This is a genomic window from Desulfosarcina widdelii, from assembly GCF_009688965.1.
Lineage (GTDB): Bacteria > Desulfobacterota > Desulfobacteria > Desulfobacterales > Desulfosarcinaceae > Desulfosarcina > Desulfosarcina widdelii.
On sequence record NZ_AP021875.1, the window covers coordinates 3,686,462 to 3,744,132 of the forward strand.

A 57,671-nucleotide genomic window follows, 5' to 3' on the forward strand; every position below is an offset into this window, starting at 1 on the left:
ATTTTAAGAAGCAAAGTCAAGGTCTTCGTGGAACTTTTTCAGCAGCGAAAAAAACTGCAGCAGAGCAATGCCGAACTAAGCCGCGTGGTCGCGGAACTGGAAGAGGTCAACCGCAAAATCCAGGAGCAGCAGGAGTCCGTGATCGAAGAGGAGCGCCTCAAAGTTTTGCTGCAGATGGCCGGAGCCACGGCCCACGAACTGAATCAACCGCTCATGGTCCTCATGGGCAATATTCAGCTCATGGAGATGGAGGCCGAAATCCCGGACAACATCGCCGAACGGATAAAAAAAATCACCGGTGCAGCCAACCGTATTTCCGACATCGTCAAAAAGATCCAGACCCTGCGTCATGACGAATCCAAGTCCTATGCCGGCGGCAAAACCATTTTAAACCTGGACCAGCAGGTTTCCATTCTGTCCATTGAAGACCGGGACGAAGATTTCAGCACCATTCAACAGATCCTGCACAAGCACGACCAATTGCGGTTGAACCGGGTAAAATCCATTCAGGAGGCCTTCGAACTTTTGGAAAAAGATCACTTCGACCTGATCTTTTTGGATTATCTTCTCCCCGACGGCACCGGACTCGAATTCCTCGAAAAGGTCAACAGCAAAGGGCTGGAAACGCCGGTGGTGGTCATCACCGGGCAGGGGGACGAACTGATCGCCTCGCGGATCATTCAGGCCGGGGCGTACGACTATCTGCCCAAAGCCAAGGCCAGCGACAAGGCGCTTCTGCGCATTATCTCCAATGCACTGGAAAAGGCGAGCCTGAAGCGGGAAATGCGCAGGGCCCAGAAAAAGCTGGCGGAAATGTCCATGCGCGATGAACTGACCGGCCTGTTCAACCGGCGCTATTTCGCCGAAGCCCTGGACCGGGAGGTCTCCGGTGCCGAACGCTACGGCCACGGCCTCGCATTGTGCATCATCGATCTGGATCATTTCAAGCTCGTCAACGATACTCACGGCCATCTGTGCGGCGATCGGGTTCTCAAGGATTTCGGCCGACTGCTGGCGGACAGCATCCGCAAATACGACGTTGGCTGCCGCTACGGCGGAGAAGAGTTCGCCATCATCCTTCCCGACACCTCCCTCGAAAAGGCCGTTTCCCTTTGCGAACGCTTTCGGAAGCGGGTGAAGGAATTCGAATTCACCTTCGACGACCAGACCCTTCACATCACCGCCAGCGTCGGAGTCACGGCCCGATATCCCGATGGCGACACCAGCGGGGAAAAACTGTTGGAACTGGCCGACAAAGCCCTTTACCAGGCCAAACGCCAGGGCAGGGATCGTGTTGTGGCCGTTTGAAGCGTTAAATCGTGGCGGACTCGCAAAAATTCACCAGACATGTCATTCCCGCGTAGGCGGGGATCCATTATTTTCATATAGTTATAGATTCCCGCCGACGCGGGAATGACACCAATGGACCAAATTCCACTTTTTGCGATTTAATCAACTGTAAATAAGGCAAAAAAACGCCGGGGCTCCCTCATCTCGGGAAGCACCCGGCGTTGTTACCTGTTTTGACGATTCGGTCAGGCGATACCGCAGTCCATCACTTTCTGGCTTTGGCGTAACCGATGCCCTCCAGGGCCTCTTCCATCTCGCCCAGGATGGTCGGATCGTCGATGGTCGCCGGCACCTTGTACTCCTGGTTGTCGGCGATTTTCTGGATGGTCCCCCGAAGGATCTTGCCCGAACGGGTCTTGGGCAGGCGCTTGACCACCGTGGCCGTCTTGAAGGCCGCCACAGGTCCGATGCGTTCGCGCACCATCTGGATTACCTCCTTGACGATCTCGTCCTGGGCCTTGGACACACCGGCCTTGAGAACAATGAATCCTACCGGAACCTGTCCTTTGAGGCTGTCCTCGACGCCCAGCACGGCGCATTCGGCCACATCCGGATGGTCTGAAAGCACTTCCTCCATAGCCCCGGTGGACAGCCGGTGGCCGGCAACGTTGATGATGTCGTCCGTACGGCTCATAACGAAGGCGTACCCGTCGGCATCGATGAAACCGGCGTCTGCCGTTTTATAGTAGCCGGGGAACTCTTCCAGGTAGGATTCCACATAGCGGTCGTCGTTCTGCCACAAGGTCGGCAGGGCCCCCGGAGGCAGCGGCAGCTTGACCACCAGGGCGCCGATTTCACCGGCGGCCACCTGCTGGTTGTTGGTGTCGACCACCTGCAGGTTCCAGCCGGGCGCCGGCTTGGTGGGCGAGCCTTCCTTGACCGTAAATTCGTGCAGACCCAGGCAGTTGGCGCAGATGGCCCAGCCGGTTTCCGTCTGCCACCAGTGATCGACCACCGGCACCTTCAGGGCGTTTTCGGCCCAGTGCAGGGTGTTGGGATCCAGGCGCTCGCCGGCCAGGAACAGGGCCTTGAAATTGGACAGATCGTACTTTTTCATCAGTTCGGCATTGGGATCCTCGCGCTTGATGGCCCGGAACGCCGTGGGCGCGGTGAACATGGACTTGACCTTGTGATCGGCGATCACTCGCCAGAAGACCCCGGCGTCAGGGGTGCCCACCGGCTTGCCCTCGAAAAGAATAGTCGTGCAGCCCTTGAACAGCGGGCCATAGACGATATAGCTGTGGCCCACCACCCAGCCCACGTCCGAGGCGGCCCAGTAGACGTCTCCGGCATCCACGTTGTAAATGTTTTTCATGGTCCACTTCAGGGCCACCACATGGCCGCCATTGTCCCGCACCACGCCCTTGGGCTGGCCAGTGGTGCCCGACGTGTAGAGAATGTAGAGCGGGTCGGTGGCCGCCACCGGCACGCATTCGGCTGGGGATGCCGCCGCCATGGCCGCTTCCCAGTCCACATCCCGACCGTCGATCATGGAAGCCTTTTCCATGGGGCGCTGGAAGATCACACACTTATCGGGCTTGGAGGCGCTCATGTCGATGGCCGCATCCAGCAAGGGTTTGTAGGCGATCACTTTTTTGACTTCGATGCCGCAAGAGGCCGTGACGATCACTTTGGGTTTGGCATCGTTAATGCGCGTGGCCAGCTCTTTGGCGGCAAACCCGCCGAAAACCACGGAGTGCACCGCCCCGATGCGCGCACAGGCCAGCATGGCCATGGCCGCCTCGGCAATCATGGGCATGTAGATCAGCACCCGGTCGCCCTTTTCCACGCCCAGGCTTTTCAGCACGCCAGCGAATTTGGCTACCTCGTCCCTAAGCTGATTGTAGGTATACTTCGTGATCGTATCGGTGACCGGACTGTCGTAAATCAGGGCCAGTTGCTCACCCCGGCCCTGTTCGATGTGGTAGTCCAGGGCGTTGTAACAGGTGTTGATTTCACCGCCGGTAAACCAGCGGTAAAAGGGCTTGTTGGAATCGTCGAGCACCTTGTCCCAGCGTTTGTACCAGTGGCAGTCCTCCGCCGCCTTGCCCCAGAATCCATCCGGATCGTTGATCGACTGCTCAAATGCAGCTTCATAGGGATTGGTCATATGGCCTCCTTTTGCCGTTGGTTGAAGATAGAGAGAAAATACCCTTGTATGAAAATAGGTTATTCTGACACCGAGTTTTCGGGGTGGCTCCGGGATCTTGCGGCAGCGCGGGCTGACTGCAACCGTGGGTCCGCCGGATCGGTTAAAAACAGGGAGCTGAAAATAAACAATAGAGAAAAACAACAATTGATGTCAAGAGTAAAAAATGAATTTCATCTAGCATATGAAGGATCGCAATGGGTATACTTAACGCCTGGATGCGAAGGCCCGCTGCCTGGACGCGTAGAGGCTCGGCCGAAATGCAGGCGGGTAAAACTATTGTCGGTATTGGATAGGATTGGGAGAGAAGGAGATGGCGTGGAAATCTATCTTAATCAACCAGTTTAATCGACCGGTGTCGGCTGCAACAACAACGAATTTACATCAGCCTGGTTTTCCTCCTGATCGATCAGGGTCTGAATGGTGGTCTGATCGTATACGCTGTTCATGGCCTGCTCGGCCTGGTCCCACACCTGAAGGAAAACGCAACTTCCCCGGAAGGGGCAGCTTCCCCTGGACGAACAGGCGAGATTGGCCTGGGTGCCGTCTTGCCGGTCGAGCAACCGGAAAATATCCCCCACGCAAATCCGATCCGGCGGTTGAACCAGCCTGTACCCGCCGAAAAACCCCCGCTTGGAGTTGACGATTCCGGCGCGCTTCAACTGCCCCAGGATCACCTCCAGGAAACGCAGCGGGATAGACTGCGCTTCTGCAATGGCGGAGGATTTCACCGGTTGGTCACCCTTTTGTTTGGCCAGTTCGAAGATGGCGCGCAGGGCGTATTGTTTCTTTTGGGTGACCAGCATAATCGATTCCGTTCTCGTAAAGGCGCCGCCCATTGCGAAAGCTGATGGATACAGGGAAAAACGGCCTCGCAATGGGCGGCATCGTGTTGTTGTGCGGGGCAAGATACCTGCTTTAAAGGAAAAATGCAATCCTGCCACGCACTTTTTTTGGGCATTTACCCTATTTGTTTTCCAGCTTCTCCCATTCTATCGGGTCTTCGATGCGTTTTCATTTGGCGACAGCGATCCATGCAACGGAAGCGGGCGCCGCAGTCTGGCCGCCTTTCACACGAAAATCTGCGTGGGCGGCTTTTCGTTGAATTTCTCCGCCCTTTTGCGGATTTTGTCGTGCAGGACCTCAAAATTCATCGGGGAGACAATGGCCGACTCGGGACATTCACGAACGCAGTTGAAACAGTCAAAGCAGTTCACATCGAATACCGGCAGCGGATCCAGCGCCACCGCCCCCGCCGGACAGACCTGAACACAGGTTCCGCACTGGGTGCACTTCTCCTCGTCGATGGTTTTGGGTACGTTCTGCCACGGCTCGTCCAGCTTTTTCTTGACCTCGCCGCTGTCCTCCGCCGACAGGCAGTCAAGCGCGTCCAGGTACAAGGGGGACGCGTTACCTTGCGTCAGGCGATTCACCAACTCACGGATCTGACGGTCATCGTCGGCGTCCGGGTGCCCCTGCCCCACGGGGCTTTCGTCGGTCCACATCATGGAGTGTATTCCCAACACCTTGGCGGCTCCCGCCAACGAAAACCCTTGCCTTCCAGGGCCTGGCCCATCTGCCAGAGCGCAAGCCCGCTGGTGGCGCCTCCCCAGGTAACGAAAGGAACGAAAGTCGGGCCGGCGACCGACGGCAACTGGTTCAAAAACGCCATCACCGGGGGGACGGCCACGTCCCGATAGACCGGCGATCCCACGAAGAGGCAGTCCCCTTCCCCGGCCGTTTTCAGTCGATCGACAAAGGGAGCCGGATCATCCGCGGTTCCCAGGTCAAGGGTATGAACGGTGACGGAGTTCTCTTTCAGCGATGCGGCGATCACTTCGGCAACATGGCGGGTGGACCCCGCCGGAGAACAGTAGACAACAAAAGCGGTTTTCATTTCATTACTCCATCATTTTTGTCATTGCAGCACCATGGCTTTTTCCGGGCACATCTCCTGGCAGCAGAAGCAGGTCACGCAGCGCTCCATGTCCGCCACGGGCAGATCTTCGGGGATGGAGAGCGCTTCGGCCGGGCATTGCTCCACGCAGGCGCCGCAGGCCGTGCAGCGGTCCGGATCGGGCCGGGGAACGAGAACGACTTTGCTTTGGATCGTCTCCTGAACCGCGGCATTGTCATGGATCGCCTCACCGCCCAGGGGCGGGACCTTGAAATCCTTGATCACCACCAGGTTGCCGTCGATTTGGATGTCCGTCATCTGCCAACTCCCCAGCCCCGCCTCTGCGGCCTTCTGGAGAAAACGCAGCCGGCCGGGATCGAGGCCCATCATGGTAGCCACCACCGCGTCCATGGCCACGGCATTGTCCGCAGCCAGGATCATCCCGATGTCGCGAAGGTCCGGCGATGCCGGCCCGTTGCCCTCCATGCCCACCACCGCATCCATGATGAAAAGATCCGGCACCCGAAGTCCGAACACCTCCACCACCAGATCGTGGAACCGGGCCGGGTTGCCGGCGATCTTGTGCAGCCGGGCCTTCTGGGCGCCGGGCAGAATTCCGTAGCTGTTCTTGACGGCCCCGGTCATGACGGTCAGGCCGTGGGTCTTGAATTTGGGCAGACTGATGACCACATCGGCGTCGAGGATGTCCCGGGAAACGCCCACATGTTCCATGAAAGCCGGGTTGAAGGGCACGGAAACGGCATCCAGGCCGATATTGCGATAATGGCCTTTGGCCGCCGCCATGAGACCGGCTTGCTCGAAGGCCGCTTCATTGGCCCCGTAACTGAACAGGCCGGGGTTGTCGCCCACCACGATGGAAGCCGGGCTGAAGGTTTCCACCTTCTCCACCACGGCGGCCAATACGGCCGGATGGGTGACGATGCCCTCGGCGGCCTCGGACGCCCGCAGCACGTTAGGTTTGATCAGCACCTTTTTCCCCTGCAGGTCCATGGAAAAATGTGCAAACGTCTCGTCAACGGCGTCACGGGCGTTGTCGTAAGTTGCCGGACGAATCATTACGGAATGCATTTCGTTTCTCCTTTCGATCATCTTAGAATCGAGGGGGAATCATAGCGTGTTCAAAATGAATTTTCCATAAGAAAGCGGGTTGGTTCCGGGGCTAACACATTTAAAAATTCGATACCGATACCGATGAGGAATGCTTGCAACAAATGCCAACATTGCTACCTCCGAAAACAATGCACATGCCATGTTTCGATCATATGGGCCTTCTATTTGGCCCCGCCTGACATCATCGCTATCGGGATCGGGTTCGGTATCGGTATCGAGTTGTCACTCTTTGCAAATGGTAAAACAGGCCAGCGTTCCAAGTCTGAATAAAGACCCGTCTCAAGGCCAGAGGAAAAGGATGAAGGGAAAGGCGAATACCTGATGATGCCGGCCGATCCAAATGCGGCGACAACGAGGTCGGCACGGTTCAAACGTCGTCGATTTCGGGAATCCCTTTGCCGTAGAGAATGCGCCCCAGTTCCCGGTGGGTAAAGTAGGGGTCGTCGTTGCGCAGGTAGGGCAGCATGATCCGCTTCTTCCGGACCAGATCCCGGGAAAGGTCGGCAAAAATGACATCGGGATCATACAACGCAGCCGTAACGATGGGTTGGCCGAAGGGGTTGATGATTTCGCTGCCGCCCCAGAAACGATACGGATTGTCATCCACCATGGATGGTTCCGCCAGCAGGGCGCCCTCTTCGGACCGCATGTCTTCGAACGCTTCGCAGCCCACCCGGTTGGCACACAGGTTGTAGACGCCGAATACCCGCGAGTAAAACCGGTTGATGATGTTCCAGCTCTCGATGTTAGAGAATTCGTCGCCCATGGAGCCTTGGGAGGAGTTGAAGATGGTGATAAAAATATCGGCTTTCTGGGTAATGCCCAGATAGGGCAGAGATGGATGCCACAGGTCGTTGCAGACAAATGGCGCGATGGTCAGGCCTCTGTATTTGAACACCCGCACATGCTTGCCGCCCGAGAAAATCTTTCGCTCTTCGAAAACGCCGTAATTGGGCAGGTTGAGCTTGCGATAGGCAAAGAGGATTTCTCCGTCCACGGCCACCAGGGCGGAGTTGTAGAAATTCATGGCCTGGGACTCTTCGATGAACCCCACCACGGCGGCGGTTCCGCAGGTCGCTTTGGCCAGCCGCTGGATTTCAGGCGAACTCATACGCAGGGCGGCTTCATGGAAGCGTTCGCGCACGAAATAACCGGTCAGGGAAAGCTCGGGGAAAACCACCAGATTGGCCTTTTTGGCCTTGGCCGCCTGGATTTTCTCGATGGTATCTTCGAGATTTTCTTTCACGCCCAACAGCACCGGATTGGTCTGGTAGATGCAAACTTTCATGGTCACCCTCTCTCTTGATCCCCTGCAGGCCTTTCCGGCGGCGATTCGAGGCTACGTCTGTATTGTTTTACCATCAACAGGCATCCGCCGATCACCGGGCTACTGGAATGGATCGGCGGACCGGATGTGCTCCACGTATTTATTCTCCTGCATCTTACCAGGCAACGAAACGGGCGGCCAGTAAAATCCGTTTTCTCTTCAGGGCAACCGCATTTGGACCAGGTATCATAGTACGCCCCCTTACCCCGTTTCTATAGGGGCCAGGGTGACAAATTGGCTTTTCTTCAATTGCGGCTGCCCTGGTTTTCTTCTTTCCGGTGATCCGCAATTCGACTCCTGGCGGTTTACCGGCGTCAGGCGACAAGCGCCTTGACCAGCTTGACTGCCCCGGGGGCGTCGGCACTGTAACCGTCCGCGCCGATCTGGTCCGCGAAGGCCTGGGTCACCGGCGCGCCGCCGATGATCGTCTTTACGCTCATCCCCGCCTCCTTCACCGCCTTGACCGTCGTCTCCATGGCCGGCATGGTCGTGGTCAATAATGCCGACAGGGCGATGACATCGGCCTTTTTCTCCGCTGCGTTTTTCACGAATGCCTCGCTGTCCACGTCCACCCCCAGGTCGATCACGTCGAACCCGGCACCCTCCATCATCATGGACACCAGGTTCTTGCCGATGTCGTGCAAATCGCCCTTGACCGTACCGATCACTACCGTGCCCTTGCGCTGGGTATTGCCTTCGGCCAGCAGCGGCTTGAGGATGGCCAGCCCCGCCTTCATGGCCTGGGCCGCCATGAGCATTTCGGGCACGAAAAGTTCCCCGGTGCTGAACTTTTCTCCCACCTCGTCCATGGCGCCGATCAAACCGTCGTTGAGAATGGCGTTGATGTCGGTGCCTGCGTCCAGTTCCGCCTGGGTCTTGGCCGCTGCCGTGGCTTCATCGAAAGCGATTACGGCGTTGAAAATATCCTGGATGCTCATGCTCTTCTCCTCACACAGTTTATAGTAGAATGTTGAACTTTTCTCGTATGGCCTGATCGATTTCCTCGGAAATGTAAGGCGTCTCCGGCGACTCCAGGATCTTGCGGGCGATTCCCCTGGCCCGCTCGCGGGCATCCAGAGAGCCGCCCTGCTCCCATTGGTGGCGGCTTTTGCTGTCCGTTACGCCGTTACCCTGGAAGTACTCGCTGCGCATGTATTTCATGGTGTGGGGCGACATCATGAAATTGCCGGCCGGCCCGACGGTGTCGATGACATCCAGGGCCAGATGGTCGGCATCCACTTCGATGCCTTTGAGCACCTTGCAAGCCATGCCGATGATTTCGTCGTCCATCACGAATTGTTCGTGGGCCACGGTCAGCATGGATTCGAGCATGCCGGCACTGTGATGCATGTAGTTGGAGCCGCCCATGGCGCCCAGCAGGACAGTCATGGCCTTTTCCCAGCCGGCCTGGGCGTCGGGCAGCTTGGCGTCGGTCAAGCCGGCGGAATTGTAATTGGGCACCTGGATGTGGGCGGAAAGCTGATGAATGGCGGCGTTCATCATGCCGCACTCCACGCCTCCGCCCCGGTAGCCCATGGTGGCCATGTTGGCCATGCCCGGGATGCCGCCGTAGAGCAGAGGGGCGCCGGCCTGGGTCAACTGGCAGATGGTGATGCCGGCCAACTGCTCGGCATGCAGTTGGGCCAGGGTGCCGGCCATGGTCATGGGGCCGGTGGAACCGGACATGGGCGCCGCCGACAGGGCCACGGGAATGCCGCGCCGGTTGCAGGCCTGCATGATGCGGGTGGACTGGGTACACAGCTTGAGCGGTGAAATTGAAAACGAGGTGATCACCGAGATAAAGGGTTTGGCCGTAAGCTGTTCTTCTCCGCCGGCCAGCATGGCCGCCATGTCGATGATCCGGTCAAGACCCTCTTCGTCGTTGACCCCGCTCATCACATGTTTGCCTGTGGATTTGAGGCAGGCGTAAAACATGTTGACGTCGTAGTCGGCCTTGGGGATGTCCGTGGGAATGCAGGGGCGCAGAAAGAAGTGAATGTGATCCAAAGTGTCCACCAGACGGCCAAGCTGGTAAAGATCCTTGAGGGTGCTCGAGCGCGGCTGGCCGGTTTCCAGGTCCAGGATCTTAACGGCCGCCCCGCCGGTGCCCAGGTGCACCTTGTCCTCGGTCAGATCCAGGTCGTTTTTGCCGTCCCTTGCGTAAAGAACGACCCGGGACGGGGCCTTGGGTACCTGATCCTGGATCAGTTGGCGGGGAAAGCGGATGCGCCCGGCCTCGAGGTCGACGGCAGCGCCGGCGTCGGCCAGCATGCTCACCGTCTCTTCCAGACCGGTTTCGTAAGTGATCCCGGTTTTTTCCAAAATGGCCAGGGATGCGTCGTGGATGGTTTCAATGCCTTCTGGCGACAAGGGCTGGTAGATGCCGCCGTTAAGACCTTTGGAGTCCATTTTTTTCTCCTGTTAACGTCGCGTTATGGGAAACTTGCGTTTAAATGGTCCTGTCCATGAAGATAGAGGTGGATATAAATGGTACCTAATCGAACATCCCTGCCCGAAAGGCCTTGAGGTAGTTCATGCAGAAGCCGTCGCGGCCGGCCAGCGCCTCGGCGGCAATGATGGTGGCCATCATGCTGCTGTCCAACGGGTTGATGATGGCCCCGTCCAGGCCCTTGGCAATGGCCATGGTCACGAAAATCCGGTTCATGAATTTTCTGGCCGGCAGGCCGTAGCTGATGTTGGAAAGCCCGCAGGCCGTGTGGATTCCCGGAAAAGCGGCCACAATCTTCTCGATGGTGTTGATGAATTCCACCCCGAAGGTGGTGTTCACCGACACCGGCTGTACCAGCGGATCTACAAAAATGCTCTCCACAGCCACATTGTTCTTCAAAAGGCCGCCCACCAGCTCGTCGGCGATCGTCATGCGGTCGGCCACGGTTTGCGGCATGCCGGCATCGCTCATGCAAAGGGCGATCACCTTCAGGTCCGTGCCCGCGATGACGGGCAGCAGCTTTTCGTAGCGCTCCTTTTCCAGCGAAATGGAGTTGATCATGGGCGTGCCCTTGTGCACCGCCAACGCCGCCTCGATGGCTTTCGGGTCCGGGCTGTCAATGGCGCACGGTTTGTCGGTCGCCTGCTGGACGGTCTCGACCAGCCACTTGAGGTATTCGGGTTCCTTGCCCACGAAAATGCCGGCATTGACGTCGATGTAGTCCGCCCCGGCCTCGGCCTGGTCCTTGGCGACCTTGGCGATGGCCTCGGCATCCCCGGCCTCGATGGCCGCTTTGATGGCTTTCCTGCTGGCGTTGATCAGTTCTCCGATGACGATCATGTGGACATCCTCCCGGTAAACTTTAAGGGTGATGATTAATGTACAGATTATATGAAATATTTCCTTTCATATGATATTTTTTTAGTCAATAAAAAATTGCGTTTTCATTTCTATTTTAGTACAAGACAAAAGATATCGAACCATTCAACGTCGAGTCGAGCGAACATACTGAACATACAATATAAAATGCAAAATCGAAATGATGGGCGGCAACCGGGTGTCGCCTTGGAATATCCGCTGCGGTTGGTTCCTGTCGCCTTCGCGGGAAAGGGCAGGCATTGCACCCAAATTGAAAGAAAATTTTCTTTTGATTGCTTTTCAACTCTTATAGATTGATCCGGGAGGGTTCCGTGACGACGCCGCAACTGCATCCATTGATCGATAAAATCACTGCCAGCATGGATCGTCTGACGCCCAAAGGACGCATCCTGGGGGAATACATCGTTTCCGAACCGCGCAAGGCGGTGTTCATGACCACCAAAGAGCTGGCCGAAGCCTGTGAGGTCAGCGAGGCCACGGTCGTACGCTTCGTCTCCGGCATCGGGTATGACCGCTACAGCGATTTTCAACAGGACCTGCGGGATTTCGTGGATACGGAGCTGACACTGCTGGACCGCTTGGACATTGCCGATATCCAGGCACCGGGTGCCGCGCGCTTCAGAAGAACCGTCGCCGAAGAGATCGACAATCTGCAGCAACTGTACAACACCCTTGACGTGGAAACCATGCAAACGGTGGTGGATGTGTTGAATCGAAAGGCGCCGGTTCATGTCATCGGGTCGCGCCTGTCCTATACCATGGCCTATTACCTGGGCTGGACCATGACCAAGGTGCGCGACAATATCCGGATCCTGAGGGGCAGCGACCGTACGACCATCGACTGGCTGACCATCGCGCCGGCGGACAGCGTGACCGTGATCGTCGCCACGTCGCGCTACCCCAACGAATTGATCCGCCTGGGCAAACTGGTCAAGCGTCTGGGCCACACCCTGGTGGTGATCACCGACAGCACCGCCTGTCCGGTCCTTCAATTCGCCGATCATCGGTTGATCGCCCTGTCCAAGCACATTCCTTACCTGGGCAGCCCCACGCCCATGTCCTGCCTGATCAACTTTCTGGTTCACGAACTGGCCAGTCGCCAGGGAGAAATTCTCAAGGCGCATCAGGCCAAGCTGGAGCAGTCGTACTGGGAAAACGACGTCCTGTTCAACATGAAAAAGAGAACTCCCGCAACGCCGGAATAGGCATTCGCCGACCTATCCGGTTTCGACTTCCATGCTTTTCATCACTTCCGACTGCACGCTGTCCCAGATCGTCCGTTTGAGTTCCATGTACCGGCTGGAAAGCTGAACATCGGCATTGCGTGGATGAGGAAGATCGTTGACAATTTCCTGGGCGATCCGACCCGGCCTGGCGGTCATGACCACGATCCGGGAAGACAGCAGCAGGGCTTCGTCGATGGAATGGGTGATGAAAATAATCGTTTTGCGATGTTTTTCATAGATCCGGACCAGCTGCTCCTGAAGCACCTGGCGCGTCATGGCATCCAGGGCGGCGAACGGTTCGTCGAGAAGCATCACCTTGGGATTGTTTGCCAGGCTGCGGGCGATGGAGACCCGCTGCTTCATCCCTCCGGACAGGTGGTGGGGATAGCTCTTCTCGAATCCATTGAGCCCCACGATGTCGATAAATCTGGCCGCCCGTTCCAGGCGCTCGGTTTTCGGCATGCGCTTCATTTTCATGCCGAACTCGACATTCTCCTGGACCGTCTTCCACGGGAAAAGGGCATACTGCTGGAAGATCATGCCGCACTCCGGGGTGATGCCGGTCACCGCCTGGCCGTCCAGCAGGATCTTTCCACCGGTCGGTGCGTCGAAGCCGGCCACCAGGTTCAAGAGCGTGGTTTTGCCGCATCCCGATGCACCCACGATCACCAGAAACTCGCCGTCTTCGACATTCAGGGAAAGATCCTTGAGAGCGGTCACCGTTCCCCGTTTGCCGGAAAAGGTTTTGGTAACCCCCTGGATGGATATCTTATGCCCATTGGCTACCGCGTCCATGGAAGCAGCCTCCTCTCGAATTTTCTGAAAACCACGTCGATGACCATGACGGTGATGCTGATCATGACCATACCCAGCAGAACGGTGTCCGTCTGGAAGTACTCTTTGCCGTTCATGATCATGAAACCCAGGCCCTCCCTGGCGGCAACCAGTTCCGCCGAAATGATGCAGGTCCAGGCAATTCCAAGCATGACCTTCAAACCGGCAATGATCTGGGGCAGCGCCCCGGGAAGGATGACTTCGCGCATGACATCCAGTTTGGAGGCGCCGAGATTTCTCGCGGCCCGGATCAGCAGAGGATCGATCCCTTTGGTGGCCTCGATGATGTAAAGCAGCGACGGGGCAAAGGAACCCATGAAGACGATGGAGTATTTCTGGGTTTCCGTGATGCCCAGCCACAGCAGGGACAGGGGAATCCAGCTCATGGAAGGCAATGGCCGGAGCAGGGAAATCAGTGGATCGAACACCGCCATGAAGAAGCGGGACGATCCCAGAAAGATGCCGAAAGGAATCGCCACCATGCTGGAAACGATGAAGCCCACCATCACGCGCCGGGTGGAGGCCAGGGTGTGAACGACCAACTGGCCGTTGTCGATCAGCTTCATGGCCCGGGTCAGTATTTTAGACGGCGCCGGCATGAACAGCGGCTCGATGAACCCCATGCGGCAGACAAGCTCCCATGTGCCAATAAATATCAATAGGGAAACGATGCTGATGGTCAGCGATTTTGCGGTGCTGTCAACTTTCATGGGCTCCCCCCGGTGGAATGCGGGAGGGCCGGACATGGCCCTCCCCTGAGAATTATATGCTTACGGAACCATGCTCTCCGCAATCCACTGTTTGACTTTGGGCGCCTCGTCGATCTGCTGGTGTTTGACCAGAAAGTCCGCCAGTTGCTGCATACCGGTGACGAAACCGCCAGGCTGCACCATCAGGTCCTTCTGCTCGCTGCCCTTGATCCAGGTGATGTCCTTGAGCACCGTCATCTGGTCTTCCATGCTCAGGTTGGTCAGCTTGACCAGCACTTTGGCACACTCTTCGGGCTGATTGATCAGCATGTCCACCGCTTCGAAATAGCCTTTGACGAAGGCCTTGCAGGTGTTCGGGTATTTTTCGGCAAACTCCGTGCGAACCACCAGCAGGTCCGGTCCGGGTCCCAGCTTATACTTCTTGTACAGGCTGAACTCGGTGTCGTTCACCAGCATGTGGTTGCCCGGCATATTGAGCAGTTTGTTGAAATGCGGGGTCCAGGCGGAACAGGCGTCGATCTCCCCGGAACTCATGGCGGCCGGCATCTCGTTGACCTTGAGATTGAGCAGCGTGAGATCTTTTTCCGGATCCAGCCCGTTCTGTTCCAGGATGTCCAGCACGAGTACATGGGCACTGGAGGCAAAAGGAGCCGCGATGCGTTTGCCCTTGAGGTCCTTGATGGTCTTGATGTCTTTTTTGGCGATGATGCCTTCGACCGTAGCATAGGAATCCTGGGTACCGAAGGCCATGAACCCCTTGCTGCCGGAAGCCATCAGGGCGATCGCGGAAATGCTTCCCGTGGATGCCACATCCAGATCCCCCGCAACCAGCGACCCCATTCGTCCGGAGGAGGCATAAAAATTCTGGAACAGCACGCCCAGGCCGTGCTCTTTGAACAGCCCCTTTTCGATGCCGACCCAGGCCGGGTAGTGCCCCAGCCAGGAAGAGCCGCCATAGATGACGGTCACCTTTTCGGGTTTATCGGCGGCATGCACCGCGAGGACGCTTACGGCCAGAACCAGGACGGCGCCCAGAACCAACGTTTTTTTCAACATACCGGTCATTTTCATTTCCTCCTCCTTTAGCGATGGATGGGTTGGTGATTTCCGTATGAAGCGATGCGACCGGACGAAACGTCCGATGGCGGGGGACGCAGGCTTCTTCAAATCGGATTGGGAACGATAAAGATCAACATTTGTGCCAGAAAAATGATTCGCTGTATAAACGATTCGTTATGCATAATCCGGTGTCTTATGCGGAACAAGGGGGGCTTTCAGGTGTGCGGTGGACCGCACAAATTTGATTGGGGTGCGGGAAACGGCACAGGGTTGCCGTGTTTGGATGGTTTGACAATAATCGCAGCAGGACGGATATAATGCATTCCGATCGTCCTTCGCGGTCAACGGTACTAAGTGCCTATCCGGAAATAGGCAGCATTGATGAAATCTCAAAAAGTCGAACTTTGTCCATTGATGTCATTCCCGCGTAGTGCGGGCGCACGCAGTGAAGCCTTAGCGCTATCCATTGTTTTCAGAGGCTTATAGATTCCCGCCGCCGCGGGAATGACATGTCTGGTGACTTTTTGCACGACTGTCAGTATTTCTGGACAGCACTTTTTAACAGCCTAAAGTAGGCGATTGTCGAGCTTGCCGCAGATTCAAGGCAGCCGCCGTGGCGCTATAGTCGGCTATGCGCCGTGGCAGCTAACATTGAAGATGCGGTGAGATCGGCAATCCCGAAGGGTTTTGGCTTTTGAGTCGAAAAAATGCAAACAAACTCCTGAAATTATGACGTTCGTCTATTTTTCGAAAAAGGCGAAACGCCTACTTTAGGAACAGGTCTGCAGATTGCATAGAATACAAACAATGAACCCCATGAGCGCTCCCAACAATTTGAACGCCCGCCGGCCCCCTTGGCTCTGCAGCCTGCTGGTATGGCTGGTTCTGGCGCTGCCGGCGACGGCCGCGGCCCAGAAGCATCTGCGGATCGGCGTTCCCATGGGGTTCCCCCCGTTCTCCTATCAGGATGAGGGCGAGAGCGAGGTCCGCGGATACAGCGTGGACGTTCTGAATATCCTGAGCGCCGAACTTTCGACCGAACCGCGCTTCCTGGTGGGAAGGAACGAGGACCTTCTGCGGGCGTTGCAGGACGGCGAGCTGGACCTCGTCGTCGGAATTGCCCTGACCGAGAGCCAACGCCAGGATTTCAGCACCCTGGAAATTCTCATCTATGTCAAACGGTACCTGTTTGTCCACCACCCCGACAAAGCCGCGGACCGCACCTCTCAAAACGCCATCAAGAGCGTCATCGTCAGGGATCAACCCTACGTAACGTCAATCATCGGGGACAACGGAAACGATTTCATTCAGGCACGAACCGTCAAGGAGGCCCTGATGATCGTCAATTCCGGGCAGGCGCGGGAATTTGTCGATTATTCGGACCAGATGGCGACCTATCTGATCGGTAAATTCGGACTGCAAAACGTTCGCCAGGCCGGAGTTCGCATGGGACGCTTCCCGTTTACCATGATCATTGCCAAAAATAATGAGCCCTTGAATTCCGGATTGAGCAAGGCATTGGGCCAGGCGATCAAAAGCGGCCAGCTTGGCCAGGTCCGTGAAAAATGGTTGGGAAAAAGCTATGCATCCTATTTGTGGCAGCGCTTCGCGCCCCTGGTCGTCCTGATTGCCGGCACTGTCGCCGCCCTTGGCCTGCTCCTGGTTTTATGGCACATCGCCCTGACAAGAAAAGTCGCTCAAGTCACCAACCGGCTCAGGGTGTCCGAAGAGCGCCACCGCCAGTTGATCGAATCGTCGCCGGATATGGTCCTTTTGATCAACAAGACGGGGTTGATCCGGTTGGCCAACCAGAGCGCCGTCGACAAATTGCAGATCCCCCGGGATCAACTGCTGGCCAGCAACCTGAAAACGATGGTATTGCCCAAAGACAAAGAAAAGTTCGATGACTTTTTGGATACGCTGTTTTCCAAGCAAATCGCGTCGTTGGAAACCAAACTGACCAATTTCAACGGCCGCAGAATCCACGCCGAATTCGTGGCCGCCAGGCTTCGCCGCAGCATTGAAGAGGAGCGGCTGGCCTGCTGTTTTGCCCGGGACCTGACCAAACGCAAACTGATGGAACGGGAGCTGATCGCTTCCGAACGCCTGGCCACCATCGGAAAAATCGCCGCCGGCGTCGCCCACGAGGTCAACAATCCCATCGGCATCATCCTGGCCCATGCGGAAGATATGATCAGCGGCGAACTGGACGATGAAGAAAGCCGGGAAAGCCTGACAGCCATCCGGCGCAATGCGCTTCGGGCCGGAAACATCACGCGGGCTTTGCTGGACCAGGCCTCTTCGGGCGTGTCCAGCCGGACAGACTTGGACATTTCCGCCCTGCTGGAAGAGTGTCTGCATTTTTTAAAACCCCGGTTGAAGAAAATTTCCCTGATCCGCCATTTAAAAACGGAGCGATACTGGACGCAAGGCGACTGGAATCAACTGCAGCAGGTTTTTATCAACCTCTTTCTCAACGCGATCGAAAGCATGTCGGGCGCCGGTATCATCCGGGTAAGTTTGGATCGCGTCGACAGAAACGGTGCAGGGTGGCACCGCATTCGGATCGAGGACAGCGGTAAAGGAATTCCCGCCCACCAGCGCCGGCGAATCTTCGACCCTTTTTATACGGAAGGCAAATCCCAGGGCGTGGGTTTGGGTCTTTTCGTGGTCGCTAAAATCGTTGGAAGCCATGGCGGGCGCGTTTTTGCCGATGACAGCGAGCTGGGAGGAGGCACCATCAACGTCGAGCTTCCCGTCAACGTGGAGGAACAGAATGGAAACCCGTCTACTGATCGTTGAAGATGAACCGGAAATGCTGCTGTTTCTGAAACGGTTCTTTTTGCGCAAAGGGTATTCGGTCACCGCGGTGCCCAGCGCGGAAGAGGCTTGGAACGCGCTGACCGAAACCGAATACGACCTGGTGATTTCCGATTTGCTGCTGGAAGGCATGAGCGGGATGGACCTGTTGAAGAAAATTCGCGCCATAGACAAAGACCTTCCGTTCATCATCATCACCGGGGCGGGAACCATCGAGAGTGCGGTGGAGGCGATCAAGGTCGGGGCCTTTCACTATGTCACCAAGCCCTTCAAACGGGAAGATCTGGAATTCATGGCCCAGCGGGCCGTTGAGTTCGGGATGATGCATCGCCGGCTTTCCAAAATCGACCGGGAGGAAGAAAACGCCTGCGAGAATCTTCTCATCATCGGCGAAAGCCGGCAGATGAAGAAGATCATGACGATTGTCGAGAAGGTCTCCGCCTCGGACACCTCGGTGCTCATTCAGGGGGAGACCGGGACCGGGAAAAACGTGCTGGCCAGGCATATCCATTTTCTCAGCCATCGAAGCGACGGCCCGTTTGTTACCATCGACTGCGGTGCGATTCCGGAAAATCTTCTCGAAAGCGAATTGTTCGGCCACGTCAAAGGGGCCTTCACCGGTGCCATCCGGGCCAAACGGGGGCTGCTGGAAGAGGCTCACGGAGGAACGGTTTTCCTTGACGAGATCGGCGAGCTGCCACCCCAGACCCAGGTAAAGCTGCTGCGCGCCATCCAGGAACTGGAGATCCGTCCGGTGGGTGGGAACCAACCGATCAAAATCGAAGTCCGCTTTATCTCGGCAACGAACCGCGACCTGAAGAAGGAGGTCGATTCAGGCGGTTTCCGTGAGGATCTCTACTATCGGCTCTCTTTGATCCCACTGCATCTTCCGCCCCTGAGAGAGCGTCGGGAAGACCTGCTTCAATTCGTGGGGCAGTTCGTGCGCGAATTCAACCAGCGCCACAACAAAAACGTAACCCAGTTGAGCCCGACCGTTTTGCGGAAAATCATGGAGCTCCCCTGGAAGGGAAACATTCGGGAGTTGAAAAACGTTATCGAAAGAGCCGTTTTGCTGTCCGACGGATCGCTGATCGATTCCGAATGTTTCGGTGCCGGCGGCATGGACAGGGACATTGCCGGGGAGGACAGCTCCTGCGAGCCCGTGCTGTTGAAAAAGGCTGTTGAAGAAGCGGAGAAAAATGCCATTCGCAGGGCATTGCGACTGGCGGAGGGCAATCGTTCCAAAGCAGCCGTGGTTCTGGGGATCGGCCGCAGGACGCTTTACGATAAAATCGCATATTATCGTCTGGAAGCTTGATGAACTCGTAATAAGTCCCAAGCTCGTCATGCCGGACTTGATAAGCCTGCCCTGGACTTGATCCGGGGGCATCCGGAACATATTGAAATGGCTGGATAGCGCTAAAGTTTCACTGCGCCCGCCCACCTCTTTTTTTCATCCCAGCGTGAAAGCCAGGTAGCGGATGGCCGCCCCCCGCGACAGGGCGGCGCGCTCGTAAGCGGAAACAGCCCCGGCGGTATCCGGAGCATCCGGGCCGCCGTCGTAAACATTTTCCGATATGGCCGTCACCCGGCCGCCCCAACGTTTAACCGAATCGCAGGAAAAGCCAAAAAACCGCTGACAGTCCGTCTTCAAATGCACGCTGCCGCCGGGAACGAGCAGGTTGGCGTAATCGTCCAGAAACGGTGCGGCGGTCAGCCGCTGCATGGACTTGCGATTCTTCCAAAGCGGGTCCGGAAAGGTCAGCCAGATTTCATCGATGGAATGCGGCTGAAAAAACTCCCGGATGCGCTCCACGTGTGTTCGCAGAAAGAAAACATTGCTGAGCCCCTGGGCAAGGGCCTTTTCCGCGCCAACACACATGCGATGACTTTTGTAGTCCACACCCACGCACAGTTTTTGCGGACTGGCTGCGGCAAACGCCAGGCTGTGCTCTCCCTTGCCGCAGCCCAGTTCGAGGATGCGCTGCATGCCCGCATAGCGGGGATGGTGCCAGGGGAAAGCCTGCGGGGATGGCGTTGTTTCCTCCTCGGCCAGGGTCACGTTGGGCAGATGTCGGACGCGTTCGAATTTCTGGAGTTTGTTTTTCGGCATTTCAACGGCTTCTATGGAAATGATATCTGCTCGGGGACGGTTTTGCGTGGGAGCGGCTTCCAGCCGCGATTCGGTCGGCAATCATCGCGGCTGGAAGCCGCTCCCACGAATCCACTACTTCCTTTCGGGTGTGTGGCCATGGATAGACTGAAAAATACTTTTTAACGAAACCCGAATATTCTTATTCGCCACCCCCAAACCACCGTTGCCAAAACCCCTTCTTCTTGCCCTTCCCCTTTTCGGCAGCCTGTTGAACCCCTTTCGGGGGCTCCGACTTTTTCCCTCCGCTATTCTCTTTCACTCTTTCTCTATCCCGGTCTCTGTCCCTGTTCTTGTTTTTCCCGGCTTCGTCACCGTAATATTGCTGGTTATTATTTTTTTGCGGTTGTTCGTATCCGGTCTGGTCCCTGTTTTGACCTTTGCCCTGCCCCTTGTTTTTGGCCCATGCGGGACCGGCTAAACAAAAAATGAAAACAAAAAGAACGACCCAGAATTTTTTCATATCCCTCTCCTTTGAAACGGGTTCCATCTGTTGGATATTTGACGTCTGTGCCGAAATTGTCAACTCAAAATGGTTCACGCCCTTTGTTCTTGTTTCGCAAGAATCAAAATGGTACCCAAACATTGATATTTCTCAGCCACAATATGCCTTTTCCTGCTCTGAAAGATGATAGTTTCGTAAAAAGTCGAACCTGGCACATGGTTGTTATGGTATGGGCGAAAATTTTTTCGCCCTTACGAACCCTGCGGATTGCCTCCGCGGGAAATGACCTGCCTGATGACTTTTTGCGAGTCTGATTGTTATTGTGGAAGTCGCAACACGTTGATTCTCATTGATCTCGCTATCTGTTAGCGCTTGCGAAATGGAGACAATCAATGCCCCAACCCACCTATGATGCCATTGTTATCGGCACGGGCCCCGGCGGTGCGACCGTGGCCCGGGAGATGAGCCGCCGCAACAAGCGTGTCCTGATGCTGGAAAGGGGGCCGGGCGGCCCCATCCGCGGAAACCTCCGCCAGTACATCGTCGAACAGTGCGTGCCGGGCAAAAGCCTTTTGATCACCGAACAGGGCCTGGCCATGGTCCGGGCGATGACCGTGGGCGGCAGTTCTCTTTTCTATTATGCCACAGCCTTTCCGGTTCCGTTCGATATGCTGGAGCGCCAGGGCATCGACATCCGGGACGAGGTAGCCGAGGCCCGCCGGGAACTGCCCATTGCCCCGCTCAAGGAAGAGATGATCACCCCTGCGGCCGGCCGCATCATGGAAGCGGCCAGGGACCTGGGCTACCCGTGGAACCCGCTGGACAAAATCATGTACCAGGATCGCTGGAAGCCGGAATTTCCCTTCGGCTATTACGGGGACCCCCACGGCGTGAAGTGGAGCAGCCGCATGTTCGTCCGCGAAGCGCAGCGCAATGGCGCGGACTTGGCGGCACGGGCGCGGGTGACAAGGGTTATCGTCGAAAAGGGCGCCGCCGTCGGGGTGGAATACCTGCAAAAAGGCGCTCTAAAAAAAGCCTTCGCCGAACGGGTAATCGTTTCCGCGGGCGGCATCGGCTCGCCGGCGATTCTTCGGAAAAGCGGGATTCGCGGCGTGGGCCGGGATTTCTTCTTTGATCCCCTGGTCACCGTTTGCGGCGAATGCGCCGAAGGCCAAATCAAGCAGGGCAACGAGATCCCCATGTCCACGGGCTGCCACATGGAGGAGGAAGGCTACGTTATGACGGACATGGCCGTGCCCGATATTCTGGACAACCTGTTTGCCGCCGGGGTGCTGCGACCGAAAGGTTGCTTCCGATCCAGCCGGACCCTGCGCATCATGGTCAAGGCCCGGGACGACCTGGGCGGCCGGGTAACTGCAGGGGAAGGCATCCGCAAAAAACTGAGTGCTACGGACCGTCGAAAACTTCTCCGGGGGGCGGAACGGGCCAAAAGCATCCTGGAGCGGGCCGGTGCCAGGAACATTTACCGGACCGGGTATCTGGCCGCCCACCCCGGCGGAACGGTCAAGATCGGAGAACATCTGGATGCCCGGCTCTCCACGCGCATCGACCGGCTGCACGTTTGCGACTGCTCGGTGATCCCAGAGCCCTGGGGCCTGCCCCCGACCCTCACCCTGATCGGCTTAGGTAAGCATCTGGCCAGGGTACTTTGCGGAGAAAAAAAGTGAAGGAAAACGTCATCAAGACGATTATTGCAGCCGTCGAGGAAGGCAACCGGACGGCCGGTCAACAACCCATCTGGCAGAAGCCCATCTTGGGCTTTGCCGATGCCCGCGATCCGCTGTTCGGCGAACTGAAAAAAGCGGTGCGGTCAACCCATGCCCTGCCCGAGAATCTGCTGCCCGGAGCCCGCACGGTGATCGCCTATTTTCTGCCCTTCGACCGTGCCATTGGACGCTCCAATCATCGCGGCGAATTCGGCTCGGACGCCTGGGCGCAGGCTTATGTTGAGACCAACCGCCTGATCGCCACGATCAACGAAAAGATCAACGACCTGCTGGAAACGGAAGGCTTCAGCGGCACCCGCCTGCCGGCTACCCACAATTTTGACAAGGAACAGCTCATGAGCGACTGGTCCCACAAGCATGTGGCTTTCATTGCCGGGCTCGGCAGTTTCGGCCGCCACCACATGCTGATTACCGACAAAGGCTGCTGCGGCCGCATCGGCAGCGTAGTGACCGACTCGACGATTCCGGCCACCCCGCGCAGCGGACAGGAGCGCTGCCTGTTCAAAGCCGACGGCTCCTGCGGCAAATGTTTAGAGCGCTGCCCGATCCTGGCCCTGAAGGATGACGCCTATGACCGCCACGCCTGCTACGACCGCCTGATGGAAAACGCCAGCATGTACGAACGCTACGGCCTGGCCGACGTTTGCGGCAAATGCGCCGCCATTGTTCCCTGCGCTTTTTGCGACCCGGTGAAGCGGGCGGCGGGGTGAAAAACTACCGGGTAGCAAAAGCCACCGTAAAATGAAACGGCACTGGACGTCCACTTGGCTGCGGTAGTGCCTCGCCGGTTCGCCCCACCAGCAAAATTGATCGATCACCCAGGGGTTAAGATCAATCCATTGACATTAACCGCTGTTGTGATATTCTAAGATCAATGTGTTGATCTTAGGTGAGTTTAATGAAAAATATTACAACAAATCAGGTTGTTAGAAGGCTCGAAATAGAAAATCCATGGTGGCGGGATGGATGTATCCCACGAATATTCAAAACATTCAAACACAGAGCATATCTGGAGCTATTTTACCCTCTTGTTGAATCAAGAAAAATCCGCAGAGCCAATGTATTGATGGGACCCAGACGTGTTGGCAAAACCGTATTGATCCATCATGCCATTCAGAATTTAATTGAAGCGGATATTCCTCCAAAGCGAATTGCTTATTTTTCCGTTGACCACCCAATCTATAACGGGCTTTCCCTTGAATCTTTCCTGGACATTTTTTCGCAGGCAACCGGGATCGATTATTTAGAGGATGAATGCTTTATTTTTTTCGATGAGATCCAATATCTGAAAAATTGGGAAATCCACCTGAAAGCGATTGTTGACAGATTTCCGAATCTGAAATGCACCGTTTCCGGTTCCGCAGCGGCAGCGCTGAAATTAAAGAGCCACGAATCGGGTGCCGGAAGATTCACCGATTTTCTATTGCCGCCGCTAACATTTCATGAATACTTGGATTTGTTGGGCAAAAACGAACTGGTTGTTTCCTCTAACGCAAATCATGACCTCTCTTTGTTCACAACGAACAACATTGAAGAATTAAATATTAATTTTATCCACTATTTAAATTTTGGGGGGTATCCGGAGGTCATTTTCTCCGAAGAAATTCAGGCAGATCCGGGAAGATTCATAAAAAACGACATCATCGATAAAGTTTTATTGCGCGATCTTCCCGGTTTATACGGAGTGCAGGACATCCAGGAGTTGAACTATCTCTTTACCACCTTGGCGTTTAATACCTCCAATGAAGTATCTCTTGAAGAGCTGTCAAAAGGCTCCGGTGTCGCCAAAAACACCATTAAAAAATATATCGAATATTTGGAAGCCGCATTTCTTATCAGAACCGTGCACAGAGTGGATCGAACCGCGAAGCGGTTTAAAAGAGCCAATTTCTTTAAAGTTTATCTGACGAATCCATCGATTCGAAGCGCTTTGTTTTCTCCCATAACCAATGAAGACCCTGCCATGGGTGAAGTGTCTGAAACAGCGGTTTTCTCCCAGTGGTTTCATTCCGACATCCTTCTCCATTACGCAAGGTGGAAAAATGGTGAAGTCGATATGGTGAATATCGGCAAAGAGCAACGGGTTAAGTGGGCCATTGAAGTGAAGTGGACGGATCGATTCTATAGAAAGCCAGCGGAACTCAAAAGTCTGGTTCAATTTTGCCACGCAAATCACCTTGGCCATGCAACCGTGACCACGAGGTCGAAAAGAGGCACCACAATCATGGAAAATATACGGTTCGATTTTATTCCAACCAGCCTATATTGCTACACAGTGGGTCAAAATCTGATTAAAGGAAAGCAGCCTAAGAATGCCTTGAATTCGCAAACAAAATCCTTTAGGGTAATTTCTCAATAATATTCTATCCTTTGTTACCTCTTTTCGTATTGATCTATATTTATCGGTTTTCGTAATTTTGGGGCCAATTAACCGCCATCGTAAGCCTCGCAATTGATGAACGCGTATAAGGCCCCAGGCTCGTCATGCCGGACTTGATCCGGTATCCAGAACATATAGAAATTAGAATCAGTCCATTGACATTAACTGGATGCAAGCCCTGGGTATCTCGATAAATCTTCTGAAGGGTTTACTTGAACCCAAAGTAAGCGATTGTTGAGCTTGCCGCAGATTCAAGGCGGCCGTCGTGGCGCTATAGTTGGCTATGCGCCGCTGCGGCCAACGCCGAAGATGCGGTGAGATCGGCAATCCCGCAGGGTTTCGCCTTTTGAGAGGAAAAACACCGACAAGCTTCTGAAATCATAGCCTTCATAAATTTTTCGAAAAAGGAGAAACGCCTACTTTGGGTTAAATTCACAGCGTAGTGGATGGGTTTATCCCTGCCTCTGATAAACAAGCGCGGATGAACCGCACCCCTGATACATCGGAGCAGCAAGACCGATTCCAAATGCGTCTACCCTGCCCCAAGGCATTTATCCCCTTGAATTCGCAAACGAAATCGTTTAGGGTAATTTCTCGTAAAAGTCCTATCCTTTGTTTTTCTGTTCGTATCGATCCATATTTGTCGGTTTTCGTAATTTTGGGGCCACTTGACCGCTCTGGCTATCCAGTTTTTGGGTGCAAGGTCACCGTCCAAATTCCATCCATTAGACGCCAGTAGGTGGATCATCTCAAAAAAGTGGACACACCGAACAGCCAAGTTGTATGAGGCAACAGGAGGTGTTCCACCATGGGAAAACGATTTGACAAAGAATTTAAAATCGAAGCGGTGCGACTGGCTTCGGAGCCAGGCAACACACAGTCCGAAATCGAACGCGACCTTGGCATCAGCCAAGGCATCATCAGTCGCTGGAAACGCGAGTTGCGTAATGATGGCGACCAGGCGTTTCCAGGTAAAGGCCGCCTCAAGCCAGACGACGATGAGTTGCGGCGTCTCAAGCGTGAAAACGAGCGACTTCGGCAGGAACGTGACATCTTAAAAAAAGCCGTGGCCATCTTCTCGGAGGACCCGAACAGATATTCGGGTTCATAGACGGGCACCGCACTCTTTGGAGTGTTGAGAAGATGTGCCGGGTTCTTTCGGTGTCTCGCAGCGGTTATTACCATTGGCGCAACCGTCCCGAGAGCAAACGGGCGATTGAGAATCGGCGCCTGGACGTTCACATCAAGGCCATTTTCAACAGACATAAAAGGCGCTGTGGCAGTCCGAAAATCACGGATGAACTCAACGACATGGGATTTCCAGTCAGCAAAAACCGGGTTGCCCGCAGAATGAAGGAAATGGGGCTGCGTTCGATCTATCGGCGCAAATATCGGACGACCACCGATTCGAAGCACTCCTATCCGGTCGCGAAGAATCTGTTGCAGCGCGATTTTACGGCGGACGGCCCTGATAAGACGTGGGTGTCGGATATCACCTATATCGCTACCGCACGTGGCTGGCTCTACCTGACGGTCTTTATCGATCTGTTTTCCCGTATGGTGGTCGGCTGGGCGCTGAGCAGTTCTTTGAGCACGGAAATGGTGCTTACAGCGCTTGCCCGCGGGATCCGCAAGCGTCGCCCCGGTCCCGGATTGATTATCCATTCGGATCGCGGGGTTCAGTATGCGTGCAAGGATTTTCGAAAAGTGTTGAATAAGCATGGTTTCGTTCAAAGCATGAGTCGCAAGGGCAACTGCTGGGACAACGCGGTGGCCGAGTCTTTTTTCGGCATCATCAAATCGGAATTGATTCACCATGAACGCTTCAAGGGGCCTCAAGACACCTTGAGGGCAATATTCGAGTACATTGAGATCTATTACAATCGGAAACGCAAACATTCTACATTGGGCTACAAAACCCCAGCCCAATTCGAACAGACCATGAAATCAGCAGTTTGCTTTTAACCGTGTCTACTTTTTTGGGGAAAGTCCAAGGTTTGCAGCAACCCCAGGTTGATGAGGTGCGATTGGTTCCGAATGAGCCGCGGAGGGGTCGATATTAAAACAGGAGAAATTAAAACCTGTACAACGCAAAGTTAATTCCAAACCAGCAAAGGCGAAAGGATTTGGTCATGAAAAGAAGAGTCGGTCTTATTTTTGTGGTTGTATTGGCGCTTATTCCATGTATTGGAGGTGCGATTTTTTCTCCATCCCAGTCCCTGGCTCGAAGTGTAGTGCCCATAGAAGGGAGTAGTTTCGATATTTCTTTACCCCTAATTGATAATCTCAAGATCTATATGGGAAAAAATGTTTTTATCCATTTAAAATCTGGGAAGACCTTGCAAGGGAATGTAAAGGCCGTCGGAAACAATCTTGTCCACTTGGAAAAACTGACTGGCAAGGATTTTTACGATGCACTAATAAATATCGAGGAAATCAACGCGATAGAAGCGAAATTCAGGGAAATGAAATAGGCGGGAAAACGACCTTAATTATCTCAATATACAGGTTTATTTTTCAGCACATGCATTTGATTGGTTCAATTGCTTAGATACTGAGAGACGTCCCTAAATTTATCTGCCATGGATCAACTGAAGAAAAAAATTGGAATAGTTGGTGGGTTAAGCCCCGAATCAACGGTAAGCTACTATCTGTATATCACACGTAATTACGCCGAACGATATGGAAATTACGACTATCCTGAAATCATTATATATAGTGTAAATTTGGAAAATTACCACAAATGGCGGCGTATAAACAGATGGGACCTCATTATTGATGATCTTGTCTCCTGTTTTCAAAAGCTAAAGAACGCTGGTGCAGATTTTGGCCTGATTGCAACAAATACGATGCATAAGGTATTCAAGCAAGTTGCAGATATTGTTGATCTTCCTCTAATCAATATAATAGACGAAACAGCACTCAGAGCGAGAGAACTTGGACTAAACAGGCTTGGCCTTCTCGGCACGAAATACACAATGAGCGATGGTTTCTACCAGGAAAGATTATCAAAATTCGATATTGATTCCCTGGTTCCAAACGCTGATCAGCAAGAAGTGATTCATAAGATTATCGTTGAGGAGTTGGTAAGGGGCCAATTTTTAGAGAAATCAAAAAATAGAACGATTGAGATCATTCAAGATTTGGTTTCAAGAGGTGCCAAGGGTATTATTTTGGGATGCACTGAGATACCATTGCTGGTCAAAAAAGAAGATTGTGACATCCAGCTTCTTGATACAGCAATAATCCATTCCGAAGCTGCCCTTAGAGCTGCTATTAATAAAAATACCTAAGCCAACGTCATAGTGATCCAAGAGGTCAAGCCTGCCTTTGTTGGAGTAGAACTGAAAAATGACCAGAACAAGCAAAATCTTCTATCTTATATTTTTCAGTTTCGCCGTGATCTTCATTGCCACGTTGCATATGCGGCCCTATCCCTTTGTCTATCTCGTTAAGGCGGTGCCTATTTATAGCCTGGCGGCATTGGCCTTTTTGAACATTCCCGGATTACGCGGCAAACTGATAGGGTTGGGTCTGGTTTTTTCCGGGGTCGGCGATATCGTTTTAGAGCTTGCAGGGGATTCGCTTTTTGCCGTGGGACTTGGGGCCTTTTTAACAGCTCATCTGTTTTATATTGCCGCTTTCACGAAAGGCATCCGGTTTAAAGGAGCGCGTGGCATGGTCGCCGCGGCCATAATGGTTTATGGCTGTTTAATCGGATTTGTCATGGTACCGAATCTTGGTGATATGCTTGTGCCGGTGTTGGCTTATCTGCTGGTTATCGTGGCCATGGGGGTATTGGCTGCTTTAGGCGGCGTCAATCATTGGTTGGTGGTTGCGGGTGCCTGCCTGTTTATTGCCTCCGATTCCCTCATCGCCGTCAACCGTTTTATTGCTCCTGTGCCCAACTCCGGCTTATTAATCATGGCGACCTATTACCCAGCTCAGCTTTTAATAACAGCCGGTGCATCGCTGCATGGATTCGGCTTTGTGCAAAATTTGGGGACACCAAGGCAACTATCCCTATAATTTGAATTTTAGCCCTGAAAATCGCAATATAGCACCTTTTCAGGCCTAGTTTCTCCACATTTTTATTTTATTCCATGTAGTTGAGCTGGGCGTCCTGGAGTGATGCTGGAAAAGGCAACATTTGTTCACATTGTTGCCAAAATGGCCCTAATAGTCAAATTATTAGAAGCCCAATTGGGCTCCTAATCCGGCATATGGTGGAATTAGAAGGCTAATTGGGCTTCTAATCCGATTTCGTCTGCAAAATGGTCGTATTATAAGGCGACTATTAGGTCGTCTAAAAACTAGGTTATCTGTCGCGAAAATACGGAGGTTGTTACTGAAATGAGTGAAAAGGTAGATAGCCCGGCACAAAGGGGTTTCAAATTCGAACGAGAAGTCGCCTCCATTTATAGAGCATTAGGTGCTGAAGTAGTTCATGACGTTGCTATTGCGGGTAACCAGATTGATGTTTTGGCGCATGAGCGTACTACAGCCGGAACACTTATTCGGACAGCGATTGAGTGCAAAGCATATTCTTCACAAGTTGGAATAGAAGTGGTTCGATCTTTTGCAGCGTTGGCAAACCTCTTGAAATCTAGAGGATTAATTGAACGCGCTGCAATTGTATCCCTAAATGGCTATACTCGAAATTCCAGAGAAGCTGCTGCGGAATTTGGAGTTGATCTGATAGAAATAGATGATCTTAGAAAAAAAATTGAAAAACAACCTGAACTTCTAATAAAAGCTAAAGAAGAAATATCCGTACAAGATCATATATCTGACGTCGAGATAAAACCAAAGCGTCTTTTCGTTGTCATGCCTTTTGCGCCGGAGTTTAACGATATATATATCCTCGGAATAAGAGAAGTTGCAGAGAATTTAGGTTTCGTTGTTGAAAGAGCAGATGAAATAGAACATATCGAACCAATAGTTGACGTAATACAAGAAAAGATCCGTTCTTGCGACGCCATAATTGCTGACACGACAGGACGTAATCCTAATGTGTTCTACGAAGTTGGGTACGCAAATGGTGTGAATTGCCCAGCGGTCCTGATATGCAGAGAGGGTGACGATATTCCTTTTGACCTTGCTGGTGTGAACTTTATCAAATACGGAAGTATTGTTAATTTGAGAGAGCGTTTGGACAAACGATTAAGAGCAATTTTTGATGTGGATCAGCCCTAAAACCTGACCAGATAACATCGCATTCAAGATTGACGTGCAGGGTCGGGCGGCCTTAGTCTTTTAAACATTTGGGGTTTTTTAGCGGCCGTGGGTGTTTGGATTTTTAATTACCCTGCACGCAACTTAATTAAGTGTTAGAGCCATATAATCATTAATCGAATATAGGAGAGAATGATGGCCAAAGGAAATAAAGGAAAGGGATCATCCGGAGGCTCCACCGGTAACACAGGAACGAAAGGCGGTGGCACCGGTAATACTGGAACAAGATCTGGAGATAATAGTGGCAATAAAGGAAAATAATAAATGAAAAACCAAGAAGTATGGGAATCCTACAATTTTTATACAAGCGAGGTGACAAAACATTCTAGGTATTTAGGCTTCGCTGGGATTGCTATTTGTTGGTTTTTTCGAACAACTGAAATAACATTCTAAAGTTTCGCAGTAACCCATCGACTTTGTTCAGCGATGAGATCTTCTATGATATCAATAAAATGAAAAAGTAAATCAGGTTCGATACGGTACGAAAGTATATCGCTTGACTTAAAAATTAGTTCTTTGACACGGTCCCAGACGGCACGGCTGAACATCCACAATGACTGATCGTCCGACGTTTGCCGAAACAGCGGACCAACGCAGGCGTTCAGCCCGTGTTTTATCTGGATGTAGACCAATAGCAGATACCGAATCATAACCAGGCTCTGGCTGGCAATCAAAGCGTCAAACGTATTGCTTTGCTCTTTTCCCATGTAAAGCATCTGCTTGGCATCTTTAAAGTATACTTCGATGGACCAACGGCGGGCGTAATAGTCAAGAATCCGGGATGGCTCCAGCTCGGTATCGGTGCAAAGCAGAGCCTGCCACTGTTTGCGACCATCGGAAACGAACAGTACCCGAACCGAGCCGGTCTTTTTCAACGTGACATTGAGGCATACGCCCTTAATCGTGCGATCCTTGATCCAGACAGTCTGTTTCTTGGCGACCTGCTGCCATAGTTGTTTGAGCGTATATGCGCCGCCTTGATAACCGTATTTGACCCGGTTGCGCTTTAATCGGCAGATGACGCCATAACCGACATCAACGATGCGACGGATAATATCGTCGTGGGCAAACCAGCTGTCGAACAAGACGAAGCTGGCATCGAGGCCCGACTTCCAGGCTCTGTCGAGCATCTGAACCAGAACGTCGGTTTTTTTACTCAGCGTTTCCTTGCGTCGTTTCCAGCCGTTGGTACGCTTGTCGATATTCCGCATATCAGTGTTGGGCCGGTGACTGGATGTATGAAAGGCACCATCGATAGGGAAAAAATGCAACCCGTCATGAAAGCCCAATTGCAGATACTGATTGCCAAGAATGGAACGCCTGACTTTGTGATCGAAATGATAGCTGACCAATTCGATCTCTTTGCCCGATTTGGGACAGATGGAGTCATCGGCGATCAATACTTTTTCTTTCAATGGGACATTCTTACGCATGGCTATGATCTTTGATGCCAACATCTGGACCAGCTTTCTCCAATTGAAGTGTTCATTGTTCAAGAACCGGTAGAACGTGTCTTTATGGGCCTGGACGTAGTTTTGTATATAGCCGCCATTACAGAAACTGTTGAGGCTTCGCTTGAGAAAAGGCAGTAGTACGAAAACAAATATGAGCGAGAGTGTTTCATAACCTCTTTTTTTGGTGATGTTGCTTTGTCGGGCCAATGAACGGAACTTGAGTTCGGTGAACGCACGATTGAGTTCATGGTCGTCAATGATCCGGCCCGAATCAGATTGTTTTTGCAAGGAGAGGGAAAATGTATTAGGGTAATTCATAGCGGTTCTTTCTTTAGTGATATTAGGTGTTTGGCGATGTCTAATATACTAAACTCAGAGCCGCTTTTCAATTATTTTCCTAATATTTTCAACTTATTATCCCTCTAAAATATCCAAAAATTAGCTGCGAAACTTCAGTAACATTTCCAAACTTTATACTTTCCGCTCTGATTTTGCTTGTGATCTATTTTATATCAGACTTGGCTCAATACTATGTTTCCGCAATGAGGTTAAGGGAATGGATGCAAAAAGAGGAAGAAAAAAAAGAAAAAGAAACAGGTTCTCTTGAAGGTGACTATTGGCCACCTAAAAGGTTAGATATGCCAGCGTTCTTTCTCTTTAAAATAAAACTGTTTTTTCTTTTAGTTGGGTTTCTATGTATTGGTTTGGAATTGCTTTCAAAAATTTCAAATAATTTGCTCTAACATCACGCTGGTGTATACCGGGAAAAGTTGTGGGGTTTTCAAAATCAGTAGTTGGCAAGACTTCAGGGGAGGCATTATCGTGCGTTGTCGTTTCCCGGCCGCACAACTCAGCGTTAGGATTTGAGGAGGCACATGGAAGAATTTTCTCTAAAGTTAGAGGGGCCGATCTTTCAAGAAGGTGTTCCGATTCATATTGCGATAAAAGCTTGGGATAATTTTCAGTCGATAATAGATAGATCATACCTCGTCGCAACTGATTCTTTGAGAATTGGGACCAAAGAGCGTGAAAAATATTACCTGCGCGCCTCAACTTTTGAGCATTCATCTTTCCTTACTAACTTTGAAATTTTTTTAGCGGGTACGCAATTAGCCCTTCCCTTTATCAGTACGCTTGGGCCTCAAAATTTATGGGTATATCTATTTTTCAAGATCAGCACATTCGATAATTGAAATCATCTTTAATGGAAAACGGCATTTATCATCTGAGGCTGTATTCCGGGGACGGCGAAGAGAGTGGCGTGGTCGTGATCACCGGCGGGTCTGTCAACGGCGGCAGCGGAACCTACCTGTACCAGGGGCGGCTGTCGTTGGAATGGACGACCCTGTCCGGTTCAATCGTAATCCGGAAGTGGAATCTGGAGGCCCCGGCGCTCCTCGGACCCTTCAAAGAAGTCACTTTAGCGGTGGAAGGGCAGGTAGGGCCGGGAGAACGGTCCTTTTCTTTCATCGGGCGCTTTGCTGGCCACCACGTTATCCGCATTGAGGCAAAAGGCTTTTATCTGGCGCCGCTTGCGGGACCATAGAGAGAAGAACAATAGGGTGAAATGGGAAGAGAAAGTTACAACCTTAATTTTCTCGATATACAGATTTATTTTTCAGCACCTGTATTTGAATGTTTCCATTGTTTAGATACTGAGAGACGTCCCTTAACTTCCCTGCCGCTGATTAAATCGTTTGAGGGCGCCTGAAAATAGGAGTGTAAGAACGAAGATCGCACCATGAACTTAGGGCATTTTCTGTTCTTATTACTGCCTCACCGGAGGTCTATCACATGTCAAACACACTCGTCGTTTATTATTCACTGACCGGCCACACCCGGCAGATAGCTGAAGCCATAACCGCTGCGCATGACGCCGATCTTGAAGCCATTGAAGATACCTTTAACCGGGACACAGGTTTGGGACGCCCTCGCTCAGCAATTGAAGGTCTTTTGGGCCTGCGCAGTAGTATCACACCGCCCAAGCATGATCCCAGCGAATACGATTTGGTTGTGGTGGGTACGCCCGTCTGGGCCGCCCGACTATCCTCGCCGGTGCGTGCGTATTTGAGCCAACAGCGCGCCTCGCTCGAGCGCGTAGCGTTTTTCAGCACGCAGGGCGGCATTGGTGGGAAGTGGGCATTGCAAAACATGGCCACGGTTTGCGGTCAGTGGCCCATCGCGCGTATGATCATCTCGGAGAGCCAATTGAATACTCCGGTTGCCGAAGAGAAGGTCGCACAGTTTGTGAGCGAAATCGGCAAGGGCTGAATCAGACAAAATGGGGCAGGAAAAGCGCACATTTTCCCACAATGTCACTGGAAGTTGAACCATTTGGAGGTGGCATGATCGGGACAAATCGGGCTTATGGATTCTTATCAAGATTGTTCCAATAATTGGGCTGCTATGGGCCAGATCCGTTGCAATCTGATCCGGGTGGTTTCAATGATTCGACTGAAAGTGGAAAATCGGGGACGACCTTAATTATCTCAATATATAGATTTCTTTTCCAGCACCTGTATTTGACCGGTTCCATCGTTTAGACACTGAGAGACGTCTTTAGATCCCAAGGACCATATTTTCAATGGAGCCGTTATGACGATGTTTTTAGATTCCAAAAAACCCATAGCAACCTGTGAATCAGTTTCTTGCGAGGCCTGCACCGTCAACAGGAGTCTTCACTGCCATTTCAGCCTGAAAGATTGGGTGCATTTGCGGTATAAAATTATTTTTGAATTAAGCTTTCGATAGGTTATAAAAAATTTGGAAAATCCTGCATATTCTTGATATTGATGAAATCTTCTCACTAATAATTTTTATTTTCAATATAGAGTTAGAACTATTATGGCAAAAAATCAATTTTATGGATATTGGAGAATAGTAGAAATGGAAATGTGGGACAAAGAATTTATAGACGCTGAAGTCCCAGGATACATCGAATTCAATGCGCATGAAATGGGCCTGTTCCAATTCGGCTACGTCCGCGGGTCAATGGATTGTCGGTTTTCCAAGAAGGATAATAAAGATTTTGTAGAATTTTCTTGGGAAGGAAACGATGAGATGGATCCTGCTTTAGGGAGAGGATTCGCATCAATTGAAGTGGATGTTTTAATTGGCCGTTTGTTTATTCATGAAGGTGATGATTCTGAATTCAAAGCGATAAGAAAGAAGAATAAAAATTAACCACCCAATTCACCGGATGCAAAAGGCCGTGTCATTTTCCCTGGATATTAGTTTTTCGCCTTCTGAAATTTCTGCATAGCTTTGTGGAAGCCTTTTGGTCTGGACTGGGGTCGCACCAAATCAACCCATTGAAACAAAGGGATAAATGGTTAAAAAAATACCTTCAAAAGTGCCTTAAACGACCACTTTTTGGGGAAAAATACCCATTCTAAAGGAATATGGGCGAGGGCAATCACTTATCAACTTTATCCCAGGATTTATCAGACATATCACCCATCGTCGCCATGAGAGAGATTTCCTATGAAATTTGGGCCTGAAACGGGGTCGCACCAAATTAACCCGTTGATATAAAAGCTCAAAAGGTAAAAAAGATGCCTTTAAAAGCCCTTTAAACGGCTACTTTTGGGGGCAAAATAGCCATTTTGAGGAAATATTAGCGAGGGCCCGCGCTTATCAACACCTGATCGCAGGATAATCAGCCCCTCGGCGCGTGTTGACAAAAATGGATTGCACATACAGTGGTGATGAAAACGAAAAAAAGATTCGTTCTGTGGGATAGCATCATTATCCTGGTTCTGTTTGCGATTTCCGTCTACCTGTTTTACCTGGCGGCGGCATGGGGCATCTCGGACTATCTTGCAGACAACGCCTATAGAGACTATGTGACGGGTCCGGGCGTTCATTGGGAGAACCTGATTCTCAGTTTGAGCTTCGGCCTGCTCCTTGCCGTCGTAAACGCCTGGAGCGACACCCCCCGAGTGAGAAGGCTTCCCGTTGGGAGCATCATTGTTTTAAAAAGCCTTTTGTACCTCCTGAGTTTTGCGTTCGCGTGCACCTGCGTGATGCTTGTATTTCGTCTGTTCCTTTTCTCTCCCGAAGAACTGGCTTCGATCATCGGTTCGACCACTCCAAAATTCCTGATTTCGGCCTCCCTGTGGCTCACGATGTGTATTCTGATGATCAATTTCATCATGGAAGTGAGAAGAAAGGTCGGCCCGGGGAATTTGTCCGCCCTTTTTACCGGCTACTACCGGCATCCCCGCATGCAGGACCGGATCTTCCTTTTTCTGGACCTTAAGGCGTCTACCACCATTGCCGAGCGGCTCGGCCCCGAAAAATACAGCCGTTTCCTGCGCCAGTGCTACTACGACCTTAATGAGGTTGTCCTTGATTACAGGGCTCAGATCTACCAGTTCGTGGGCGATGAGGTCGTCCTCTCGTGGAAAAATCAAGTCCGTGATACCCCATTGCAATCCTTGCGTGCCTTCTTTGACTTCAAGGAGAAATTGTCGAGCAGAAAGGCCTTGTACGAAAAAAAGTATGGGGTCGTGCCGCTTTTCCGGGGAGGAATCGATGCAGGCGTGGTGACAGCAACGGAGGTCGGTGACATCAAACGTGAAATCGCCTATCACGGCGACCCGCTAAACACGGCCGCCCGTCTACTCGAGCTTTCAAAGACCTACGGAGACAGGCTTGTTATTTCTGGGAAAATGAAAGACGAGATTTCGAACGCGGCGGAATTCATATTCGACTATCAGGGAGAAATACAACCCAGAGGTAAAACCGAGAAGGTGGCAATATATACCGTAAGGAATGATAAATTGGGGTCGTTATCATGATGTTTCTGGACTCCAAAAAGCCCATAGCAACCTGTGGATCGGATTCTTGTGACGACTGCTCCGTCAGTAATGATCTTCACTGCCATTTCAGCCTGAAAGATTGGATCCATTTCCTTATCATTGCATTTCCTCCTTTTCTGCTTGGCGGTGCTGGAATCTATCATGTAAACGGCTGGCTGCTGATCCCCTGGATAATCTTCGATATTGCGTTTTTTGGATTTATTGAAATTCGTGTGATGTGCTCCCACTGCCCTCACTATGCCGAATCGTTGACATCTTTAAAATGCTGGGCAAATTACGGGTCTCCCAAATTATGGAAATATCGGCCCGGCCCCATGACAATTGCTGAAAAAATTGCTTTTTTTGGCGGCTTTGTTATTGTCTGGGGATATCCTCCGGTCTTTCTAATTCTCAGCAGGCAGCTATTTTTCCTGATTGTCTACTCTATGACAACCATCGGCTTCTTTATGACCTTGATCAATTTCATGTGTTCACAATGTATGAATTTTGCCTGCCCGCTTAATCATGTTGATGAGAATGTGCGCGATCAATTTTTTACAAAAAATCCTATTGTTGCAGAAGCCTGGGGGAAAAGCGAAAAGAGGACAAAACATTGATTCGTGACTATAATACAGAGTGACAGGCAGTTGGATGGGATGCACCGGAAAATCTCCTGCGCCCCTGTCTGTCAGCCATCCATTAAAAGTAAGGGGAAATACACCTTGAAAACCTTGATGAAGCCTGAAAACCAAGCGGAAGCAAATGTAATCAAATCTGTTTTGGAGGAACATGGAATCATTGCAGAAATAAAATCGTTTCACGATACTGCCTATGATGGCCTTTTCCAGGCTCAATATGGTTGGGGCCAGATTCTTGTTCACGATTCAGACTTTACCGAAGCGCAAAGAATCGTTGAAGAGTGGCGGAATTCAACGCCTGAAGAGCTGCCTTGGAACAAGGAAGCTTGACCTGAATTTTGCGTGAAAATAATTATGCAAACCCGGATCGATCATCTCGTCATCGGAGCCAGGACGCTCGCAGAAGGCGTCAATTATGTGAAAGATCTCCTGGGCGTCGATATTCCCTATGGCGGTGTGCATCCCAAGATGGGCACCCATAACCACCTGATGCAGCTTGGCGACGATGCTTTTCTTGAAATCATCGCTGTGAATCATAACAGCGAACCGCCAGACCGTCCGAGATGGTTCGGCCTGGATGATGGCTTTATCCGGCAGCGGATCGAACAGCAGCCGTCCTTGCTGACATGGGTGGTGAATACGCAGAGCATCGAGGAACTGATGCGGCAATCGACATTTTCACTTGGGAAAGCGGAGTTGGTCAGCCGCGGGAATTTAAACTGGTATTTCGGGCTTCCTGACGATGGCAGGCTCCTGGCCGGGGGGATGCTGCCCTATGCGATCGAATGGCAGACAGACGAGCATCCGTCCGCAAACATGGCGGATCTCGGCTGTCGCCTTTCCGGTTTGGAAATTTATCACTCCTATCCACAATGGCTGCAGTCTGCGCTGTCGTCCATTGGCGCATCAGATCTTGTCAAGATCCATGCGCTGCCCAAAAATGCAGTCCCGTATATGACCGCTCTTATCAATACCCCCGACGGAATCAAGGAACTGTCCAGTTTCCCATCCTTTAAAAAAATATCATAGCGGACAAGACGCTGCCTCCGGTGTTAAACAAACCTGTCATGGAGATTGTATGCAACAAAATGAATTTATTTTTAAAGATGGGTCAATTATAAAGCTGACGGATATCAGCTGAGAGTTAGCATTTAACCAGAGGCTGTTGACGAACATGGAATTACAAAACGTATTGAATGAACTTGAAAAGGCAGGGGCTGAAAACGATATCACCCAAACGGACAAATCAAAAAAATACCTCAATATCACCAGGGACACCGGGGAGTTCTTTACGGTTCTCGTAAAATCGACAAAAGCCAAAAACATCCTGGAAATCGGAACTTCCAACGGGTATTCGACCCTCTGGTTAGCCTCCGCTTTGCCCGAAAACGGCACCGTTACCACCATCGAAATTTCCGAGCAGAAGTCCAACGAAGCTAAAACAAACTTTGGAAGAACGAACCTGCTTGAAAGGATTCGGCTTCTGATCGGAAATGCCTCTACTCTCCTCAACGAGTTGGGGGAAGAATTCGACATCATTTTTCTTGATGCGGACAGATCCTTGTACACCTCTTTCATCCCCCATATTCTGAGGCTTTTAAAGCAGGGCGGAATGATGATATGTGACAATGCTGTTTCTCACGAAGAAGAGCTTAAAGAATTTATGGAATTCTTCATCAACCGTTCCGAATACACGACCTGCCTTGTACCGGTAGGAAAAGGGGAATTCATTGCCTGCAAAGGAAACCTACCGTGCTGATTCGCGAAGCAACAAAATCGGACTTTGAAAAGATTTGGCCCATCTTCCATGAAATTGCATCCGCCGGCGAAACATATGCGTACCCCCGCGATGTGACGAAGAAAGACGGAGAAAAACTATGGATGGAAAAGCCTCGCAAAACCTTCGTGGCGGAGGGTGAAGAAGGCATATTGGGAACGTACTACATCAAAACCAACCACGCCGGCCCCGGCAGCCATGTCTGCAACTGCGGCTATATGGTCCCGCCCACTTCCCGCGGCAAAGGCGTGGCGACGGCCATGTGCGAACACTCCCAGCAAGTGGCACGCGAACTTGGATACGAAGCCATGCAGTTCAATTTCGTCGCGTCGACCAACGAAGGTGCCGTTCGGCTGTGGCAAAAGCTGGGGTTTGAAATCGTCGGCCGGCTGCCAAAAGCATTCAAGCACCCTTTGAAAGGCAACGTCGATGCGTTTGTAATGTATAAGTGGCTGAAAACCTAGTGCCCATCCAGAAATGGCCAATTTGCCCGATATCTTTGTTGCGCGAAAAATTTTATCCTCGAAATATCAACCATATGACTGCGGTAAAATTTTTCGTGCGCCTCGATCTCGACCAAATTTTCCTATTTCTGAATGCGCACTAACCTACCCTCTTTATGGTCGCCGGTGAACGCATTGGTTGCCAGGCTTTGATATGCTCGGCAAAAACAATGATCTGGCATCCGGTTCCCGTCCGTCAGCAACCGATTGGTAGCAAAGGAAGGACTTTTTGAAACGAATATTCTGCTTCATCGTTATCTGGCTTATTCTTGGTGCAGCCATTGCCATGGCCAATGAAACCGAAAAGCAACAATCAGCCGTCGCATCGGCAGAAAGATGGCTCACCATCGTTGACAACGGCAACTATTCGGAGAGTTTGCAGGAACCGTCCGAATTCTTCAGGCAAGCGGTCAAACAGGAACGGTGGTAACAGGCGGTTCGGTCCGTACGCAAGCCCCTTGGCGAACTCGTTTCAAGGAAATTGAAGAGCTCATCCTATACCGCCTCCCTGCCCGGAGCACCCGACGGCGAATATGCCGTCATTCAATTTGAAAGCTTGTTCGAAAAGAAGAAATCCGGAATCGAAACCGTTACGCCGATGATGGACAAGGATGGGATGTGGCGGGCATCCGGATACACCATCAAGTAAACCAACCCGCGTTAATCTGCGGGGATCTGACCCCCAATAGAAAATTCCGACCGCGTTTCCCATTTATCCAAAAAGATTGACACCTGAATCTTGCATGGAAATCGAATAGAAGAGATGGCTGCTATAGATTTTACCGGTTAAGTATTGCCCTACGCGGCAAAAGCGACCATACTCTTCAGGTATACTATTCAATTTACACTTTGTTCCAATTTCCACGCAAAATTCAGGTGATAATGCCAATGTGGCGACAAGATCATCAGACACAAAGGAAAATTCTGGACACGCTCATCGAGCATGTTGTCTATCACGATATGAAGATGCGTGTGCTTTGGGCCAATCGGGCGGCCTGCCAGTCTGTCGAGCTGGACCTTGATCAGGTCATCGGTAAGCACTGCTATGAAATCTGGGCAAACCGGTCGACCCCCTGTAATAATTGCCCGGTAAACCGCTCCCGCGAGACCGGAAAGCCGCAATCCCAGGAAACCCATACACCGGATGGCCGCTGCTGGCATGTCAGCGCTTCCCCCGTTTTTGACAGCGATGGCCAAATCATTGGCATGGTTGAACTTACTCTGGATATCACCGACCGCGTCCGGGCGGTGGAAATGTGCCGGGAAATTCAAAACAAGCAGGAACAAGTGATCAAAGATCGGACGCGGGATTTGCTGCGGTTAAATGCGCAACTGCGGCAGGAAATCGAAGATCGCAAAAATACGGAGACGGCCCTTCGGAAACAAAAAGACTCCATCCGGCAACTGGCGCTGGAACTGTCCCATGCCGAGAATCGCGAACGGCAGCGCCTTTCCGGGATCCTGCACGATGATCTGCAGCAGATGCTGGCCTACCTGAAAATTCAGCTGACGACCCGGTTTTCCGACAACGGTCAACATGAAAAAATTGACGACCTGAATGCGCTCATCGAGGATTGCATCGACCGGTGTCGCAATCTTGCCCATGAGATGAACCCGACTGTTTTGAAAAAAAGAAATTTTAATGCGGCCCTGGAATGGCTATGTCGACAAATGGAGAAACGGCACGGCCTGACCGTTACTCTCGACACGGCCGCTGAACTTTCCATTACTTCTTCCGTTTTATCCTCCATGTTGATCCGCTCCGTCCGTGAATTGCTGTTCAATGTCGTCAAGCATTCGGATGCAACCTGCGCTGCCGTCAGAGCAAGCGCCGATCAGGACTGGATTTCGATCGCCATCGAGGATACCGGAAAAGGTTGCGACCTGGACGTGCTGAAAAACAAACAAAACACAGGATATGTGTTTGGACTGTTCAATATTGAGGACCGCATCAAGTTTTTAGGCGGGCGCGTTGAGATTGAAAGCCGACCGGGTCAGGGATTCGGAGTCACGCTATATGTTCCGAGAAATCTCTCCCTGGATTCAAGCAGGATGCAAGAGATGCCATTGGAGGACATCGCAACGGAATCAAAGCCGGAGAAATCCGTCAATGCTGCCGTAAGCGATGAAGAAGGTGCCTCAATCAGCGTATTGATCGCCGATGATCACGCATTGATCCGTGAAGGCCTGTCCAAATTGCTGCAGGAGCAAACCGGGATCGCGGTGACAGGTACTGCCGCAGATGGTGCTGCGGCCGTAGAACTGGCAGGAATGCTGAACCCTGATGTGATTCTTATGGATATCAGTATGCCGCAATTAGACGGCATCAAAGCCACGAGCCGAATCCTCAGGCAACTGCCGGACGCAAAGATCATTGGCCTGACCATTCATCAAGATCCGGAAATCCAACAGGCCATGCTGGATGCCGGGGCCTGCCGCTGCTTGTCAAAAACGGGCTCGCCACAAGAACTGATCAACAGCATTCGGCAGGCAGTTGGCGGCGGGGAGGCCTGCCGCCGGGATTGACAGCAGCCGCATCGGTTTTCATTGATCGCCTTTACCCAATCTCCACTCCACTCCCCCCAGCCGTTCCAGGTTCTTCCGAAATTCATCCAAATCCCGCGCCACAATCATTCCGCAGCGCAGTTTGCGGATAGGAACGATATCGATGCCGGGGCCGCCCACAAAGATGGGCAGTCTGCTTCCCACCAGGCGGCGCAATTTTCTCAGCTCCGGCGCCAGTCGATTGTCCTTGACCCGGTGGCAGAGGCTCAGCGCCAAAGCCCGGGCATTCAATTGCCGGGCTGTATAAGCAAGCTCCTCGGCCGGCAGATTCGGCCCGAAATAGACGGCCCGCCAGCCGGACTCCGAGGCGGCCACGGCCGCTGCCAGCGCCCCGAATTCATGCCAGTGGCCGACCGGCGTGGCCACCACGATTCGGGGAGCCTCCTGCGAAACGTCGGCATTTCTCAGCATATCCCATAAAAGTGAACGGACCACGACCGATGCCAGATGCTCGCCGACGATCTTCATCTTACCGTTGCGCCACAGGTCGCCGATTTTCTCGAAAATGGGCAGGACCACACCCTGCAAAAAGGCCTGGCGGGGCATCTCCACGGCCGCATCGTTGAGCACGGTTTCAAGGGAGGCGGCATCCAGCCGGTTGATGTGGGACAGCGCCACTTCCAACACCTGACCGGAATCAAGATGCGGGGCTGGCGGCAAAATAGCGGCATCCCGGGAAACGCCTCTGGCAAGGTCCGCTTCACCGGCTTTGTTGAGCAGTCGTGCGAGATCTTCCTCGCTCAGGCTCGCCACGGTGGAAATCGGATGGCCCTGATCCACGGCCCGCTTCAGCAGGCGAAGCCGTTCGATGTCGCTGTCCGTAAAACACCGGCGCTGGTTGCTCGACCGCCGGGGGCAGACCGCCTGGTAGCGTGCCTCCCAGCTCCGGATCAGATAGGGTTTCAGCCCGGTCCGGTGGGCCACATATTTAATGGTGTATGTGGGTGCCTTTGCCATATCAAAAAACATAAAAAAAGCAATTGCCATTGTCAATATTATGTTTAACATTTGTTTAACATAAATTGAAAATCAAACCGGTAGAGGTGAACCGATGAATACAGATTTCGACGAAGCCAACAGCAAACACAGGGAACCCTCGGGTGCTTCGACAACGGAAGCCCGTGAGGTTATTCCCATCTTGCCGATCCGCAACATGGTTGCCTTTCCCCAGATGAGCGCCCCTTTTATGATCTCTTTTAACGTCGCATCGGTGATCGACGAAGCCATGAAAGCCGATGGGATCGTGGGGCTGCTGACCGTGAAGGACCCCGAGGTGGATTACCCGGTGCCGGGCCAGTTGTACGAGGTGGGCACCATCGCCAAGATCCTGCATGCCAAGAAAAACGAAGAAGGGGTGATGGTCGCACTTCTCAACGGCATCAGCCGCTTTAAGGTCGACACCTGGCAGGCGGACGGTCAACTGTTGAAGGCCAGCGTGGTGCAGGCCCCGGAGGTCGTCGAGTCGGGCGTTGCCTTCGAGGCCCTGGAGCGCCAGTTGCGGGAAGCGGTGACGGAGGTGCTGGCCATGATGCCCAACGCGCCGAAAGAGGCCGCGGAAACGGTCGCCCGCATCGAGGATCCGCTTCAACTGTCCTATGTAACGGCCTTCAACATGGCGATGAAAACCGAGGCGCGCCAGGCGGTGCTCGAGGCCGACAGCGTGTCCGAGAAGTTCCGACTGCTGCTCTCCCACCTGGCCCGCGAAAAAGAGGTGCTCGACATCGGCAAGAAGATCAAGTCCGAAGTGCAGGAGAAGATGAGCAAGTCCCAGCGCGACTATTTTCTGCGGCAGCAGCTCAAGGCCATCCAGGAAGAGTTGGGTGAGAACGAAGAACCCCCGTCGGAATCCGATGAGTATGAAGAGAAGATCGAACAGTCCATGATGCCCGACGAAGCCCGCAAAGAGGCAAAGCGGGAGCTTTCGCGCCTGCAGCACATGTCTCCGCAGTCGGCCGAATATCCGATCATCAAGACCTACCTGGACTGGTTGATCGATCTTCCCTGGGAAGAGCAGAGCGAGGATCACGGCGATATCCCCACTGCGCGGCGCATCCTGGACGAGGACCATTACGGCCTGGAAGAAGTCAAGGAGCGGCTGATCGAATACATTGCGGTTCGCCGCCTGATCCAGGACCGGGGAACCCGGGAAAACCGGGGAAAAACAGACAGCGCGCCCGAAGCCAGGACCGCCATGGGCGTGATTCTCTGCCTGGTCGGCCCTCCGGGTGTCGGCAAGACCAGTCTGGGCCGCAGCGTGGCCCGGGCCCTGGGCCGTGAGTTCACCCGCATGAGTCTGGGCGGCGTCCGGGACGAGGCCGAGATCCGCGGCCATCGCCGGACCTACATCGGCGCCATGCCGGGACGGATCATTCAGTCCATCAAACGTGCGGGCACCCGCAATCCGGTCTTCATGCTCGACGAGATCGACAAGGTCGGCCAGGACTGGCGCGGCGATCCCAGCAGTGCCCTGCTGGAAGTGCTGGACCCGGCCCAAAACAGCGCCTTTCGCGATCATTACCTGGATGTGGACTTCGACCTGAGCGAGGTGATTTTCATCGCCACGGCCAACCAGATGGACACCATCCCCGGTCCGCTGAAGGACCGCATGGAAGTCATTCAGATAGACGGCTACACCGACCTGGAGAAACTGCAGATCGCCAAGGGGCACCTGATTCCCCGGCAGCTCGACGCCCACAGCCTGCAAACCGACGAGGTGACGTTCATGGACGATGCTGTTTTGAAGATCGTTCACGACTATACCCGCGAGGCCGGGGTGCGCAATCTCGAAAGGCACATCGCCGCCATCTGCCGCAAGGGGATCGTATCCCTGAATGAAAAGGGGTGGGAGCATGTGGTGGTGACCGAGGCCATGGTGCGCGACTACCTGAAAAAAGAGCGCTTCGAAGCCGAACGCTCAGAGGCCTTTACCACTCCGGGAATTGCCACCGGACTGGCCGTCACCCCGGTGGGCGGAGATATTCTGTACATCGAAGCCTCCCGCATGCCGGGCAAGGGGCGCCTGTCCTTGACCGGTCAGTTGGGAGACGTGATGAAGGAGAGTGCGGAGATCGCGCTGAGCTACGTGCGCACCCAATCCGCATCGCTGGGCATCGACCCGGAGGTTTTCGAACAGTCCGATGTCCATCTGCACGTTCCTGCCGGAGCCCTTCCCAAGGACGGCCCTTCGGCGGGGGTGGCCATGGTGATGACCCTGGCCAGCCTGTTCAGCGGCAAACCGGTTCGCAGCGATGTGGGCATCACCGGCGAGATCACCCTGCGCGGCCGGGTGCTTCCGGTCGGCGGCATTAAAATGAAGGCCCTGGCAGCCCACCGCGCCGGCCTGAAAACCGTGATTCTTCCCAAGCGCAACGAATCCGACATCGAGGAACTGCCCGACGAGGTGCGCGACGCGATGTCCTTTGTCACCGTGGACCGCATCGACGAGGCCATTGCCGAGGCTTTCACAAACCCGCCTGCCGGTGGTATGGTTGTGGATGGATGCGAGCCGGAAACGGATCTGGAAATCGGCGATGCGGGCGACGTCGAAGCGGTGCCGCTGACCTGTTGATACGCCGATGGCGAAAAATGGGGGCACGGCGCGCCGTGCCCCTCCTAGACCCGTGTTCGCGGAAACGGCTTTTCCGGTAATCGTTTCAGATCTTATCAATCCTGAATGCAAAAAAGGAAAATCATGCGACCGATCAATCGATCCACCCTTGTGGGCCTTGTTTTGATCGTGGTGGCGGCGGGTCTTTTCTACTGGAACCGATCCGTCGAAGAAACGGACCGTATTGCGCAGCACACTCGCGAGATTACGCCTCGGGGCAGCCTGGCGGACATCGAAAAAACGACCATCTCCATTTTCAATGCCGCTGCGCCATCGGTGGTGTACATCTTCACCGAAAATGCGGTTTCCGGATTTTTCGGGACCCGTCAGGTCCGGCAGGGGGCCGGATCAGGCTTTCTCTGGGACGACAGCGGCCATGTGGTGACCAATTACCACGTCGTCGAGGGCGCCCGTCGGATCCAGGCGCGGCTGGACAACGGCGAAGCCATCGAAGCTACCTATGTCGGCGGCACGCCGGATTACGATCTGGCGGTGATCCGGCTGCGCCGCCCCCCTGGCGACATTCAGCCGATTCCCGTGGGAACGTCCGCCAACCTGCAGGTGGGCCAGAGCGTTCTGGCCATCGGCAACCCTTTTGGCCTCTCGCGCACCCTGACCACCGGGGTGATCAGCGCCCTCGATCGGAGGCTGCCCACAGCCACCGGCCGCGAAGTGTCGGGTGTCATCCAGACCGACGCGGCCATCAATCCAGGCAACTCCGGCGGCCCGCTGATCGATTCCAGCGGACGATTGATCGGGGTCAACACCGCCATCATCTCAGGGTCGGGCAGTTCGGCCGGAATCGGTTTTTCCGTGCCGGTGGACGTGGTCAACAAGGTCGTCCCGCAACTGATCGCCAAGGGCAAATACCCCCGGCCGGGAATCGGAATTGTCGTTCTGGATGACCAGGCCGCAGCAAGCCTGGGTGTGGTCGGTGTGGTTATCGATCGGGTCATGCCCGGCTCGGCGGCCGACCGCGCTGGCCTGGAGGGCATCGACTACCGCCGACGCATCCTGGGTGATGTCATCGTCGCGGTGGGAGCCCAACCCGTGGCCAACATGGAAGATTTCGTCCGGAACCTGCAGGAGGCCAAAATCGGCCAGTCCATCGACCTGCAGGTGCGGCGCGGCGATGCCCTGCGGGAGGTGGCGGTTACCGTCATGGACATCTCCTAGCGCCTGGCTTAATGTCACTCCAACGAATCCGATGGCGGCCATTTTCTCAAAAGCCATCGAATGACAATGGGGAAAAGGATGCAGGTTCCCGCGGTAACCACAACCATCGCCGCGAAAACCGGATAGGGAACGACGGATTCGCCCATTCCATACCCCTGCTGAACGATCACCATCGCGATTTCGGCCCTCGGAACCATACTGACGGCAAGCAGTGTAGAACTTTTCCAGCCCCCCTTGCAGCGGGCGGGGATGAGGGTCCCAAAAATTTTACCCACGATGGCGGCAACCATCAGAATAACGCCAAGCCCTAACGCACTTCTCACCATGTCCGGGTCGATCCCCAATCCAAGATGAATGAAGAAAAAGGGAATAAACAGCTCATATACGGATTCAATGCAGGTTTCCATCTTGACCGCGTCCGTGTCACGGCTGAAGATAAGCCCGGCAAAGAAAGCGCCGATGGCCACTGAAAAACCGAGCAATCCGGCCGTAGCGGCGATCATGAATCCAATACCGATGATAGTGACCATAAGGTCCGGCCCGGCTTCCAACTTTTTCAGGAACTCGGTAAACGGCTGTTCCAGATAACGGGAAAAGATGACGCACAGGATGCCGAAAGCGGTCAATTTCAGCAGGAACCATAAAAAGGCCCTGGCCAGGGTTGCCATTTTTGGAAAAGACGCGGTCTCCATCAAGACCGGCACGATGGCGAAAAGAAGGGCCATCAGTACGATGGCCGAAATATCGTCGAGTTCGGCGACATCGATCAACAATTCTCCGGTGGGCGTTCGGATGGCGTCCGCTTCCTGCCACACGGCAACAGGGATGCTCACACTCGTAGCGGTAAAGGCTACCCCCACAACCAGACTGGGGATCATGGCCAATCCGAGCAGGTAGTAGCAAACGACATAGCCGAATATACCGCTGAGAAGGGTATTCCCAAGCCAGATCAGACGGGCCTGTCTGAGCTGTCGTAGAAGTCCCGCAAGATTGCTTTCCAACCCGACACGGAAAAGCAGGCAGATTATGCCGATATTCGCCAGAAAGGCGATGACCTGATTGGTTTGCGAGGATAAAAACGGATAACGGGAATCCAGCAGGCGAATGAGAAAACCGATTCCGATGAAGCCTACCACATTGGAAAGGTAAATTTTTTGAAGAACCGATTGGGTCAATAAAGCGACAGCGATAAGTCCTCCGGCAAGGAGTATGGACAAAAGAATGGATTGCTCCGCCTCCATGATCGGTTCCTTTCCGGTCGGCAGGCTGTTACCCCGGCATTGCAAACGATGGGGTTTACATGGGAGCGTCGAAAGGCTCGGCGTAACCGGTCAGCTCGACGTAGCCCAGGCCCTCGATGGCCTTCTGCCCGCGGGTTCCTCTGGCCCGGACACTGCCCTCCCAGTAAACCACGCCGGTGCTGTGCGGGGTGCGCATCTCCTGATCTTCGAGGCCGGCCGTCAGGGCAAGATCCAGTTCCAAGGAAGGAATTTGCAGCCGCCACTGTATCGGATAGCGCGCCCCGCTGTGGGGGCTGGTCCAGTAGGCCAACGGGGTAGCCTGAAGATCACCGGCCTGCAGGTGCCGTGCGTCCCCCGAAGGCAATACGAAGGTCCCGCTGGAGGCTGGATTCACGGTTCCGTCCGGCTGGCGCAGCAGGAAAAGCATCACCTCGGTCCGGTCAGACAGCTGCAGACTGAACCAGTCCCATCCGACGATGCCCGGCTGCAGCGGGGCCGTGCTGAACTCGTGGTCCATCCAGGCCGAGCCCTTCACCCTGCGGCGGGTTCCTTCCACGGTCAGTTCTCCCTGAGCCTGCAGACGGGTAAACGAGTAGTAGCAGCTGGCCCGCTCGGGGGACTGCCCCTTGCGGCTGTACCCCTCTTCACCGTGGGCCACGGGCGGCTTGGCCGCAGTCAGGTCCAGGGCCAGGCCGAAGTCGTCGGCCCTGGCCGCCAGCCGATGGCTGTCCAGCCGGATCACCGCCTGCCAATCATAGACCGTGATGGTTACGGCCGCATCGGTCTGTTCGGCGCCAGCCAGGGAGAGCACCGGGCGGGCCATGCGCTCGGCCTGCAGATGGCGGCCGGCGTGGATATCGGATACCGCGGCATGGGCCAGATAGATCTGGTCGCTGCGCCAGGCCGATGCCGGTTGGGGCCAGTCCCGGCGCTGGTCCGGCGAGCGCAGGCCGCTGCGGAAGAAAGTGAGCTGAAAGCCGAAGCGATGATTCTCTTCGTCGGTCAGGTTGCCGGTGTAGTACCACCATTCAGTCCGATAGGCCGGATGGGGCCCGTGGTCGTCGGGAAAAGAGAAGTTGCAGGGGCCGGTAACCGGAACGAATCCCTGTTCCGCCGTGCCGGCCGGGCCGGCGGCAAGGACGACCAGCAGCAGGAACCAGAAAAGAAGACTGCGATGGTGAGAAATCCCCATCAGTCCCTTGTCCCCCCCCGAAGCAGGCTGGCCGGTGAGGCGCTCAGGGCCAGCTTGACCGCCGGCAGCGCCGCCACCAGGGCGGCGGCGAAAATCAGCGGCAGGGCCGTGAGCAGAGACGGCCAGTCCACCCGATAGAGAAATGTCCAGCCGAAGGATTGCCGGTTGACCACGAATATCAGCAGGGTCGAGAGAATGAACCCGCACGCCCAGCCGCCGGCCTGACCGGCCAGCACGATCAGGCCGGCCTCCCAGGCGATCATCCGGCGAAGCTGGGCCGCACTGCCGCCCACGGCACGGATGGTGTTGATCTGCACCCGGCGCTGGAGAACCAGCACCGCCAGTGTGGTGGCGATGCCCAGGGCCGCGACCACCAAGGCGATCAGCAGCAAAACGGTGGTGATGGCAAAGGTTTCATCGAAAATGCGCAGGATGGTTCGCCGCAGGCTCTGCCCTTCTATAATCTCAATGGTCTCGCCGCAGCAGTCGATCAGCGCAGATCGAACCCGGTCTATGGCTGCGTCTAGATTTGGACCACGCCGGTTGAAATTGATCTGCACCCCGCTCCAGGAAGCGTCGCCAAAACGCTGCTGATAGTGTTCCAGGGAGTAATAGACCACCCCGCCGCGGGTGCGGTAGTCCCGGAAAAGGCCCAGGATCGGCTCGTCGAAGTGCTGCTCGCCTATTTGCACCCGGTAGCGGTTGCCGGTCCGAAGGCCGGTCTTGTTGGAAAAGACCTCGGAAACCACCACCCCTTTGCCGGCGATCAGGTCGGCCTCGATCCGCCCGGCATTGCCCCCCATCCAGACGAAGCGGCTGCGGCGCCTGAAGGCTGCGTAATCCATGGCTTCGAAAAAATGCAGATGGCCATTGACGCGCAGTTCCTGGCAATGAATGGGGACCCGATCGATGCTCGCGGGCAGGTTTTTGACCGCGGCCACGACCCGGGGCGGCAAGGGGTCGCGGAAACGGTTGAGTTCGGCCAGTTTGGGCCGCAGATAGATGTCGCCGGCCACGCTCTGCTGCGCCCAAAGGGCCACGGTGCTACGAAAGCTGTGAATCATGACCACCAGGGCGATGAACAGGGCCACGGCCGTGATCAGGGCCCCGACGGAAACGGCGGTCTGCACGCCGCTCTCCCTGAGGTAGCCGGCCGCCAGAAAGGCCGGCTGCCCGCCCCTGCGCAGCAGCCAGGGGGCCAGCCACCTTCCGGTCTGCCGCAGCAGCAACGGCGACAACAACGCGAAACCGATGAACAGCAGCAGCGCGGCCAGATAGCCGGGCAGGGAAACGGCGGGCGGACTGGGCAGCCGGGCCACAGGATAGACCAGTGCCAGCAAGACGACGCCGACGACGGCCAGCCGGCTGATCCGCTGCGGCCGGATGGTTGCGGTGGGAACGATGTCCATGGCTTCGCGGGGTCCCACGCCCATGGCCTCACGTGCCGGCTGCAGGGCGGCCAGGACCGCCACCAGCAGGGTCACTCCGAAAGAAAGCATGATTTCCCAGGCACTCAGGACCAGGCTATCCACCTGCACCCGCACAAAGAGCATGGATACGGTGCGGCTGACTCCGGTCAGCAGATAGTTGACCAGCAGACTGCTGATCGGCAGGGCCAGCAGCCATCCGGTAATGCCGAAAAAGGCCCCCTCGCCCACGAACAGGCCGAAAATGACGGCCCGTGATGCGCCTGTGGCGCGCATCACGGCCAGTTCCCCCCGGCGGGCGGCGGCGTTGAGGGCCACCAGGCTGTAGACCAGGAACATACCGACAAACAGGGAAATGAAGCTTAAAAAGGTCAGGCTGAGTTCATAGGCGCGGATCATGCTGCGGCCGCTCTGGCTGCGCGCCGATGGCGGTCGCAGCACCACGCCGGGTGGCAGCAGACGTTGCAGGGATATAGCGGCCGGGTCCGAAGCGGGATCCACGAGTTTCACGTCGATGCGGTCGGCCTGGCCGAAGAGTCCGCTGAACTCCTGGAAGGTGGCGATATCGCAAATGGCGATACGGCCGCCTTCCACCAGGGCCAGCCCCTGCGCCTCAAATTCGGACAGAATGGTGAAAGGCGCCGTCCGGCTGGCATGGACCAGGTTGACGGTCCGGCCGGGTTGCCAGTCGAGCAGGTCACCCAGCTTGGCGGTGATCATCAGGCTGCCCGGCCGGGTCATCAGCAAAGCCCAGTCAGGGGCCTGGCGCCGCGCGGAAGCGGGCAACCTCCAAGGGCGCAGTTCCCGGTCCAGGATCGGGTCGATGCCGATCAACAGGAAAGGCGTTTCCCGTTCGACCGGCCGCACGTAGGCGGACAGGACCGGAGAGGCGGTTCGAACGACCGGATGGCGCATCAGGTCGGCCACCAGGCTGTCGGGGACCCTGCCGCCGGGACGGACCAAGGTCAGATCAGCATTGCCGGCGATGCGGTCCATGCTGTGGGAAAAGGAGTCCAGGGTGGCATGCACGGCCAGGCGAACGCTGGTGAACACCGCAGCGCCCAGGGCGATACCCAGCAGCACGGCCAGCGTCCGGGCCCAGTGGCTGCCCAGGTGCCGCAGGCTGAACCAGCGAAACAGACGCAGGCCGCCCACCGCCTTTGCCCCGGCACCCATCAGGCCACCACCCGGCCGTCGCGCAGCTTCAGCGTCAAGGTGGCGTAAGGATCGGCCAGATCGCTGTGGGTGGCCACCACGATGGTCCGTTTGAATCGGCGATTCAAATCGGCCAGCAGGGCCATGACCCGGCCGGCGTTCCGGGAGTCCAGGTTGCCGGTGGGCTCGTCGGCCAGGACGATGGCCGGATCGTTGATCAGGGCCCGGGCAATGGCGGTGCGCTGCATTTCCCCCCCGGAGAGCTGGCGCGGCCGGTGGTTCCGGCGCGGGTGCATTCCCAGCCACTTGAGCAGTTCTGCGGCCCGCGAACGGACCGGCGTCAGGGCCCGGCCGGCAAGCAGGGCCGGCAGGCAGACATTTTCCAGCACGGTCAGGGTGGGCAGCAGGTTGAAGGACTGGAAAACGATGCCCACCGCCCGGCGCCGGAAATCAGTCAGGTCGGCCTGTCTGCAGCCGTCCAGATCATGTCCGGCCACGATCAGCGTGCCGGCAGTGGGTTGGTCCAGCCCGGCCAGCAGGGAGAGCAGGGTGCTTTTGCCCGATCCGCTCTCCCCTTTGATGACCACCATCTCACCGTCTGGAATCGACAGATCAATGCTGTCGATGCCAGTCACCTGCATCGATCCGATCGGGTATATGCGGGTCAGCTTGCAGGCGTAGACTGCCGTCGAGAAAGTGCGGGTGGACCGTTCGGGGGACTGAGGTTTCATCGGTCGTATGGAGTCCTTAACGTCTTTTTCGGGCGGGTTCGATTGTCAGGATCACTTTGAGTTCGAAACTCGGGCATCCCCATCGAATTAAATGCTGATGGGATCTCCCAAATGGGTTTACCAATCCCATAAATATCAATTATAGTGGAAGGCTATTGCCGGCGCAACCGGGGCGATGCCCAATTTTCATCGAAGCGAGGGCGCCCTCCGGTAGCCGTTAGAAAACAAAAAAGGAAGGGATGCCATGAATCCTGTCCGCCTGCCCCACTGGCCCTACAAAATCTTCAGATCCAGTCCCACCCCGCCAGGCCTTTACGCCCGGCAAAAATGGTTGGATGAAGCGTCCACGGCCGAATGGCAGGCCGATTTTACCGCCTGCGTAACTCATCTGCGCCAGGGGCAATCCGCAGACGGCCTGTGGGCCGGATCGGCGCTGGAAACCATCCATCGCCTGTTCGGATTGCACCTTACCCAGCGCGAACCCGATCCGCTTACCGACAAGGGACTGGATGCCCTTCTTCAGATGGCCACGAACGATAGATGGTCGGATGGCAGGCGTATAATTTCCCCGGATCGACTTCGCGGACTGCCCTTTGCCGCAGCAGAACGGGCATCGGTGATCCTGCCGGCAACCCTGTTTCTGGCTGCCATCTTTGGCCGGGCCGCCGATCCGAACGTCCTGAAGCTGTACGACAAGATGGCCGTCGGCCTGACCACCGAGCCCCTTGCCGGGCATCCACCGACTGCTTTAAACAACCGTCTGCGGGCCCTGGTGGTTCAGCCCGACTACGCCGCGCACCCGGCGACGGCGTCCCTGGCGGCCTGGATGGCCGGGCGCCAGACCCCGCAGGGGGATTGGGGGGCGGAAATGCCATTCTACCAGGCGCTCAACGCCCTGGCTCATCTGGACGTGCCCGCGGCCGAACGCCAAGTCGAGCAGGCCTTTAAACTTCTGGTCCAAAATCAGAACACAGATGGTTCCTGGGGCAGGCAGGACCGCCAGTGGTGCACCTTTCTGGCCGTTCACGCCCTGCGCAACAAAGTCTGGATCTGACGGTTACTGTTTTTCCAGACGCGCCAGGATCTCTTTTTCCCCCTCGCGTTTGAGCCGGGCCAGTTCGTCGCGGATCTTGCCGTCCAGCGGTTCGGGCTGGTGGGTCTCCACGACCCTGCGCACCTCTTCGCGGACATGATCTTCCATGGTGGGTTGTCCGGCCTGCTGCCAGGCGGCAATGGTCTGGCGGTTGAACAGCCGGGCATGCCAGAGTTCCTTTCTGAGATGGTCCACCGTATGCCGCTGGGCCAGAAAGTTGCCGCCGGGCCCCACGGCGTCGATGACGTCCCGGGCCAGGGTGGCGGCATCGACCCGGACGCCTTCCACGAAGCGCTTGGTCATGCCGATGACCTCGTTGCCCATGACGAGCTGCTCGCAGGCACAGGCCATGCCGCTGGCCATGTAGCCCACGTCGTGAATCAGGTTGAGCCCGGCCAGGGCCTGGGTGACAATGGAGAAGGTGCCTTCGATGCCGGCCTGGGCATCCATGCGTTTGGCGTCGGTGGCGCCGGCCAGCCCCCAGGTGGGCAGGCTGAAGGACTGGGCCACCTCGGCCTGGGCCGCCAGTCCCAGGCTCCCTTCGGGGGCGCCCATGGCCATCAGGGTCGTGGCCATGTCCAGGATCCCCATGTTGCCGCTCATGGAGACGGGGCAGCCGGGTTTGCGCAGCTGGGCCAGGGTAATGTGAATCAGGGACTCGGCGGTTATCTGGACCACCGCGCCGGCCAGGGTCATGGGAGCGGTGGCACCGGGCTGGGCCGTGGCACCGGGGATCTGGGGCATGTCGCGGTCGGCGGCGATGAGGATTCGCTCCACCACATCCCGGGGAAAGACAAAGGGAGAAATCGCCTCCGGGTAGAGCATGACAAAGGGCCGCTCCCGCAGACGCTCCATGCCGCCGGCCACCACGGCAGCCATTTCGAAGATCACCTCGCAGCCCATGGGCGTGTAGCCGATAAAAGCGATGGGCTTGGTGGTGTGGTTGACCACGGCTTCGAATTCGTGCAGGTCGGCAATATGCCCCTTGACGTCCTGGGCGGAGCCCATGGGCATGACAAAATCGATGTTGGGCAGGGCGTCGGCGACTTTTGCGCCGGTGGCGATATCGGCCACCCGGGTTTCGTGGTATTCGCCGGTGAGGGCGTCCTTGGTGTTGGGGCTGGCAGTGGAAGTACTGTAGTGGCTCTTGCGCCCCTCCACTTCCATGCCGCGCCGGCCGTTGCGGTCATAGATGGTCCAGCCCTTGGGAACCGTGGCCAGGCATCCCTCGACAATGTAGCGGGGAATCTTGACCCGCTCCTCCTTAACCACGGCCCCGGCGGAGGAAAGCATCCGGCGCGCCTTTTCATGAAGGCACTTGAAGCCCGACTTTTCGATCACTTCAAAGGCCGCCTGGCGGATCTCCCAGATCTGATCCTCGGTCAGCACGCGCATGCCAACGCTGTTGCTATAACTTCTTGACGAATGAATCATGGCTCGCCTCCATTGTGTTGTTCGATGAACCTTTTACCCGATGACCGAAAAGCTGGAATCGGTGTTGATTTCCCGCCGACGGCTGAAAAACCCGATGTCGCAGGGCCGTTTGGTGTAATGCATGGTAAAGGATATCGGATCACGGTCGTGGTCATGGCCCGATTCGCAGGCCGCGATCAATTCGGCCATGAGCCTGCCGACCACCGGTGCGTTCTTGTACTGATTGCCCGAGGTGCCCACGGCCATGTAAAAACCGGGCAGGTCGGACTTGTCGTAAATCGGAATCCAGTCGTCGGAGGCGTCGTAAAGGTCCACCACGCCGCTGGGCTGATTGGGGATGCGCAGCCCTGGAATGCGCTGGGATTCGCGCATCACCTGGGTGGTCCACTGTGAAGAGAAGTTCGTGTCATAGGTATCCGGGTCATCGACATAGTCCAGGGTGTCGCATTCCGGATCCTCGGAGCCAATGAGGATGTGGTTGCCCACCTCTGGCCGCGAGTAGCAGCCCACATCGCCGTCGGAGATGATGATGCCCAGATGGTCGTAGTCGAACCCGTCCGGCGCAGGAACGTGGCAGACCTCCTGTTTGAGCGGTCGGGTCTTGATGTTCATGCCGTCCAGAACGCCGGCCATGCGGTTGATCTGGTAAGAGTGCGGACCGGCCACATTAACCACCACCGGGGCCTCGATCTCGGTTCCGTCGGCCAGCCGGACCCCGGCGCAGCGGCCATCTTTTTGGAGAATGTCCGCCACTTCGGAATTGAACCGGTATTCCCCACCGGCTTGCTCGGCAGCCACCTGCACGTTGTGAACCGACTGCTTGGGGTCGGATATCAATCCGGATTCGGGAATGTACAGGGCGCCGGCAATGGCTTCTCCCGAGGATTGGCCGAAGCGGGGATCGTCGGGTAAAACCGGAGGGCCGAACCGACGGGTATCGACGATGGGCATCAGCCGGCGGATGCCGTCCGCATCCAGTTCCTCATACACCACGTGCAATTCTTCCAGGGCCGCCTTCACATTTCTCAGGTACTTGTTCTTCTCGGTCTTCAGAACCATGGCGCCGGTGTTGATATATTTGACCATGCCCGTGGGGTCCACCACGCCGAGGTACCGGGGCCAGTCCAGCCAGTAGTAGTAGCCCTCCCGTGCCATGGCCACACCGTCCGGGGTGGAGTAGTAAAGCCGGATAACGGCGCAGGAACCGGCCGTGGAGCCGAGTCCGGCTCCGGAAAGTCTGTCCAGGTTGAGGACCCGCTGCCCCCGCTTTGCCAGTTCGAAGCCCACACAGGCCCCGATGATGCCGGCGCCGATAATGATCGCGTCGTAGGATTTGCTCATATGGGTTAACTCCTTCCTAAAGTAGGCGTTTCGCCTTTCTCGAAGAATATATGAAGGCCATGATTTCAAAAGCTTGTTGGTAGTTTTTAATAAAAAATTTACGGTCAAAATGCTGCTGCCGGGGCGCGAGCGGCAGACATCCCGGGACTGTCGATACCCAGGGCCGCCAGGGTTTCCTTCAGCGGTCGCCCCTTTTCGTCCCACCCCATGGCGGCATAAAAGTCGCTGCACATCCGTCGCAGAATCGCGGGCGTCAGGGCCTGGTCACCGTCACCATAAACCATCTCGGGCAGGTTATCCTCGTCCATGTCGGGCGCGTGCTGGAGATTGAACAGCCGCTCCATGGCCGCCACCCGCGCACCGATAAAGAACAGATCTTCGGCACCGAGGGGCAGGCCGGTGACGGCCGACGCCAACGCGGCTTCCTGCTCCAAGTCGAAGGTGCCTAACAGCGACAGCGTGGGCACCTTGCACAACCCCAGGCTGTCTACAACGATGTTGACCAGCACGGCCCGACGCACCAGGCGCCCTTTGCCCGCCGGCCGCCGGATGTCCACCGCCTCGGGCGATCCGAACGCCGCTTCCGCCTGCTGCTCGGACCAGCGGTACTCCAGCGAGGCGTAGACATTGTTGTAATCGCCCCCGCGGCTGGAAATGGCATAGCCCAGCGCACTGCCCAGGATGGCCGCCGGGTGATAGGCGGTGAGTTCCAGTCCCTTGACGTGGGCCGCATAGCGTTGGGCACCCTTGCCGATGGTCTCGGCCGCCCGTTTGACACCCCGGGCCAGGATGCCGCCCAGGGCCTGGCCGGTGGCCATCTGACGGATGAGGGTTTCCATGGCCACGGCGTCGCCCCAAGGCAGCGCCAGGCCGCCGGTGTCGGCTTCGCTGAGGATGCCGCGCTCGAAAAGATCCATGGCAAAGGCGATGGCCGTGGCCGCCGAAGTGGAATCCAGGCCCAATTGCGTACAGAGGTTGTCCAGGTGGACAACGGCCTGCAGGTCGGCCAGTCCGCATTTGGCGCCCAGGTTGATCATGGGCTCGAATTCCGGCCGGGTGGCAGTAACGCCTTTCAGGGCGCCCGCCTTGAATTTCAGGTCGGCCTTGCACTGCACGGGGCAGCGGTAGCATCCACTGGAACGCACCTTGTCTGCCGCCAGCCGGCGGCCATCCACCCGGTCGACCATCTCGAAACGCCGCTGGCGGTAGTTGCGGGTGCCCATGATGCCCATGTCGTCGGCCCATTTGACGTAGCCGGCGCCGCCGTACTTCGAAAAAGTTTCGTAGTCCGGGGAGGATTTGATCTTCCGGACAAACGCCTTGACGGAAGCATCGATAACCGGCCGGCGGTCTTCAAACGGCTTGCAGGAGCCTTTGCGGATCACGATGGCCTTGATCCGTTTGGCGCCCATGACGGCGCCCAGTCCGGTGCGGCCGGCGGCATGGTCTCTCCCGGCGACGATACAGGCAAAACGGGCACCGGATTCGCCGGCGGTGCCGATGGTCAGGATCTGCAGTTTCTCGCTTCCCAGATCCGCGGCCATACGATCCCGGGTGGCAAAGGCATCCAGCCCCCAATACGGCCGGGCATCCCTGATTTCGACCCCCTCGTCGCAAATATGGAGGTACACCGGCACCGCTGAACACCCCTGCACCACCAGGCTGGCAATGCCGGTGGAGCGCAGCCAGGCGCCGGCGTAACCGCCCACGTTGGAGCTGCCGATCAAACCGGTCAGGGGCGACA

General features: G+C 54.9%; 52 protein-coding genes and 1 pseudogene (2 of these 53 running past the window's edge). 30 read left to right on the forward strand and 23 right to left on the reverse strand.

Annotated elements, in window-relative coordinates; genetic code table 11:
- Positions 1–1,308, forward strand: the 3' portion of a protein-coding gene (locus GN111_RS16975; protein ID WP_155304885.1) for a diguanylate cyclase. Its footprint begins 345 nt before the window's first position; the window shows 1,308 of its 1,653 coding nt (coding positions 346–1,653); its start codon lies off the left edge, out of view; its stop codon occupies positions 1,306–1,308.
- A gap of 247 nt (positions 1,309–1,555) precedes the next feature.
- On the opposite strand, the gene GN111_RS16980 is transcribed toward GN111_RS16975, so the two are convergent.
- From GN111_RS16980 to GN111_RS17020, 9 genes are all read right to left on the reverse strand, one after another.
- Complete coding sequence (locus GN111_RS16980; protein WP_155304886.1) at positions 1,556–3,460, reverse strand: propionyl-CoA synthetase; 1,905 nt, start codon at positions 3,458–3,460, stop codon at positions 1,556–1,558.
- A 383-nt stretch (positions 3,461–3,843) separates the two neighbouring features.
- Positions 3,844–4,305, reverse strand: a complete 462-nt coding sequence (locus GN111_RS16985; protein ID WP_155304887.1) for an RrF2 family transcriptional regulator — start codon at positions 4,303–4,305, stop codon at positions 3,844–3,846.
- A 264-nt stretch (positions 4,306–4,569) separates the two neighbouring features.
- A complete protein-coding gene (locus GN111_RS16990) occupies positions 4,570–5,007 on the reverse strand; it encodes a 4Fe-4S dicluster domain-containing protein (RefSeq protein ID WP_155304888.1) in 438 nt (145 codons plus the stop codon).
- Positions 5,004–5,396 carry a flavodoxin family protein gene (locus GN111_RS16995; RefSeq protein WP_155304889.1) on the reverse strand — a complete coding sequence of 131 codons (393 nt, stop codon included), beginning with the start codon at positions 5,394–5,396 and terminating at the stop codon, positions 5,004–5,006. The genes GN111_RS16990 and GN111_RS16995 overlap by 4 nt, the downstream gene beginning before the upstream one ends.
- Positions 5,397–5,417: 21 nt before the next feature.
- Positions 5,418–6,485: a DUF362 domain-containing protein gene (locus tag GN111_RS17000; protein ID WP_155304890.1), complete on the reverse strand. Its 1,068-nt coding sequence runs from the start codon at positions 6,483–6,485 to the stop codon at positions 5,418–5,420.
- Positions 6,486–6,894: 409 nt separating this feature from the next.
- On the reverse strand, positions 6,895–7,815 hold the full coding sequence (locus GN111_RS17005) for a nitrilase-related carbon-nitrogen hydrolase (protein WP_155304891.1): 921 nt from the start codon (positions 7,813–7,815) through the stop codon (positions 6,895–6,897).
- Positions 7,816–8,168: 353 nt separating this feature from the next.
- Positions 8,169–8,792 carry a cobalamin B12-binding domain-containing protein gene (locus tag GN111_RS17010; protein WP_155304892.1) on the reverse strand — a complete coding sequence of 208 codons (624 nt, stop codon included), beginning with the start codon at positions 8,790–8,792 and terminating at the stop codon, positions 8,169–8,171.
- 19 nt (positions 8,793–8,811) lie between these two features.
- Positions 8,812–10,263 (reverse strand): trimethylamine methyltransferase family protein, encoded by a 1,452-nt coding sequence (locus tag GN111_RS17015; RefSeq protein ID WP_155304893.1) that lies wholly within the window; start codon positions 10,261–10,263, stop codon positions 8,812–8,814.
- Between the two features lie 85 nt (positions 10,264–10,348).
- The gene (locus GN111_RS17020; RefSeq protein WP_155304894.1) at positions 10,349–11,143 is read right to left on the reverse strand and encodes a methyltetrahydrofolate cobalamin methyltransferase; all 795 of its coding nucleotides are present in this window, start codon (positions 11,141–11,143) and stop codon (positions 10,349–10,351) included.
- A 350-nt stretch (positions 11,144–11,493) separates the two neighbouring features.
- Between GN111_RS17020 and GN111_RS17025 the strand changes: the two genes are divergently transcribed.
- Positions 11,494–12,387, forward strand: a complete 894-nt coding sequence (locus GN111_RS17025; protein WP_155304895.1) for a MurR/RpiR family transcriptional regulator — start codon at positions 11,494–11,496, stop codon at positions 12,385–12,387.
- Between the two features lie 12 nt (positions 12,388–12,399).
- On the opposite strand, the gene GN111_RS17030 is transcribed toward GN111_RS17025, so the two are convergent.
- Genes GN111_RS17030 through GN111_RS17040 form a run of 3 tightly spaced genes read right to left on the reverse strand, consistent with a single transcriptional unit; the run spans position 12,400 to position 15,023 of the window.
- On the reverse strand, positions 12,400–13,203 hold the full coding sequence (locus GN111_RS17030; RefSeq protein ID WP_155304896.1) for an ABC transporter ATP-binding protein: 804 nt from the start codon (positions 13,201–13,203) through the stop codon (positions 12,400–12,402).
- Positions 13,191–13,952 (reverse strand): ABC transporter permease, encoded by a 762-nt coding sequence (locus tag GN111_RS17035; protein WP_155304897.1) that lies wholly within the window; start codon positions 13,950–13,952, stop codon positions 13,191–13,193. Before GN111_RS17035 ends, GN111_RS17030 begins: the two co-directional genes overlap by 13 nt.
- A 60-nt stretch (positions 13,953–14,012) precedes the next feature.
- Positions 14,013–15,023, reverse strand: coding sequence for an ABC transporter substrate-binding protein (locus GN111_RS17040; RefSeq protein WP_231715476.1), 1,011 nt, complete (start codon positions 15,021–15,023; stop codon positions 14,013–14,015).
- 795 nt (positions 15,024–15,818) lie between these two features.
- Here GN111_RS17040 and GN111_RS17045 point away from each other — a divergent pair.
- Together GN111_RS17045 and GN111_RS17050 are read left to right on the forward strand one after the other, a co-directional pair.
- Positions 15,819–17,813 carry an ATP-binding protein gene (locus GN111_RS17045; protein ID WP_155304898.1) on the forward strand — a complete coding sequence of 665 codons (1,995 nt, stop codon included), beginning with the start codon at positions 15,819–15,821 and terminating at the stop codon, positions 17,811–17,813.
- Positions 17,788–19,149 (forward strand): sigma-54-dependent transcriptional regulator, encoded by a 1,362-nt coding sequence (locus tag GN111_RS17050; RefSeq protein ID WP_155304899.1) that lies wholly within the window; start codon positions 17,788–17,790, stop codon positions 19,147–19,149. The genes GN111_RS17045 and GN111_RS17050 overlap by 26 nt, the downstream gene beginning before the upstream one ends.
- A gap of 135 nt (positions 19,150–19,284) precedes the next feature.
- Here GN111_RS17050 and trmB read toward each other — a convergent pair whose 3' ends face one another.
- Together trmB and GN111_RS17060 are read right to left on the reverse strand one after the other, a co-directional pair.
- The gene (gene trmB / locus GN111_RS17055; protein ID WP_155304900.1) at positions 19,285–19,944 is read right to left on the reverse strand and encodes a tRNA (guanosine(46)-N7)-methyltransferase TrmB; all 660 of its coding nucleotides are present in this window, start codon (positions 19,942–19,944) and stop codon (positions 19,285–19,287) included.
- A gap of 181 nt (positions 19,945–20,125) precedes the next feature.
- Positions 20,126–20,569 (reverse strand): hypothetical protein, encoded by a 444-nt coding sequence (locus GN111_RS17060; RefSeq protein ID WP_155304901.1) that lies wholly within the window; start codon positions 20,567–20,569, stop codon positions 20,126–20,128.
- A gap of 251 nt (positions 20,570–20,820) precedes the next feature.
- Between GN111_RS17060 and GN111_RS17065 the strand changes: the two genes are divergently transcribed.
- The 8 genes from GN111_RS17065 (at position 20,821) to GN111_RS17100 (ending at position 29,752) form a co-directional block, all read left to right on the forward strand.
- Positions 20,821–22,116, forward strand: a complete 1,296-nt coding sequence (locus GN111_RS17065) for an FAD-dependent oxidoreductase (RefSeq protein ID WP_155304902.1) — start codon at positions 20,821–20,823, stop codon at positions 22,114–22,116.
- Positions 22,113–22,886: an epoxyqueuosine reductase gene (locus tag GN111_RS17070; RefSeq protein ID WP_155304903.1), complete on the forward strand. Its 774-nt coding sequence runs from the start codon at positions 22,113–22,115 to the stop codon at positions 22,884–22,886. The genes GN111_RS17065 and GN111_RS17070 overlap by 4 nt, the downstream gene beginning before the upstream one ends.
- A gap of 188 nt (positions 22,887–23,074) precedes the next feature.
- Positions 23,075–24,535: an ATP-binding protein gene (locus GN111_RS17075; protein ID WP_155304904.1), complete on the forward strand. Its 1,461-nt coding sequence runs from the start codon at positions 23,075–23,077 to the stop codon at positions 24,533–24,535.
- A gap of 829 nt (positions 24,536–25,364) precedes the next feature.
- Positions 25,365–26,521, forward strand: a protein-coding gene (locus GN111_RS17080) for an IS3 family transposase (RefSeq protein WP_231715477.1) whose coding sequence is annotated in 2 segments (ribosomal slippage) — positions 25,365–25,623 and positions 25,623–26,521 — 1,158 coding nt in all. Because the reading frame shifts where the segments join, the coding sequence is not laid out codon by codon here.
- Positions 26,522–26,688: 167 nt separating this feature from the next.
- Complete coding sequence (locus tag GN111_RS17085; RefSeq protein WP_155304905.1) at positions 26,689–27,030, forward strand: hypothetical protein; 342 nt, start codon at positions 26,689–26,691, stop codon at positions 27,028–27,030.
- Positions 27,031–27,138: 108 nt separating this feature from the next.
- A complete protein-coding gene (locus GN111_RS17090) occupies positions 27,139–27,849 on the forward strand; it encodes an aspartate/glutamate racemase family protein (protein WP_155304906.1) in 711 nt (236 codons plus the stop codon).
- Positions 27,850–27,907: 58 nt separating this feature from the next.
- A complete protein-coding gene (locus GN111_RS17095; RefSeq protein ID WP_155304907.1) occupies positions 27,908–28,585 on the forward strand; it encodes a lysoplasmalogenase in 678 nt (225 codons plus the stop codon).
- A gap of 324 nt (positions 28,586–28,909) precedes the next feature.
- On the forward strand, positions 28,910–29,752 hold the full coding sequence (locus tag GN111_RS17100) for a restriction endonuclease (RefSeq protein ID WP_155304908.1): 843 nt from the start codon (positions 28,910–28,912) through the stop codon (positions 29,750–29,752).
- 428 nt (positions 29,753–30,180) lie between these two features.
- On the opposite strand, the gene GN111_RS17105 is transcribed toward GN111_RS17100, so the two are convergent.
- Positions 30,181–31,563, reverse strand: coding sequence for an IS4 family transposase (locus tag GN111_RS17105; RefSeq protein ID WP_155304909.1), 1,383 nt, complete (start codon positions 31,561–31,563; stop codon positions 30,181–30,183).
- Positions 31,564–31,805: 242 nt separating this feature from the next.
- Between GN111_RS17105 and GN111_RS17110 the strand changes: the two genes are divergently transcribed.
- The 15 genes and pseudogenes from GN111_RS17110 to GN111_RS17175 all read left to right on the forward strand — a co-directional run bounded on the left by GN111_RS17110 (position 31,806) and on the right by GN111_RS17175 (position 41,491).
- Positions 31,806–31,988 (forward strand): hypothetical protein, encoded by a 183-nt coding sequence (locus GN111_RS17110; RefSeq protein WP_155304910.1) that lies wholly within the window; start codon positions 31,806–31,808, stop codon positions 31,986–31,988.
- A gap of 132 nt (positions 31,989–32,120) precedes the next feature.
- The gene (locus GN111_RS17115; RefSeq protein WP_176603294.1) at positions 32,121–32,438 is read left to right on the forward strand and encodes a hypothetical protein; all 318 of its coding nucleotides are present in this window, start codon (positions 32,121–32,123) and stop codon (positions 32,436–32,438) included.
- Positions 32,435–32,791 (forward strand): GrlR family regulatory protein, encoded by a 357-nt coding sequence (locus tag GN111_RS17120; protein WP_155304911.1) that lies wholly within the window; start codon positions 32,435–32,437, stop codon positions 32,789–32,791. The genes GN111_RS17115 and GN111_RS17120 overlap by 4 nt, the downstream gene beginning before the upstream one ends.
- Positions 32,792–33,039: 248 nt before the next feature.
- Positions 33,040–33,516, forward strand: a complete 477-nt coding sequence (locus tag GN111_RS17125; RefSeq protein ID WP_155304912.1) for a flavodoxin family protein — start codon at positions 33,040–33,042, stop codon at positions 33,514–33,516.
- 61 nt (positions 33,517–33,577) lie between these two features.
- Positions 33,578–33,676 carry a DUF805 domain-containing protein gene (locus tag GN111_RS34600; RefSeq protein WP_435050934.1) on the forward strand — a complete coding sequence of 33 codons (99 nt, stop codon included), beginning with the start codon at positions 33,578–33,580 and terminating at the stop codon, positions 33,674–33,676.
- A gap of 413 nt (positions 33,677–34,089) precedes the next feature.
- A complete protein-coding gene (locus tag GN111_RS17130) occupies positions 34,090–34,428 on the forward strand; it encodes a hypothetical protein (RefSeq protein ID WP_155304913.1) in 339 nt (112 codons plus the stop codon).
- 524 nt (positions 34,429–34,952) lie between these two features.
- Entirely contained in the window at positions 34,953–36,047 is a 1,095-nt protein-coding gene (locus GN111_RS17135; protein WP_155304914.1) for an adenylate/guanylate cyclase domain-containing protein, read from the forward strand.
- A complete protein-coding gene (locus GN111_RS17140; protein WP_155304915.1) occupies positions 36,044–36,664 on the forward strand; it encodes a hypothetical protein in 621 nt (206 codons plus the stop codon). Before GN111_RS17135 ends, GN111_RS17140 begins: the two co-directional genes overlap by 4 nt.
- Before the next feature lie 105 nt (positions 36,665–36,769).
- On the forward strand, positions 36,770–37,015 hold the full coding sequence (locus GN111_RS17145) for a putative signal transducing protein (protein ID WP_155304916.1): 246 nt from the start codon (positions 36,770–36,772) through the stop codon (positions 37,013–37,015).
- Between the two features lie 24 nt (positions 37,016–37,039).
- Entirely contained in the window at positions 37,040–37,714 is a 675-nt protein-coding gene (locus GN111_RS17150; protein WP_155304917.1) for a VOC family protein, read from the forward strand.
- A gap of 145 nt (positions 37,715–37,859) precedes the next feature.
- On the forward strand, positions 37,860–38,444 hold the full coding sequence (locus GN111_RS17155) for an O-methyltransferase (RefSeq protein ID WP_155304918.1): 585 nt from the start codon (positions 37,860–37,862) through the stop codon (positions 38,442–38,444).
- The gene (locus tag GN111_RS17160; RefSeq protein ID WP_155304919.1) at positions 38,438–38,926 is read left to right on the forward strand and encodes a GNAT family N-acetyltransferase; all 489 of its coding nucleotides are present in this window, start codon (positions 38,438–38,440) and stop codon (positions 38,924–38,926) included. Before GN111_RS17155 ends, GN111_RS17160 begins: the two co-directional genes overlap by 7 nt.
- Positions 38,927–39,194: 268 nt before the next feature.
- Positions 39,195–39,395 carry a DUF4019 domain-containing protein gene (locus GN111_RS17165; RefSeq protein ID WP_155304920.1) on the forward strand — a complete coding sequence of 67 codons (201 nt, stop codon included), beginning with the start codon at positions 39,195–39,197 and terminating at the stop codon, positions 39,393–39,395.
- A gap of 15 nt (positions 39,396–39,410) precedes the next feature.
- Positions 39,411–39,614: pseudogene (locus GN111_RS17170) on the forward strand (DUF4019 domain-containing protein); the annotation flags it as partial.
- Between the two features lie 239 nt (positions 39,615–39,853).
- A complete protein-coding gene (locus tag GN111_RS17175) occupies positions 39,854–41,491 on the forward strand; it encodes a response regulator (RefSeq protein WP_170302344.1) in 1,638 nt (545 codons plus the stop codon).
- 18 nt (positions 41,492–41,509) lie between these two features.
- Here GN111_RS17175 and GN111_RS17180 read toward each other — a convergent pair whose 3' ends face one another.
- Positions 41,510–42,487 carry a MerR family transcriptional regulator gene (locus GN111_RS17180; RefSeq protein ID WP_170302345.1) on the reverse strand — a complete coding sequence of 326 codons (978 nt, stop codon included), beginning with the start codon at positions 42,485–42,487 and terminating at the stop codon, positions 41,510–41,512.
- Positions 42,488–42,581: 94 nt separating this feature from the next.
- Between GN111_RS17180 and lon the strand changes: the two genes are divergently transcribed.
- The gene (gene lon / locus GN111_RS17185; protein WP_155304924.1) at positions 42,582–45,098 is read left to right on the forward strand and encodes an endopeptidase La; all 2,517 of its coding nucleotides are present in this window, start codon (positions 42,582–42,584) and stop codon (positions 45,096–45,098) included.
- A gap of 123 nt (positions 45,099–45,221) precedes the next feature.
- Positions 45,222–46,313: a S1C family serine protease gene (locus GN111_RS17190; RefSeq protein WP_170302346.1), complete on the forward strand. Its 1,092-nt coding sequence runs from the start codon at positions 45,222–45,224 to the stop codon at positions 46,311–46,313.
- A 14-nt stretch (positions 46,314–46,327) separates the two neighbouring features.
- On the opposite strand, the gene GN111_RS17195 is transcribed toward GN111_RS17190, so the two are convergent.
- Genes GN111_RS17195 through GN111_RS17210 form a run of 4 tightly spaced genes read right to left on the reverse strand, consistent with a single transcriptional unit; the run spans position 46,328 to position 52,059 of the window.
- Positions 46,328–47,554 carry a cation:proton antiporter gene (locus GN111_RS17195; RefSeq protein ID WP_155304926.1) on the reverse strand — a complete coding sequence of 409 codons (1,227 nt, stop codon included), beginning with the start codon at positions 47,552–47,554 and terminating at the stop codon, positions 46,328–46,330.
- 55 nt (positions 47,555–47,609) lie between these two features.
- Positions 47,610–48,746, reverse strand: coding sequence for a lipocalin-like domain-containing protein (locus GN111_RS17200; protein WP_155304927.1), 1,137 nt, complete (start codon positions 48,744–48,746; stop codon positions 47,610–47,612).
- A complete protein-coding gene (locus GN111_RS17205) occupies positions 48,746–51,349 on the reverse strand; it encodes an ABC transporter permease (protein ID WP_155304928.1) in 2,604 nt (867 codons plus the stop codon). Before GN111_RS17205 ends, GN111_RS17200 begins: the two co-directional genes overlap by 1 nt.
- Positions 51,349–52,059 (reverse strand): ABC transporter ATP-binding protein, encoded by a 711-nt coding sequence (locus tag GN111_RS17210; RefSeq protein ID WP_155304929.1) that lies wholly within the window; start codon positions 52,057–52,059, stop codon positions 51,349–51,351. Before GN111_RS17210 ends, GN111_RS17205 begins: the two co-directional genes overlap by 1 nt.
- Before the next feature lie 244 nt (positions 52,060–52,303).
- Between GN111_RS17210 and GN111_RS17215 the strand changes: the two genes are divergently transcribed.
- Positions 52,304–53,113, forward strand: coding sequence for a hypothetical protein (locus GN111_RS17215; protein WP_155304930.1), 810 nt, complete (start codon positions 52,304–52,306; stop codon positions 53,111–53,113).
- Positions 53,114–53,116: 3 nt separating this feature from the next.
- Here GN111_RS17215 and GN111_RS17220 read toward each other — a convergent pair whose 3' ends face one another.
- From GN111_RS17220 to GN111_RS17230, 3 genes are all read right to left on the reverse strand, one after another.
- Complete coding sequence (locus GN111_RS17220; RefSeq protein ID WP_155304931.1) at positions 53,117–54,586, reverse strand: trimethylamine methyltransferase family protein; 1,470 nt, start codon at positions 54,584–54,586, stop codon at positions 53,117–53,119.
- Positions 54,587–54,619: 33 nt separating this feature from the next.
- On the reverse strand, positions 54,620–55,927 hold the full coding sequence (locus GN111_RS17225) for an NAD(P)/FAD-dependent oxidoreductase (RefSeq protein ID WP_155304932.1): 1,308 nt from the start codon (positions 55,925–55,927) through the stop codon (positions 54,620–54,622).
- Between the two features lie 104 nt (positions 55,928–56,031).
- On the reverse strand, positions 56,032–57,671 hold the 3' portion of the coding sequence (locus GN111_RS17230; RefSeq protein WP_155304933.1) for an aldehyde ferredoxin oxidoreductase family protein. It continues 259 nt past the right edge of the window; 1,640 of the gene's 1,899 nt are visible here — the last part of the coding sequence; its start codon lies off the right edge, out of view; its stop codon occupies positions 56,032–56,034.

Excerpts from the sequence above, each read along its gene's own strand:
- GN111_RS16980 (WP_155304886.1), bottom strand. The coding sequence starts at position 3,460 with ATGACCAATCCCTATGAAGCTGCATTTGAGCAGTCGATCAACGATCCG.
- GN111_RS16985 (WP_155304887.1), bottom strand. The coding sequence starts at position 4,305 with ATGCTGGTCACCCAAAAGAAACAATACGCCCTGCGCGCCATCTTCGAA.
- GN111_RS16990 (WP_155304888.1), bottom strand. The coding sequence starts at position 5,007 with ATGATGTGGACCGACGAAAGCCCCGTGGGGCAGGGGCACCCGGACGCC.
- GN111_RS16995 (WP_155304889.1), bottom strand. The coding sequence starts at position 5,396 with ATGAAAACCGCTTTTGTTGTCTACTGTTCTCCGGCGGGGTCCACCCGC.
- GN111_RS17000 (WP_155304890.1), bottom strand. The coding sequence starts at position 6,485 with ATGCATTCCGTAATGATTCGTCCGGCAACTTACGACAACGCCCGTGAC.
- GN111_RS17005 (WP_155304891.1), bottom strand. The coding sequence starts at position 7,815 with ATGAAAGTTTGCATCTACCAGACCAATCCGGTGCTGTTGGGCGTGAAA.
- GN111_RS17010 (WP_155304892.1), bottom strand. The coding sequence starts at position 8,792 with ATGAGCATCCAGGATATTTTCAACGCCGTAATCGCTTTCGATGAAGCC.
- GN111_RS17015 (WP_155304893.1), bottom strand. The coding sequence starts at position 10,263 with ATGGACTCCAAAGGTCTTAACGGCGGCATCTACCAGCCCTTGTCGCCA.
- GN111_RS17020 (WP_155304894.1), bottom strand. The coding sequence starts at position 11,143 with ATGATCGTCATCGGAGAACTGATCAACGCCAGCAGGAAAGCCATCAAA.
- GN111_RS17030 (WP_155304896.1), bottom strand. The coding sequence starts at position 13,203 with ATGGACGCGGTAGCCAATGGGCATAAGATATCCATCCAGGGGGTTACC.
- GN111_RS17035 (WP_155304897.1), bottom strand. The coding sequence starts at position 13,952 with ATGAAAGTTGACAGCACCGCAAAATCGCTGACCATCAGCATCGTTTCC.
- GN111_RS17040 (WP_231715476.1), bottom strand. The coding sequence starts at position 15,023 with ATGAAAATGACCGGTATGTTGAAAAAAACGTTGGTTCTGGGCGCCGTC.
- GN111_RS17045 (WP_155304898.1), top strand. The coding sequence starts at position 15,819 with ATGAACCCCATGAGCGCTCCCAACAATTTGAACGCCCGCCGGCCCCCT.
- GN111_RS17050 (WP_155304899.1), top strand. The coding sequence starts at position 17,788 with ATGGAAACCCGTCTACTGATCGTTGAAGATGAACCGGAAATGCTGCTG.
- trmB (WP_155304900.1), bottom strand. The coding sequence starts at position 19,944 with ATGCCGAAAAACAAACTCCAGAAATTCGAACGCGTCCGACATCTGCCC.
- GN111_RS17060 (WP_155304901.1), bottom strand. The coding sequence starts at position 20,569 with ATGTTTGGGTACCATTTTGATTCTTGCGAAACAAGAACAAAGGGCGTG.
- GN111_RS17065 (WP_155304902.1), top strand. The coding sequence starts at position 20,821 with ATGCCCCAACCCACCTATGATGCCATTGTTATCGGCACGGGCCCCGGC.
- GN111_RS17075 (WP_155304904.1), top strand. The coding sequence starts at position 23,075 with ATGAAAAATATTACAACAAATCAGGTTGTTAGAAGGCTCGAAATAGAA.
- GN111_RS17085 (WP_155304905.1), top strand. The coding sequence starts at position 26,689 with ATGAAAAGAAGAGTCGGTCTTATTTTTGTGGTTGTATTGGCGCTTATT.
- GN111_RS17090 (WP_155304906.1), top strand. The coding sequence starts at position 27,139 with ATGGATCAACTGAAGAAAAAAATTGGAATAGTTGGTGGGTTAAGCCCC.
- GN111_RS17095 (WP_155304907.1), top strand. The coding sequence starts at position 27,908 with ATGACCAGAACAAGCAAAATCTTCTATCTTATATTTTTCAGTTTCGCC.
- GN111_RS17100 (WP_155304908.1), top strand. The coding sequence starts at position 28,910 with ATGAGTGAAAAGGTAGATAGCCCGGCACAAAGGGGTTTCAAATTCGAA.
- GN111_RS17105 (WP_155304909.1), bottom strand. The coding sequence starts at position 31,563 with ATGAATTACCCTAATACATTTTCCCTCTCCTTGCAAAAACAATCTGAT.
- GN111_RS17110 (WP_155304910.1), top strand. The coding sequence starts at position 31,806 with ATGCAAAAAGAGGAAGAAAAAAAAGAAAAAGAAACAGGTTCTCTTGAA.
- GN111_RS17115 (WP_176603294.1), top strand. The coding sequence starts at position 32,121 with ATGGAAGAATTTTCTCTAAAGTTAGAGGGGCCGATCTTTCAAGAAGGT.
- GN111_RS17125 (WP_155304912.1), top strand. The coding sequence starts at position 33,040 with ATGTCAAACACACTCGTCGTTTATTATTCACTGACCGGCCACACCCGG.
- GN111_RS17130 (WP_155304913.1), top strand. The coding sequence starts at position 34,090 with ATGGCAAAAAATCAATTTTATGGATATTGGAGAATAGTAGAAATGGAA.
- GN111_RS17135 (WP_155304914.1), top strand. The coding sequence starts at position 34,953 with ATGAAAACGAAAAAAAGATTCGTTCTGTGGGATAGCATCATTATCCTG.
- GN111_RS17140 (WP_155304915.1), top strand. The coding sequence starts at position 36,044 with ATGATGTTTCTGGACTCCAAAAAGCCCATAGCAACCTGTGGATCGGAT.
- GN111_RS17150 (WP_155304917.1), top strand. The coding sequence starts at position 37,040 with ATGCAAACCCGGATCGATCATCTCGTCATCGGAGCCAGGACGCTCGCA.
- GN111_RS17155 (WP_155304918.1), top strand. The coding sequence starts at position 37,860 with ATGGAATTACAAAACGTATTGAATGAACTTGAAAAGGCAGGGGCTGAA.
- GN111_RS17175 (WP_170302344.1), top strand. The coding sequence starts at position 39,854 with ATGTGGCGACAAGATCATCAGACACAAAGGAAAATTCTGGACACGCTC.
- GN111_RS17180 (WP_170302345.1), bottom strand. The coding sequence starts at position 42,487 with ATGGCAAAGGCACCCACATACACCATTAAATATGTGGCCCACCGGACC.
- lon (WP_155304924.1), top strand. The coding sequence starts at position 42,582 with ATGAATACAGATTTCGACGAAGCCAACAGCAAACACAGGGAACCCTCG.
- GN111_RS17190 (WP_170302346.1), top strand. The coding sequence starts at position 45,222 with ATGCGACCGATCAATCGATCCACCCTTGTGGGCCTTGTTTTGATCGTG.
- GN111_RS17195 (WP_155304926.1), bottom strand. The coding sequence starts at position 47,554 with ATGGAGGCGGAGCAATCCATTCTTTTGTCCATACTCCTTGCCGGAGGA.
- GN111_RS17200 (WP_155304927.1), bottom strand. The coding sequence starts at position 48,746 with ATGGGGATTTCTCACCATCGCAGTCTTCTTTTCTGGTTCCTGCTGCTG.
- GN111_RS17205 (WP_155304928.1), bottom strand. The coding sequence starts at position 51,349 with ATGGGTGCCGGGGCAAAGGCGGTGGGCGGCCTGCGTCTGTTTCGCTGG.
- GN111_RS17210 (WP_155304929.1), bottom strand. The coding sequence starts at position 52,059 with ATGAAACCTCAGTCCCCCGAACGGTCCACCCGCACTTTCTCGACGGCA.
- GN111_RS17215 (WP_155304930.1), top strand. The coding sequence starts at position 52,304 with ATGAATCCTGTCCGCCTGCCCCACTGGCCCTACAAAATCTTCAGATCC.
- GN111_RS17220 (WP_155304931.1), bottom strand. The coding sequence starts at position 54,586 with ATGATTCATTCGTCAAGAAGTTATAGCAACAGCGTTGGCATGCGCGTG.
- GN111_RS17225 (WP_155304932.1), bottom strand. The coding sequence starts at position 55,927 with ATGAGCAAATCCTACGACGCGATCATTATCGGCGCCGGCATCATCGGG.